Source organism: Pseudomonas sp. JS3066 (assembly GCF_036328175.1).
In the GTDB taxonomy this organism is placed as follows: Bacteria; Pseudomonadota; Gammaproteobacteria; order Pseudomonadales; family Pseudomonadaceae; genus Metapseudomonas.
In genome coordinates this window covers 4,366,250-4,420,524 of sequence record NZ_CP143312.1, presented here as the reverse complement: position 1 = coordinate 4,420,524, position 54,275 = coordinate 4,366,250, and the positions used below count along the sequence as shown (strand labels likewise).

Annotated in this window: 57 protein-coding genes (1 of these 57 cut by a window edge); 29 read left to right on the top strand and 28 right to left on the bottom strand. The window is 63.8% G+C overall.

The features are described from left to right. Positions 1-843 precede the first annotated feature (843 nt). From SA496_RS20850 to SA496_RS20835, 4 genes are all read right to left on the bottom strand, one after another. Complete coding sequence (locus tag SA496_RS20850; RefSeq protein ID WP_120654721.1) at positions 844-1,941, bottom strand: DUF1513 domain-containing protein; 1,098 nt, start codon at positions 1,939-1,941, stop codon at positions 844-846. 1 nt (position 1,942) lies between these two features. Further along, positions 1,943-3,007, bottom strand: coding sequence for an imelysin family protein (locus tag SA496_RS20845; protein WP_120654722.1), 1,065 nt, complete (start codon positions 3,005-3,007; stop codon positions 1,943-1,945). Positions 3,008-3,017: 10 nt separating this feature from the next. After that, positions 3,018-4,445 carry a di-heme oxidoreductase family protein gene (locus SA496_RS20840; RefSeq protein WP_153918573.1) on the bottom strand — a complete coding sequence of 476 codons (1,428 nt, stop codon included), beginning with the start codon at positions 4,443-4,445 and terminating at the stop codon, positions 3,018-3,020. 290 nt (positions 4,446-4,735) lie between these two features. Then, entirely contained in the window at positions 4,736-6,073 is a 1,338-nt protein-coding gene (locus SA496_RS20835) for an imelysin family protein (RefSeq protein WP_120654725.1), read from the bottom strand. A gap of 202 nt (positions 6,074-6,275) precedes the next feature. On the opposite strand from SA496_RS20835, the gene SA496_RS20830 reads away from it, so the two are divergent. Together SA496_RS20830 and SA496_RS20825 are read left to right on the top strand one after the other, a co-directional pair. After that, positions 6,276-6,848: a LemA family protein gene (locus SA496_RS20830; RefSeq protein WP_330114396.1), complete on the top strand. Its 573-nt coding sequence runs from the start codon at positions 6,276-6,278 to the stop codon at positions 6,846-6,848. Between the two features lies 1 nt (position 6,849). Next, a complete protein-coding gene (locus SA496_RS20825) occupies positions 6,850-7,755 on the top strand; it encodes a GIDE domain-containing protein (RefSeq protein WP_330114395.1) in 906 nt (301 codons plus the stop codon). Positions 7,756-7,931: 176 nt separating this feature from the next. Here the strand turns inward: SA496_RS20825 and SA496_RS20820 are convergent, their stop codons facing one another. The 4 genes from SA496_RS20820 to SA496_RS20805 all read right to left on the bottom strand — a co-directional run bounded on the left by SA496_RS20820 (position 7,932) and on the right by SA496_RS20805 (position 12,092). Then, complete coding sequence (locus SA496_RS20820) at positions 7,932-9,998, bottom strand: putative bifunctional diguanylate cyclase/phosphodiesterase (RefSeq protein ID WP_120654728.1); 2,067 nt, start codon at positions 9,996-9,998, stop codon at positions 7,932-7,934. Positions 9,999-10,285: 287 nt separating this feature from the next. Next, positions 10,286-10,867, bottom strand: a complete 582-nt coding sequence (sodB, locus tag SA496_RS20815; RefSeq protein WP_120654729.1) for a superoxide dismutase [Fe] — start codon at positions 10,865-10,867, stop codon at positions 10,286-10,288. Positions 10,868-11,076: 209 nt separating this feature from the next. Continuing rightward, a complete protein-coding gene (locus tag SA496_RS20810) occupies positions 11,077-11,679 on the bottom strand; it encodes a LysE/ArgO family amino acid transporter (protein ID WP_120654730.1) in 603 nt (200 codons plus the stop codon). Between the two features lie 5 nt (positions 11,680-11,684). Beyond that, positions 11,685-12,092 carry an ACT domain-containing protein gene (locus SA496_RS20805; RefSeq protein WP_120654731.1) on the bottom strand — a complete coding sequence of 136 codons (408 nt, stop codon included), beginning with the start codon at positions 12,090-12,092 and terminating at the stop codon, positions 11,685-11,687. 100 nt (positions 12,093-12,192) lie between these two features. On the opposite strand from SA496_RS20805, the gene SA496_RS20800 reads away from it, so the two are divergent. Further along, positions 12,193-13,083 carry a LysR family transcriptional regulator ArgP gene (locus tag SA496_RS20800; RefSeq protein ID WP_120654732.1) on the top strand — a complete coding sequence of 297 codons (891 nt, stop codon included), beginning with the start codon at positions 12,193-12,195 and terminating at the stop codon, positions 13,081-13,083. Between the two features lie 132 nt (positions 13,084-13,215). Continuing rightward, positions 13,216-14,205 carry an NAD-dependent epimerase/dehydratase family protein gene (locus SA496_RS20795; protein WP_120654733.1) on the top strand — a complete coding sequence of 330 codons (990 nt, stop codon included), beginning with the start codon at positions 13,216-13,218 and terminating at the stop codon, positions 14,203-14,205. Here SA496_RS20795 and SA496_RS20790 read toward each other — a convergent pair. After that, complete coding sequence (locus SA496_RS20790; RefSeq protein WP_153918583.1) at positions 14,202-14,480, bottom strand: hypothetical protein; 279 nt, start codon at positions 14,478-14,480, stop codon at positions 14,202-14,204. The genes SA496_RS20795 and SA496_RS20790 overlap by 4 nt on opposite strands. A 290-nt stretch (positions 14,481-14,770) precedes the next feature. Here SA496_RS20790 and SA496_RS20785 point away from each other — a divergent pair, with 290 nt between their 5' ends. After that, entirely contained in the window at positions 14,771-15,619 is an 849-nt protein-coding gene (locus tag SA496_RS20785; protein ID WP_120654734.1) for an ATPase, read from the top strand. Between the two features lie 486 nt (positions 15,620-16,105). Here SA496_RS20785 and SA496_RS20780 read toward each other — a convergent pair whose 3' ends face one another. The 9 genes from SA496_RS20780 to SA496_RS20740 all read right to left on the bottom strand — a co-directional run bounded on the left by SA496_RS20780 (position 16,106) and on the right by SA496_RS20740 (position 26,196). After that, positions 16,106-17,413, bottom strand: a complete 1,308-nt coding sequence (locus tag SA496_RS20780; RefSeq protein ID WP_120654735.1) for an OprD family outer membrane porin — start codon at positions 17,411-17,413, stop codon at positions 16,106-16,108. Positions 17,414-17,600: 187 nt separating this feature from the next. Further along, the gene (locus tag SA496_RS20775; RefSeq protein WP_256660921.1) at positions 17,601-18,380 is read right to left on the bottom strand and encodes an IclR family transcriptional regulator; all 780 of its coding nucleotides are present in this window, start codon (positions 18,378-18,380) and stop codon (positions 17,601-17,603) included. A gap of 79 nt (positions 18,381-18,459) precedes the next feature. After that, positions 18,460-19,941, bottom strand: coding sequence for an amidase (locus SA496_RS20770; RefSeq protein ID WP_120654737.1), 1,482 nt, complete (start codon positions 19,939-19,941; stop codon positions 18,460-18,462). After that, positions 19,942-21,267 carry a citrate-proton symporter gene (locus tag SA496_RS20765; protein ID WP_330114394.1) on the bottom strand — a complete coding sequence of 442 codons (1,326 nt, stop codon included), beginning with the start codon at positions 21,265-21,267 and terminating at the stop codon, positions 19,942-19,944. 27 nt (positions 21,268-21,294) lie between these two features. Next, on the bottom strand, positions 21,295-22,506 hold the full coding sequence (locus tag SA496_RS20760) for a M20 aminoacylase family protein (protein WP_330114393.1): 1,212 nt from the start codon (positions 22,504-22,506) through the stop codon (positions 21,295-21,297). Between the two features lie 227 nt (positions 22,507-22,733). After that, positions 22,734-23,066, bottom strand: a complete 333-nt coding sequence (locus SA496_RS20755; RefSeq protein ID WP_120654740.1) for an amidase — start codon at positions 23,064-23,066, stop codon at positions 22,734-22,736. Continuing rightward, positions 23,063-24,175 (bottom strand): serine hydrolase domain-containing protein, encoded by a 1,113-nt coding sequence (locus SA496_RS20750; protein ID WP_120654741.1) that lies wholly within the window; start codon positions 24,173-24,175, stop codon positions 23,063-23,065. The genes SA496_RS20755 and SA496_RS20750 overlap by 4 nt, the downstream gene beginning before the upstream one ends. A 106-nt stretch (positions 24,176-24,281) precedes the next feature. Continuing rightward, complete coding sequence (locus SA496_RS20745) at positions 24,282-25,067, bottom strand: MBL fold metallo-hydrolase (RefSeq protein WP_120654742.1); 786 nt, start codon at positions 25,065-25,067, stop codon at positions 24,282-24,284. Between the two features lie 244 nt (positions 25,068-25,311). Beyond that, positions 25,312-26,196, bottom strand: coding sequence for an acyl-CoA dehydrogenase family protein (locus SA496_RS20740; RefSeq protein WP_330114392.1), 885 nt, complete (start codon positions 26,194-26,196; stop codon positions 25,312-25,314). A gap of 136 nt (positions 26,197-26,332) precedes the next feature. Here SA496_RS20740 and olsB point away from each other — a divergent pair, with 136 nt between their 5' ends. Next, on the top strand, positions 26,333-27,103 hold the full coding sequence (olsB, locus tag SA496_RS20735; protein ID WP_028628694.1) for an L-ornithine N(alpha)-acyltransferase: 771 nt from the start codon (positions 26,333-26,335) through the stop codon (positions 27,101-27,103). Between the two features lie 8 nt (positions 27,104-27,111). After that, positions 27,112-27,885, top strand: a complete 774-nt coding sequence (locus SA496_RS20730; RefSeq protein ID WP_330114391.1) for a lysophospholipid acyltransferase family protein — start codon at positions 27,112-27,114, stop codon at positions 27,883-27,885. A 7-nt stretch (positions 27,886-27,892) separates the two neighbouring features. Here the strand turns inward: SA496_RS20730 and SA496_RS20725 are convergent, their stop codons facing one another. Next, positions 27,893-28,774, bottom strand: a complete 882-nt coding sequence (locus tag SA496_RS20725) for a universal stress protein (protein ID WP_120654744.1) — start codon at positions 28,772-28,774, stop codon at positions 27,893-27,895. A gap of 69 nt (positions 28,775-28,843) precedes the next feature. Continuing rightward, entirely contained in the window at positions 28,844-29,425 is a 582-nt protein-coding gene (locus tag SA496_RS20720; RefSeq protein ID WP_120654745.1) for an acyl carrier protein phosphodiesterase, read from the bottom strand. Between the two features lie 123 nt (positions 29,426-29,548). Between SA496_RS20720 and SA496_RS20715 the strand changes: the two genes are divergently transcribed. The 8 genes from SA496_RS20715 to SA496_RS20680 all read left to right on the top strand — a co-directional run bounded on the left by SA496_RS20715 (position 29,549) and on the right by SA496_RS20680 (position 35,960). After that, entirely contained in the window at positions 29,549-29,857 is a 309-nt protein-coding gene (locus SA496_RS20715) for an ArsR/SmtB family transcription factor (protein WP_120654746.1), read from the top strand. Between the two features lie 45 nt (positions 29,858-29,902). Continuing rightward, entirely contained in the window at positions 29,903-31,066 is a 1,164-nt protein-coding gene (locus SA496_RS20710; RefSeq protein ID WP_120654747.1) for an MFS transporter, read from the top strand. 15 nt (positions 31,067-31,081) lie between these two features. Continuing rightward, positions 31,082-32,131 carry an alkene reductase gene (locus SA496_RS20705; RefSeq protein ID WP_120654748.1) on the top strand — a complete coding sequence of 350 codons (1,050 nt, stop codon included), beginning with the start codon at positions 31,082-31,084 and terminating at the stop codon, positions 32,129-32,131. 276 nt (positions 32,132-32,407) lie between these two features. Next, the gene (locus tag SA496_RS20700) at positions 32,408-32,989 is read left to right on the top strand and encodes a YceI family protein (RefSeq protein WP_330114390.1); all 582 of its coding nucleotides are present in this window, start codon (positions 32,408-32,410) and stop codon (positions 32,987-32,989) included. After that, positions 32,989-34,143 carry a phospholipase D-like domain-containing protein gene (locus tag SA496_RS20695; protein ID WP_120654750.1) on the top strand — a complete coding sequence of 385 codons (1,155 nt, stop codon included), beginning with the start codon at positions 32,989-32,991 and terminating at the stop codon, positions 34,141-34,143. The genes SA496_RS20700 and SA496_RS20695 overlap by 1 nt, the downstream gene beginning before the upstream one ends. Positions 34,144-34,234: 91 nt before the next feature. Further along, complete coding sequence (locus SA496_RS20690) at positions 34,235-34,846, top strand: DUF2846 domain-containing protein (protein WP_330114389.1); 612 nt, start codon at positions 34,235-34,237, stop codon at positions 34,844-34,846. Between the two features lie 106 nt (positions 34,847-34,952). After that, a complete protein-coding gene (locus SA496_RS20685; RefSeq protein ID WP_120654752.1) occupies positions 34,953-35,534 on the top strand; it encodes a DJ-1/PfpI family protein in 582 nt (193 codons plus the stop codon). A gap of 123 nt (positions 35,535-35,657) precedes the next feature. Beyond that, positions 35,658-35,960, top strand: a complete 303-nt coding sequence (locus SA496_RS20680) for a ribbon-helix-helix domain-containing protein (protein WP_120654753.1) — start codon at positions 35,658-35,660, stop codon at positions 35,958-35,960. Positions 35,961-35,964: 4 nt separating this feature from the next. Here SA496_RS20680 and SA496_RS20675 read toward each other — a convergent pair whose 3' ends face one another. Next, positions 35,965-36,363: a nuclear transport factor 2 family protein gene (locus SA496_RS20675; protein ID WP_120654754.1), complete on the bottom strand. Its 399-nt coding sequence runs from the start codon at positions 36,361-36,363 to the stop codon at positions 35,965-35,967. A 113-nt stretch (positions 36,364-36,476) separates the two neighbouring features. Here SA496_RS20675 and SA496_RS20670 point away from each other — a divergent pair, with 113 nt between their 5' ends. The 3 genes from SA496_RS20670 (at position 36,477) to SA496_RS20660 (ending at position 38,739) form a co-directional block, all read left to right on the top strand. Continuing rightward, positions 36,477-37,067 (top strand): GNAT family N-acetyltransferase, encoded by a 591-nt coding sequence (locus SA496_RS20670; protein WP_330114388.1) that lies wholly within the window; start codon positions 36,477-36,479, stop codon positions 37,065-37,067. After that, positions 37,064-37,948, top strand: coding sequence for a carbon-nitrogen hydrolase family protein (locus tag SA496_RS20665; RefSeq protein ID WP_330114387.1), 885 nt, complete (start codon positions 37,064-37,066; stop codon positions 37,946-37,948). The genes SA496_RS20670 and SA496_RS20665 overlap by 4 nt, the downstream gene beginning before the upstream one ends. A 572-nt stretch (positions 37,949-38,520) precedes the next feature. Beyond that, positions 38,521-38,739: a hypothetical protein gene (locus SA496_RS20660; RefSeq protein WP_330114386.1), complete on the top strand. Its 219-nt coding sequence runs from the start codon at positions 38,521-38,523 to the stop codon at positions 38,737-38,739. A 49-nt stretch (positions 38,740-38,788) separates the two neighbouring features. Here the strand turns inward: SA496_RS20660 and SA496_RS20655 are convergent, their stop codons facing one another. Together SA496_RS20655 and SA496_RS20650 are read right to left on the bottom strand one after the other, a co-directional pair. Then, positions 38,789-40,669, bottom strand: a complete 1,881-nt coding sequence (locus tag SA496_RS20655; RefSeq protein WP_330114385.1) for an acyltransferase family protein — start codon at positions 40,667-40,669, stop codon at positions 38,789-38,791. A gap of 109 nt (positions 40,670-40,778) precedes the next feature. Beyond that, positions 40,779-42,302, bottom strand: coding sequence for a fumarate hydratase (locus SA496_RS20650; protein ID WP_120654757.1), 1,524 nt, complete (start codon positions 42,300-42,302; stop codon positions 40,779-40,781). Between the two features lie 214 nt (positions 42,303-42,516). Here SA496_RS20650 and SA496_RS20645 point away from each other — a divergent pair, with 214 nt between their 5' ends. From SA496_RS20645 to SA496_RS20635, 3 genes are read left to right on the top strand one after another with little or no spacing between them, the layout of a single operon-like run. After that, entirely contained in the window at positions 42,517-43,644 is a 1,128-nt protein-coding gene (locus tag SA496_RS20645) for a GGDEF domain-containing protein (protein WP_120654758.1), read from the top strand. Further along, positions 43,637-44,578 (top strand): iron-sulfur-binding ferredoxin reductase, encoded by a 942-nt coding sequence (locus SA496_RS20640; RefSeq protein WP_120654759.1) that lies wholly within the window; start codon positions 43,637-43,639, stop codon positions 44,576-44,578. Before SA496_RS20645 ends, SA496_RS20640 begins: the two co-directional genes overlap by 8 nt. 32 nt (positions 44,579-44,610) lie before the next feature. Then, the gene (locus SA496_RS20635; protein ID WP_120654760.1) at positions 44,611-45,384 is read left to right on the top strand and encodes an enoyl-CoA hydratase; all 774 of its coding nucleotides are present in this window, start codon (positions 44,611-44,613) and stop codon (positions 45,382-45,384) included. Positions 45,385-45,494: 110 nt separating this feature from the next. On the opposite strand, the gene pyk is transcribed toward SA496_RS20635, so the two are convergent. Both pyk and SA496_RS20625 read right to left on the bottom strand, forming a co-directional pair. Next, on the bottom strand, positions 45,495-46,946 hold the full coding sequence (pyk, locus tag SA496_RS20630; protein WP_120654761.1) for a pyruvate kinase: 1,452 nt from the start codon (positions 46,944-46,946) through the stop codon (positions 45,495-45,497). Positions 46,947-47,056: 110 nt separating this feature from the next. After that, positions 47,057-47,860, bottom strand: coding sequence for a tetratricopeptide repeat protein (locus SA496_RS20625; protein WP_120654762.1), 804 nt, complete (start codon positions 47,858-47,860; stop codon positions 47,057-47,059). Between the two features lie 169 nt (positions 47,861-48,029). Here SA496_RS20625 and SA496_RS20620 point away from each other — a divergent pair, with 169 nt between their 5' ends. The 3 genes from SA496_RS20620 (at position 48,030) to SA496_RS20610 (ending at position 49,327) form a co-directional block, all read left to right on the top strand. Further along, complete coding sequence (locus SA496_RS20620; RefSeq protein ID WP_120654763.1) at positions 48,030-48,401, top strand: tetratricopeptide repeat protein; 372 nt, start codon at positions 48,030-48,032, stop codon at positions 48,399-48,401. Between the two features lie 83 nt (positions 48,402-48,484). Further along, entirely contained in the window at positions 48,485-48,907 is a 423-nt protein-coding gene (locus SA496_RS20615) for a DUF4124 domain-containing protein (RefSeq protein ID WP_120654764.1), read from the top strand. Between the two features lie 60 nt (positions 48,908-48,967). Next, positions 48,968-49,327 (top strand): PilZ domain-containing protein, encoded by a 360-nt coding sequence (locus SA496_RS20610; RefSeq protein ID WP_077526741.1) that lies wholly within the window; start codon positions 48,968-48,970, stop codon positions 49,325-49,327. Positions 49,328-49,430: 103 nt separating this feature from the next. Here SA496_RS20610 and SA496_RS20605 read toward each other — a convergent pair whose 3' ends face one another. Both SA496_RS20605 and SA496_RS20600 read right to left on the bottom strand, forming a co-directional pair. Next, positions 49,431-49,934: a L,D-transpeptidase family protein gene (locus SA496_RS20605; protein ID WP_120654765.1), complete on the bottom strand. Its 504-nt coding sequence runs from the start codon at positions 49,932-49,934 to the stop codon at positions 49,431-49,433. 43 nt (positions 49,935-49,977) lie between these two features. Further along, complete coding sequence (locus SA496_RS20600) at positions 49,978-50,532, bottom strand: NUDIX hydrolase (protein ID WP_120654766.1); 555 nt, start codon at positions 50,530-50,532, stop codon at positions 49,978-49,980. 169 nt (positions 50,533-50,701) lie between these two features. Here SA496_RS20600 and SA496_RS20595 point away from each other — a divergent pair, with 169 nt between their 5' ends. Genes SA496_RS20595 through SA496_RS20575 form a run of 5 tightly spaced genes read left to right on the top strand, consistent with a single transcriptional unit; the run spans position 50,702 to position 54,029 of the window. Beyond that, entirely contained in the window at positions 50,702-51,304 is a 603-nt protein-coding gene (locus SA496_RS20595; RefSeq protein ID WP_153918602.1) for a CoA pyrophosphatase, read from the top strand. A 21-nt stretch (positions 51,305-51,325) separates the two neighbouring features. Next, positions 51,326-51,850 (top strand): gamma carbonic anhydrase family protein, encoded by a 525-nt coding sequence (locus tag SA496_RS20590; protein WP_120654768.1) that lies wholly within the window; start codon positions 51,326-51,328, stop codon positions 51,848-51,850. After that, positions 51,850-52,059, top strand: coding sequence for a DUF1289 domain-containing protein (locus SA496_RS20585; protein WP_162945874.1), 210 nt, complete (start codon positions 51,850-51,852; stop codon positions 52,057-52,059). The genes SA496_RS20590 and SA496_RS20585 overlap by 1 nt, the downstream gene beginning before the upstream one ends. An 18-nt stretch (positions 52,060-52,077) precedes the next feature. Continuing rightward, positions 52,078-53,259 carry a formate-dependent phosphoribosylglycinamide formyltransferase gene (gene purT, locus SA496_RS20580; RefSeq protein WP_120654770.1) on the top strand — a complete coding sequence of 394 codons (1,182 nt, stop codon included), beginning with the start codon at positions 52,078-52,080 and terminating at the stop codon, positions 53,257-53,259. Then, on the top strand, positions 53,259-54,029 hold the full coding sequence (locus SA496_RS20575; protein ID WP_371924286.1) for an SGNH/GDSL hydrolase family protein: 771 nt from the start codon (positions 53,259-53,261) through the stop codon (positions 54,027-54,029). Before purT ends, SA496_RS20575 begins: the two co-directional genes overlap by 1 nt. Here the strand turns inward: SA496_RS20575 and SA496_RS20570 are convergent. After that, positions 54,019-54,275 carry the final stretch of an MFS transporter gene (locus SA496_RS20570; RefSeq protein ID WP_153918606.1) on the bottom strand. It continues 1,057 nt past the right edge of the window, so the window shows 257 of its 1,314 coding nt (coding positions 1,058-1,314); the start codon falls outside the window, past its right edge; its stop codon occupies positions 54,019-54,021. The genes SA496_RS20575 and SA496_RS20570 overlap by 11 nt on opposite strands.

Genomic DNA, 54,275 nt, shown 5'->3' with positions numbered 1-54,275 from the left:
CCGGCGCTGATGGCTTCGGATTGCTGGGTGCCACGGGCATGCAGTTCAGCCACCAGTGCGCTCATCTGCTCGCTGGCGGCGCGGTCGATGCCCTTGACCGCGTTGTCGCCGGCCGCCGGATCAGCGCCGGAGGCGACGAACACGTCACGGCCCTTGCGGTAGGCGATGCCGAGGTTGCGGTGTTCGTTGCGCAGGTTCTCCACCTTTGCCCGCAGGGCGCTGTCGTCGAGGTCGCGGGCCTTGTCGAGCAGCTTGCCGAGTACGGCCTGGACCTTGGCTTCCTGGCCTTCGAACTGGCTCCAGTACTTGTTCAGGTTCTCCTGGTCCTTGCCGCGCAAGAGCACGTTCTTCCACTCCTGGACCTGCACCTTGAATTCGAGGTTGGCCTCATCCACCAGACTTGAAGCTTCCAGCGTGCCGTCCACCAGCCCGCGATAGGACTGGATGCCGCCGGAGAGGAAGTGGAAACAGGCCAGGGCGATCAGCAGGAGTAGAAGCAGGCTGCCGCCGAGCAGGGTGAGGATCTGGCCGCGCAGGGAGCGTCGCAGAGACATGATGTTGCGCCTCGTGGAGAAAGGAAGGGATGGTGGCTCTCTACCTGACGAATGTTGCAGTTGTGTGAGCGCCAGGAAGGCGCGTTGGGGGTACGTCAGGCAGGCATACACATAGTCGGCACGGCGCGGTGCCGCTGAAGGGCTGCGACAGGGAATTTGTGGGGTACGGAAGTGCCAGGAAGCCAGGAGTGGCGGGGCTTTCACTGGTGCCGGACGAAGGCCGGGCCTCTGTAGGAGCGAGCTTGCTCGCGAAAGAGTGCGCGCGGACTGTTCGCGAGCAAGCGCGCTCCTACACGGCCAAGTGCAGGTGGTTGTCCCAGAAGCTTGCCGGCAGCTGCAGCGGGGTGGCGGTGAACTGGTCGCTGCGGCAGTCGTAGACACGGCAGCGACCTTGGCCCGAGGTGACGACGAAACCGTCTTTCACGGCCCCGACACCGGCGCAATCCGGCAGCGGTGCGTCGAGGCGCACGGCGCCGCTATCCAGGTCCCAGATGAAGAATCGGTTGCCTCTCGGTGCAGTGAGGGCCACCAGGCGCAGCTCGTCATGAATGGCGACGCTGGCGGTGTACTGGACCATCGCCAGGCGTTGCTCGTCCTCCAGCGGGAAGGGCTGGAAGGGTTGGCCTGGGCGCTTGATCGCGACCAGGTCGGCGCGATCGGTGGCATCTCCCATGTACTGCTGCCCGGCGACGATGGTGCCATCGGCACCAATGGCCAGGTGACGGACGCTGTTCATCTGCTGTGGCAGGGTTTCCTTCGACAGCAGGCCGCCGTCGCGGCGCATCAGCACCAGGCTCGGTTCCATGGCGTCGAGGTTCATCTCCACACGGCTTTCGGCCTCGGTACGGATTCCGCCGTTGGCCACTACCAGGGTTTCACCGTCGGGCATCCAGGAAACCTGATGCGGACCGAGGCCGTGGGTGGAAATTTCGCCCTCGTGGGTTAACTGGCCCGACTGGTAGCGGTAGCGGCCGAGCATGCCCCGGCCCGGGTCGGTGGTGTCGTTCTCGGTGGCGTAGAGCCATTCACCGTCGCGATGCCAGACGCCGTGACCGTAGAAGTGGCGGTCCTTCTGCGAGGTCAGCGTCTGCAGCAGGCGACCGTCGCGCAGGTCCACCAGGTAGCTCTCGGTGCCCGGACGACGGGCAACGAAAAGCGCCACCGGTTCACTGGGATGCTCGACGATGTCGTGGCAACGCTGGGCGACACGGGTAGCGAACACCTGGGTGCCATCCAGGCGGAAGCCCACGGCGTAATGCTGGCCGTCGGCGTCGTCGCGGGCGGAGAGCAGCAGGGGCGATTCGCCCTTGCGGCTCAGGGTCCAGCCGCCGATGCCAACGGCACCGAGTAGCAGGCTGGCGAGGGTGAGGACCTGGCGCCGGAGCATTTCAGTCACCGTCGTTGGCGTTGAAGCCGAGCTGTACATTCAGGGCCTTGGCCAGCTCGCCGGAGTGGAGGCGCTGTACGCGGTCGAGGCTGTCGTAGAAGTCATTGAGCTGCTTGAGGCCGTCTTCGCTGGCCAGCAATTCGCTGAGCGGCTGCTTGACGGCGGCCAGCTTGCCGCGCGCTTCGCTGTAGCCAGCGTCGATCTTCTCGGCCAAGGCCTTCTGGTCGTCACCCAGCAGGCTGCGGATGCCATGTTTGTCCTTGCCCAGCCAGAGGGCTTCGGCGCTGGCCAGGCTAGCGCTCAGGCTTTCCAGGGAAGAGTCGCTGCGCCAGCCGTCGGCCTGCATCGGCTGCGGAAGGCTCTTGGTCTGGCGACCCATAGGTGTGCCGAGTTTCTTCTTCAGGGTGTCCAGGGCGGTGACCTGGACGCGCAGCAGCTCGGAGATGGCCTCGTGGGAATCCGCGTAGCGCTGGTTGGGGAACTTGCTCAACTGGTCGAGCATGCCGTCCTTGCTGTTCCAGCGGGTGAGGATCTCCTCGGCCAGGGTCTTCTGACGCTCGCCGATGGCTTGCAGCAGCGGGCAGTAGCGTGCTTTCTGGGCGCCGTCGGCCATGTCCAGGTTGCTGTCGAAGAGGATGTATTCGTAGGCCGAAAGGCCCTGGACCACCACGCTGGCCTTGGCCAGGGAGGTGGCGTCGAGGTTGGGCTGGGCCTTGATCAGCTGTTCCACCTGGCGGCCGACCAGATTCTTCTTGTCCGGCCAGAACTGCACCTGCCAGGCGCGGTTGCCTTCGGCCAGCGGGCCCACCATCAACGGCTGAAGTTCAGCCCAGGCTTTTTGCGCGGCAAGGAAGTCGGCGCGGGCCTTGGCCAGATCCTCCTTGCCGGAGCAGAAGGCCAGGGCGCTTGCGGCGAGTTGGCGGTCCGCATCGACCCAACGGCTGTAGGTTGGCAGGATCACGTCCTTGGCCAGGGCCGAGGCGGTCTGCGCCTGGGGGTCCTGCGGGGCGCAGGCGCCCAGGGCCAGGGCGGCGAGGCTGGTGAACAGCAGTTTGGGACGGAACATGCAGGGCTCCTTATAGAGAATTCAGGAAAGCCAGCAGCGCGGCACGCTGTCCGGCATCGTATTTCAGGACCTTCTGCTTCGCCGCTTCCGCTTCGCCTCCGTGCCAGAGAATGGCCTCCAGCAGGTTGCGTGCGCGGCCGTCGTGCAGGAACTGGGTGTGGCCGCTCACGGTTTCGGTCAGCCCGATGCCCCAGAGCGGCGGGGTGCGCCAGTCGCGGCCAGTGGCCTGGAACTCAGCGCGGCCGTCGGCCAGGCCCTCGCCCATGTCGTGGAGCAGCAGGTCGCTGTATGGACGGATCACCTGGTTGGCCAGCTCGGGTTCGGCGGCATCGGCCGCAGTGGTGAAACTTGGGGTATGACAGGACTGGCAGCCAGCCCGGTGGAACAGGCCCTTGCCTTCCAGTACTTGCGCACTATCCACGTCGCGGCGGGCCGGTACGGCCAGGTTGCGGGTGTAGAACAATACGAGGGACAGGATGTTATCGCTGACTTCCGGCTCTCCACCATTCACCGTGGTCTTGCAGGCGGTCTGTGCCGCCGTGCAATCGTCCTTCGACAGGGCGTTGGTGGTAAGGCCCATATCACCAGAGAAGGCGTGAAAATTCTGTTGATTCAGATTCGGCTGCCCGGCCTTCCAGCCGAAGCGACCGAGCACCGTCTTGCCGGCGACATCGTCCCAGACCTGGTTGGCGCGGCCGCGGACACCATTACCATCGGTGTCGTCCGGGTCCGCATTGGCGAGAATCGCCGCTTCGGGGATCGCCTCGAGCAGGCCCAGGCCGATCATCGGCGGGGCGACGCGTGCGGAGAACAACGTATCGGGATGCATCGCGCCATAACCGAGTTGGGTGATTTCCAGGCGCGGCTTGCGCAGCTCTAAAGTCGTGCCGTCGGCAAAGGTCACTGGAACGGTGTCGTAGCTGACCCGCACTTTGCCCTCGGGCTCGAGGCCGGGAATCGATACGTCCTGCAGCTGGCCGCCGTAAACGGGTTCCGGCACCACGCCCAGACGTTCGAGCTGCCTTGCGTGTTCGGCCGAGGCGTCAGCCGGAATCGACAGGCGTACCAGCATCGACACGGCGTTGCTTGCACCTGGTTCCGGCGGATGGCCGCGACCGTCTTTCACGTGGCAGTTCTGGCAGGCATTGGTATTGAACAGGGGGCCGAGGCCGTCACGCGCCGTGGTGGTGGAGGGCGCGATAACCCAGGGGTTGCGGAAAAAGCTGTTACCCACGCTGAAGTCCAGCCTGCGCGAGGGCGTCAGGTTGCCCGAGGGCATGGAAAAGGCGTTGTGGTCGAACTGGCGGACCGAAGCAGCTCCGCCGGAAAGGTGCTCGCCGGGTTCGGCCTGGGTGAACCGCGGCGCGTCGTCACAGGCACTGAGGCCAAGGGCCAGCAGCAGGGGCGACAGGCGGCGAAAGGCCGGTGGAGCGAGCATTGGCGGGGTCCGGTCGGCAAATAAACAGGCCGGCAAGCTTATCAGGACTGGGGGCTCTGAATAAGAGGGATTTGCGTTTGGCTTGCATTCTTGGCCGGAGTCCGTAGACATCCTTGTGGGGGCGATTTCAATCGCCAAGCAGGACGAAGTCCTGCCCCGAAGCCGCGCAGGGGCGGCTGCGCCACCCTTGGCGAATGAATTCGCCCCTACAAGGAAACGCACGGAACTTCAGGCACAAAAAAGCGGATGCGGCACTGGGCCGCATCCGCTTCCTGCTACCGCTGTGTCGATCAGAACTGGTGATCGGCGTTGTCCGGCTTCAGGTCGGTGATGCCGAGTTTGCCAGCGGCATCCTCGATGGCACCGGTCTGTTTGACAAGAGAGGCGATGGCGTCACGCACCAGTTGCTGGCCGGCGGTATTGTCGGCGGCAATCAGCTGGTCGAAATGCACGCCCTTGTTGGCGCTGTCCACCAGGGCTTGCAGCTTGCCTTCGGTGGCTTCCAGGTCGGCCTTCAGGGTGGTGTCGGTCTGAGCATCAGCCTTGGCCACCAGGGAGGACAGGCTCGGGCCGGTCAGGGTGGTGCCGTCGACCTTCTTGTACTCGCCCAAGTAGACGTTACGGATGCCCTTGCCGTTGTAGAAGTGAGAGTTGTGGGTGTTGTCGCTGAAGCAATCGTGCTCGTCTTCGGTGGAGTTGGCTTCCAGGGCGACCTTCATGCGCTCGCCGGCCAGCTCGCCGAGAGACAGGCTGCCCATGCCGAACAGCATCTTGCGCAAGCCGGATTCGGCCGGTTCGGCTTCCAGCTTGGCGCGGTAGTTGTCGGCAACGCCCGGTTTCCACTGGCCAACCATGTACTCGAGGTCGGAAACCAGCAGGTCGGTCACGGCCTTCAGGTACTGGCGGCGACGCTCGCTATGACCGCCGGTGGAGCCTTCGCCGACCACGTAGTCGGTGGCGGGACGGTTGCCGGCGCCCGGGCCGGTGCCGTTCAGATCCTGACCCCAGAGGAGGAATTCGATGGCGTGGTAGCCGGTGGCGACGTTGGCTTCGGAGCCGCCCAGTTCGTTCAGACTGGCCAGTTTCTCACCGGTGATTTCGGTGACGTCGATCTTTTCTTCGCCGACCTGGATGGTGGTATTGGCGATGATGTTGGCGGTGGCGCCAGGGTTACCCAGGGCGTGCTGGTAGTCGCCGGCGACGTAGTCGATCAGGCCTTCGTCCAGCGGCCAGGCGTTCAGTTGGCCTTCCCAGTCGTCGACCACCGGGTTGCCGAAGCGGAACACTTCGGTCTGCATGTAGGGCGCGCGGGCGGCCAGCCAGGCTTCACGGGCTGCCTTCAGGGTGTCGGCGTCGGGCTTGGCGAGGAATGCGTCAACGGCTTTCTGCAGGTTTGCGCCGGTGGCGTGGGCGTCGGTGAAGACGGCCAGGGCGAGGTCTGCATAGTGAGCAACGACTTTCTTGGCCTCGGCCTCATCGACCTTGGCAGTTGCAGCCGGGGCCGCGGCAGTGCTGGCAGCCGGTGCGGTGGCTTGCGGTGCTGCAGCTTCTTTCTTGTCGTCACCGCAACCGGTGAGGGCAATGGCGACGGCGAGCAGGCTGGCGGCAGCCAGGGGCTTACGAATCATGGGCGAGGTCCTTTGCTTCTGGGTGATGGCAATCTGAAGTTGCGCAAATGAAAACCGCAACATAATGCGAAAGATTTTCATTTTTGGAAAGGATGTTGTCGGGCGTTTTGCAACAGCTGTGTACGGGGTCTCCGCGTCCCTGTACGAATGCCATTAGAATCGCCCGGTTCCCCATGACCCGCAGCCTGAAGGAGAAGCCTGCATGAGTCTGACCAGCGTTGCCCTGATCGTGGTCCTGCTTCTGGTCGCCGCCTACGCGGTGATCCTCTACAACGCGCTGGTGCGGCTCAAGCACGGGGTAGGCAAGGCCTGGTCGAACATCGAAGTGCTCCTCAAGCAGCGGCATGACGAACTGCCCAAGCTGGTGGAGACCTGCAAGCAGTACATGCAGCACGAGCGCACCACCCTCGAGCGGGTGATCGCAGCGCGCAATGCCGTGGCCAGTGCCCGCGAGAAGGGTGACATCGGCGCGCTCGGCCAGGCCGAGAGCGGTCTGCGCGCCGGCCTCGGGCAGCTCTTCGCGCTGGCGGAGAGCTACCCGCAACTCAAGGCCAACGAGAGCTTCCAGTTCCTCCAGCAGCGCATCAGCGGCCTGGAGAACGGCATCGCCGACCGCCGTGAGCTGTACAACGAGGCGGTGAACCTGAACAACGTGCGCATCGAGCAGTTCCCGGATGTGATCATCGCCGGCCTGTTCGGCTTCAAGGCTGCCGAGCTGCTGGAGTTCAGCGACGCCGAGAAAGCCGACGTCGATCTCAAGAGCCTGTTCAACTGACATGGCAGTGGATGTAGCCGGGCTGGCCATCAGCCTGGGATTCAGCTTGGGCGCCTTTGCCGGTGGTGGCTGGTGGTGCCTGCGCCGCCTGGCCCAGGCGCGGCTGCTGCTGGATACCCCGACCTCGAAGATCCGCTCAGCGGCCCAGGGATACGTGGAGCTCTACGGCATGCTCCATCCCAATGGAGACGGCCAACTGGTGGCGCCACTGACGGGCAAGCCCTGCCTCTGGTGGCGCTATCGCATCGAGGAGTACAGCGAGCGAGGCAAGAGCAAGAGCTGGCGAGTGGTGGACAGTGGCGTCAGCGACGCCTGGCTGCGCCTGGCCGACTCCACTGGCGAATGCCTGATCGATCCGCGCGGTGCCGAAGTGCGCCCGTCGACCCGCGAAGTCTGGAAAGGCCATCAGCGTCATCCTCGTGGTGCCCGCGTTTCTGGCGGCCTGAGTGGCTGGTTGTCTGGCGGCGAGTACCGCTATACCGAGGAGCGTCTGCATGCCGACGAGCCGCTGTACGCCATCGGTGACTTCCGCACCAGTGGCGGTGGTCGGCAGGGTCTGGAGCCGACCTCGGCCCAGGGGGCGGTGATCCGCGAATGGAAAGGCGATTTCACCGGCCTGCTGCAACGCTTCGACAGCAACGGCGATGGCCAGCTGGACGAAGCGGAGTGGTCGCGCGTGCGCCTGGCCGCCAGCCTCGAAGCCGAAGACCGTCATCGCCAGACCAGCGCGGCGCCTGCCGTGAATCAGATGCGTCGTCCGGTGGAGTCGCACCCTTTCCTGCTCTCCAGTCATGGTGAAGATGTGCTCGCCCGGCAGTTCCGTTGGCAGGCACTGCTTGGCGCAGTGCTCTGCGTCGGCGGTGCGGTGGCGACCGTCTACCTGCTGAAGGTGACTGGGCTCCTGTAGATCCAATCACGCTTCATCGATCCACCATTGGCGTTCAATGTGGGGGGGGCGCCATCCACCCAGCGGGGTCACTGCGCGACCCTTGGCGAATGAATTCACTCCCACAAACGAATCCTGAGCTTTGCACGGTAAGCACCCTCTCCCTTCAGGGAAAGGTTAGGGGGAGAGGGTTGACGTCAGAGTGTGGCGGGATTGGACGCAGCGTTGGACAGGCGACGGGCCTGCTTGAGGTAGAGGGTGAGTTCGCGGGCGGGCAGGGGCTTGCTGTAGAGATAGCCCTGACCCTCGTTGCAGCCCTGGGCGATGATGTAGGCTTCCTGCTCGGTGGTTTCCACACCTTCTGCGATCACCTGCATGCCCAGGTTGCGCGCCAATTGGATGATGGCGCGGACGATGGTGGCGTCGTCTTCGTCTTCCAGCACGTCCTGCACGAAGCTCTTGTCGATCTTGATCTTGTCCAGCGGCAGGCTCTTCAGGTAGCTCAGCGAGGAGTAGCCAGTCCCGAAGTCGTCGATCGCGATCAGCGCGCCGGAGCGGCGCAGGCTCAGCAGGTGCTGGGCGGCAGTGGAGATGTCTTCCATCAGGCCGGTTTCGGTGACTTCCATCTCCAGGCTGCGTTGTGGCAGGCGATAGACCTGCAGCAGGTTGTTCACCACCCTTGGCAGCTCCGCATGGTGCAGCTGCACGGTAGAAAGGTTGATGGCCATGCGCAGTTCGCTGAAGCCCTGGTCGTGCCATTCGCGAAGCTGGCGGCAGGCCTGGTCCAGCACCCACTCGCCGATGGGAATGATCGTGCCGTTCTGCTCGGCCAGCGGGATGAACAGGTCCGGCGGCACGAAACCGTGCTGCGGGTGTTGCCAGCGCAGCAGCGCTTCGACGCCCACTACACGGTGGTCGCGGTAATCCACCTGGGGTTGGTAGACCAGGTGCATCTCGCCTCGGTTGAGGGCTTCGCGTAGATCCTTCTCCAGTTCGCGGCGCCGCCGCATTTCGCTGTCGACGCTGGCGATGTAGAACTGGTAACGGTTGCGCGAGCGGCTCTTGGCCAGGGTCATGGTCTGCTCGGCTTTCTGCAGCAGCTTCTCCGTGCTGTCGCCATCCTCCGGGAAGAGGGTGATGCCGATGGTGGCGCGCAGGCGTACTTCCTGCTGTTCCAGGGAGAAGGCCACTTCGAGATCGTCCAACACGCTCTGGGCCAGTTCGGCGGCTTCGTAGGGCTGCTCGATATCGGCCTGGACCAGGGCGAACTGGTCGCCCCCCAGGCGTGCCAGGGCGCCCAGTCGGCCGCTGTGGCTGCGCAGGCGGTCGGCCAGGGCAATCAGCAACTGGTCGCCGGTCTGGTAGCTGAACTGTTCGTTGACGCCCTTGAAGTCGTCCAGGCCGACGCAGAGCACCGCCACGCGGCGCTGCAGACGGCCGGCGTCTTCGAGAATCTGGTCGAGTTGTTGCTGCAGTTGCTGGCGGTTGGGCAGACCGGTGAGGAAGTCGTACTGGGCCATGCGCAGCAGGCTGTTCTCGGCTTCTCGGCGCAGGTGGGTATTGCGTTCGATGGAGGCCAGCAGGTCGTTGGCCGTGTTTATCCACAGGCCCAGTTCGTTCTTCTCGTTGCCCTTGAGCATGGGCAGCTTGTGCTCGCTGGGGCGGTCAGGGTTGATGCTGGAGAGGTGCTCGATGATCTTCGACAGCGGCTTGGTCAGCAGCCAGTGGTAAACGAGGTAGAGCACCAGGCCCATGGCCAGGGCGCGGAGTACACCGGAGATGAAGATGATCACCGAGCTGGTGACGAAGTCTTCGCCGTATGGGGCTGTATCGAGAGTGATGCTGAGGTCGCCGTAGTACTCGCTGTAGGGACTGCGGCCGACCAGTTGGGTGGTGAAGGTCTGTTCCTTGCCGAGGATGGGGTCGGTCAGCCAGCGGGTCGACAGCTCCATCAGCGGCCGGTCCTTCTCCGCCAGCATCGGCTCGTTGGGGTGGCCGATGGAGGCGTGGCGCACTGATTCGTGCTGGAACAGGCCTTCGATCACCTGCATGCCCATCTCGCGATCCAGGCTATAGACGGCCTGGGTCGAGGGGTCGCGGAACATGCCAAGGATCCGGTTGGCGTCGTTGGAAACCGCCTGCCGCGTCTTGTAGACATCGAACACGATCTGCGCGCAGCTCAGCACCACACCGACAACCAGTGCGGACAGCAGCACCACACGCAGCAGCTTCAGCGACAAGCTGTGTTTGAGATCCAGCTTCAAATGGAGATTCCTTGTTCGATGCCGCCAGGCGTCAGACGGGTGTGAGTATTGGCAAACAGGCCTTGGCCGTCAAAGGGCCAGTATGTGTATGCCACTATTCAAAGCATCGATCCACTCTCGGGACCGCCGCTTTCGATTCCCCCTCTCCTTTATGTCGGTGCGAACCGGTCCGACCTTGAGGGGGTGTCCGACAATTTTTCCCTTGTACCGCAACAAGACGACGAATGACGCGCAAAAATGAAGAAACCCGGCGAATGGCCGGGTTTCTCTTACCGCTGGAGCGGGTCTCAGGCTGCGTAGTTCTTGGCTACGAAGTCCCAGTTGACCAGGTTCCAGAAGGCCTCTACGTACTTCGGACGCAGGTTGCGGTAGTCGATGTAGTAGGCGTGTTCCCAAACGTCGCAGGTCAGCAGCGGGGTGTCGCCGCTGGTCAGCGGAACGCCGGCACCAATGGTGCTGGCCAGGGCCAGGGAGCCGTCAGCTTTCTTCACCAGCCAGGCCCAGCCGGAGCCGAAGGTGCCGATGGCGGTCTTGGTGAACTCTTCCTTGAACTTGTCGAAGGAACCGAAGGCGGCGTTGATGGCGTCAGCCAGGGCGCCGGTGGGCTGGCCACCGCCGTTCGGGCTCAGGCAGTTCCAGTAGAAGGTGTGGTTCCAGATCTGGGCCGCGTTGTTGAAGATGCCGCCGGAAGAAGTCTTGATGATCTCTTCCAGGCTCTTGCCTTCGAACTCGGTGCCCGGAACCAGGTTGTTCAGGTTTACCACGTAGGCGTTGTGGTGCTTGCCGTGGTGGAATTCCAGGGTTTCGGCGGACAGGTGCGGCTCAAGGGCGTTCTTTTCGTAAGGCAGCGGCGGCAATTCGAAAGCCATGTCTATCTCCTTCATCATCAGGTCGGGATTTTTGCGCCAGGCGCGGGGCCGTTCACGGTCGGCCGAAAAAGCGGCTGCGAGTTTGTACTCTTTATTGCCGCGAAGTCCGGATCATAGCATCGGGCATGGGGCTTAACCACGCAGCAACTGTGTGGTTAAGCCCTGCCGCCAGGGCTCTGGCACGGTTATCTCATCTGGACCCGACGCACTCAGATTCCGTTCACCAATTGAGCCGCCATGCCGAACATCATTACCGCCACTGCCAGATCGAGCAGGCGCCAGGTGGTTGGACGCGCCAGCCAGGGGGCGAGCCAGGCGGCGCCAAGGGCGAGGGCGAAGAACCATACCAGCGAGGCACTGGCAGCGCCCAAGGCGTAGGCGCCGGGGACAGCCTGTTGCGCACCGAGGGAGCCGATCAGCAGGACCGTGTCCAGGTAGACGTGGGGGTTGAGCAGGGTGACCGCCAGGGCCGCCAGCAGTACCGCGCGGCGCGATCGCGGTCCGGTTTCAGCGGACTGGTCGAGGATGCCGGGCTTAACTGCGCGACGCAGCGCCTGAATGCCGTACCAGAGCAGGAAGGCCACGCCACCCCAGCGGGCGATGGCCAGCAGCACGGGGTTCTGTGCCAGCAGGGTGGCCAGGCCGAAGACGCCGGCGCTGACCAGCAACGCATCGCACAGCACGCAGAGTGCGGCCACCGGCAGGTGGTGTTCGCGGCGCAGACTCTGGGCAAGGACGAAGGCGTTCTGTGCGCCAATGGCGATGATCAGGCCCGCCGCCACCAGTATTCCGTTCAGATAGCTCTGCCACATGTTGCTCACTCCGCCTGGGCGTTGGCCGCCAGGGCCCGCAGGGTAGAAAGGGCGCGTTCGGCGTCGGCGCTGGCAACGAACAGGTGATCGTGGAAATAGCCCGCTACGACGTTGCAGCTGATGCTGGCTTGGGCCAGGGCGCCAGCGAAGGTCGCGGTCAGGCCTACTGCACTCAGGGAGGAATGCACTTCCAGGGTGATCCAGGCCGCGCTGTAGTCGTAGGCCAGGCCCAGGCGATCGGCCTCGCTGCGTTCAAGGATCACGGTCAGTCCTTCGCGCTCGCGGAAACTGCCCAGCGGCACGCTGCCTTGCAGGCGGGCGGCGTCTTCGAGGGTGCAGAACACGTACTGGCCGGGGTTGAGTTGCGGCGACATGTTGCGGATCAGAATGGAGAGTGCAGTTTCGCCGGCCATGGTGCTTCCTTCGCTACGACGGGTTGGGATGTGGCGAGTCTGCGGCGCGAAGATGTATAAGGAAAACGAATCTTGCTGATCTCTCATTAGGAAAACTGATTTGTTCGACTACAAGTTGCTGGCCGCCTTGGCGGCCGTGGTGGAACAGGGTGGTTTCGAGCGCGCGGCCCAGTTGCTGGGGCTGTCGCAGTCCGCCGTATCGCAGCGCATCAAGCTGCTGGAGGCGCGGGTCGGTCAGCCGGTGCTGGTACGCGCGACGCCGCCAGCGCCCACTGAAGTGGGCACGCGCCTGCTCAACCATGTGCAGCAGGTGCGCCTGCTGGAACGCGACCTGCAACGCCAGGTGCCGGCACTCGAGCAGGGCGACATGCCGGAACGCCTGCGAATTGCCCTGAATGCCGACAGCCTGGCCACTTGGTGGGCCGCCGCCGTGGGGCAGTTCTGCGCCGAACAGCGGGTACTGATGGAACTGGTGGTGGAGGACCAGGAAGTGGGCCTGAAGCGCATGCGTGCTGGTGAGGTAGCGGCCTGTGTCTGCGCTGCTGAACGCCCAGTGGCCGGCGCCCGCAGTCTGCCGCTTGGTGCGATGCGTTACCGTGCCCTGGCCAGCCCCGCGTTCATCGAGCGGAATTTCCCCAAGGGCGTCACGCCGGGGGCATTGGCCCGCTCACCGGCAATCGTGTTCGGCCCGGATGATCTGCTGCAGCACCGTTACCTGGCGGCGTTGGGAGTCGAAGGCGGCTTCGTCCATCACCTTTGTCCCTCCTCGGAAGGCTTCGTGCGCTTGACGGAAGGCGGCCTGGGCTGGGGGCTGGTGCCCGAGCAGCAGGTGGGGGCGCAGCTGGCGCGGGGCGAGTTGCGGGAATTGATTGCCGACCAGCCCATCGACGTGCCGCTCTATTGGCATCACTGGCGACATGGCGGCGAACTGCTGGGCCTGCTCACCGATCATCTGGCTGCGGCAGCCAGTCGCTGGCTGGTGCCGCTGTGACGTTGCCGGCCCGGCGGGAACGATGATCGGGGATAACGTTCAGAGTCGTTCTATTGGCTCGCGACGCCACACCTGGCAGGCATCAGGGCTGCTAGAGTCGCGGGCATCACGAGGCATGGCAGGGGACCATCGATGAAGATTCTGGTGACAGGGGCGAGTGGGTTCATCGGCGGACGTTTCGCTCGTTTCGCGCTGGAGCAGGGGCTCGACGTGCGGGTGAATGGACGCCGGCCGGAGGGCGTGGAGCATCTGGTCAAGCGCGGTGCCGAATTCGTCCAGGGCGACTTGTCGGACACGGACCTGGTGCTGCGCCTGTGCGACGACGTCGAAGCGGTGGTGCATTGCGCAGGCGCGGTCGGCGTCTGGGGCAAGTACGAGCACTTTCACCAGGCCAACGTACAGGTCACCGAAAACGTGGTCGAAGCCTGCCTGAAGCAGCGAGTGAAGCGTCTGGTGCACCTGTCCTCGCCTTCGATCTACTTCGATGGCCGTTCCCATGTCGGTATTCGTGAAGAACAGGTGCCCAAGCGCTTCTCCGATCATTACGGCGCCACCAAGTACCTGGCCGAGCAGAAAGTGTTCGCCGCCGAAGAGTTCGGCCTGGAAGTGATCGCCTTCCGTCCGCGCTTCGTCACTGGCGCGGGGGATACCAGCATCTTTCCGCGCCTTATCGCCATGCAGCGCAAAGGCCGTCTGAAGATCATCGGCAACGGCCTGAACAAGGTCGACTTCACCAGCGTGCAGAACCTCAACGACGCCCTGCTCAGCGGCCTTCTGGCTGCCGGGCCGGCGCTTGGACAGGTCTACAACATCAGCAATGGCCAACCGGTGCCGATCTGGGATGTCATCAACTATGTGCTGCGCAAGCTGGGCGTCCCCCAGGTGACCCGGCACGTTCCCTATGGCTTGGCCTACAGTGCCGCGCTCGTGAACGAGTCGGTCTGCAGGATTCTGCCGGGGCGGCCGGAACCCTCGCTTTATCGACTGGCCGTGGCGGTGATGGCCAAGGACTTCTCCCTGGATATCAGCCGCGCGCGGCAGTACCTGGACTACGATCCGCGGGTGAACGTCTGGACGGCGCTGGATGAGTTCTGTGCGTGGTGGGGCGCTCAGCAGCCCTAACCGCGCAAGGGACCGGCGTACTGGGTGTACTTGCGAACCAGTTCTTCTTCGCTCAGCACCGGCGGTTTGAGGCGAATGCCGGTCAGGATACTGAGGTGCTCGCCCAGCTCGCGGGTCGTGTCGCGCTGAGATTCGGCGCACGCATTGAGCATGGACAGGATGGCGTCGGGCTGGCTGAGGCGGATATCCACAGCCTGTTCGTCTCGAAGCTGGCGCCGCAGGGTTTGCATGCAGTCCAGCACAGCCTTGGTCAATTCCACTCCTTCTTCCCCCATGGTCGAAGTGTGCTCCTGCCCTTCATGGCGACGAGCGAGAAGCCTGGCGGAGCCTTTGGCTCCGGATGGCGATTTCCTGGCATGGCCCCGTGCCGGGGCTGGCAACTGGCTAGCAAGCCCCGTACCAGGCTGTAAACCCCGGAACTGCTGGGCCCTGGCGTGGTCAATCGAGTGTCTCTGCCCCTGAGCAGTGCAACCCGCACCGCCGTGGCGCGACGCTGAAGACCGCCGTGCGAACCGGTATACTCCCGGCCATTCGCGGTTCTGCGTTTCTCTCCAAAGGTCCCCCAATGCGCAACGACGCTCTTGACGAAGTGGATGATGTCCCCAGCCTGACTACCGATGCCCGTGATCGCGACGAGTTCGGTCATCACCCGGTGGCTGAGCCCGTGCATCGCCACAACAATGGTTATTCAGCCGCTGCTCCCGTGGGCAAGGGAGCCAGCACCGGGCCGCTCTGGGCCCTGGTGGTTGCCCTGGTCGTCGCCCTCTGTGGCCTCGGCTGGTGGAGCTTCCAGCAGATCAGCCTGATGGAGCAGCAACTGGTGGCGACGCAGGAAAGCTTTGCCCGCATCAGTGAAGAGGCAGCCGGCCGCATCCAGGACATCTCCGGTAAGGTGGTCGCCACCGAATCCAGCGTGACCAGCGGCAGTGAGTCCATGAAACTGCAGATCAAGCAGCTGCAGGCCAAGGTAGTCGAACTGACCAAGCAGCAGCAGGCCGCTGGCGCTCAGCTTGGCAGCCAGGGCAAGCGAGTCGATCAGCTCGCGGCTGACGTCAAGGCTGCGCAGAGTGCGGCGACCCAGGTGGGCAGCCAACTGGGCAGCAAGCTCGACGGCCTGGCGAGCGAGCAAAGCAAGCTCAAGGCCGCCCAAGGCGATATGGCCCAGCTGGACAGCCGTCTGAAGGGCCTGGGCAGTGATGTCGAGGCGCTGAAGAAGCAGGGCAATCCGAACCAGGCGATCAAGGGCCTGGAGCAGGACCTGCTGGTGCTGCGTAGCGAAATGGACAACCGTCCGGCACCGTCCCAGGGTGCCAGCACCGCCGAGTTCGATGCTTTCCGCGCGCAAATGACCCGCAATATCAGCACTCTGCAAAGCCAGGTGCAGAACCTGCAGCAGCAGCTGAACATGCGCTGATCCAAGCTGCTTGAGAAAAGCCCCCGTGCCTTGTGGTTCGGGGGCTTTTTTATGGGTGATTCGAGGTTTCGGGAAGGTTTCGCATGTTATTGGCAATCTGGAGCCTGGGAGTCCAGCTCATTGACGAGCGGGCTCTGGCTTAATGTTTCACCTTCCCGGGCGACTCCCTTTTGCAGTCGCCCAAAAGGAAGCAAGTACGCTTGCCCCTGCATCCGGCCCGGCTTCGCCGGGTGCCCTCGCTCCATCATTGCGCCGGGCCCCTCTCGCCTCTCGCGGCATCGATGCCGCTCGTTCCCTCTGCAACGATTCCGCTCGGCCTTCTGAAGGGGCGGAATGGTTGCTTAGTTCCAGGTCGCGGGCTGCTTCAGGATTGTTAGGTCGTCGCCGGCGCGAGTCACCCCTCTAGGTTTGGGAGAGGGGGCGGGGGAGGGAGGCCCGGACACGCGCATAAATTTTCAATTCAAAGTGAAGATCGCGTCTCCAGCCTTAAAACCTGAATACGTAATTCAGATAAAACCGCTCGGCATTGTGGGTAATGATCCCTGCCGGGCCGCGGGAAGCGGTGGTGCGCTCGATGCCGTCCGGTTGGCCCTTGGTGTGGAACTCGTTGTGCAGCCAGACCAGGCTCAAGCCTTTCAGGGCGCCCGTGAAACTGTACTGCAGCAAACTCTGGAATTCCCGGCGGGAAAACCCGTCGTAACCGGCTGCGTGATCGGAAAAGGCATAGTGAACATCCAGCCTGAGTTGTGGAAGACCAATTGAACTGAAGTTGGTGCCGCCCACAAGTTTGAACATTTCCTCATCTTCCACGCCGAAGAAATAGAACAACTTTGCGCTGCTGTTCCAGGCGCCGTGATCCTTGCTGAAGAACAAACGGTCGAAGTCGTCACCTCGAACTTTGTTGTAGGTCATGCCGGCGTAATAGTTCGTCGTACGGTATTTCGCGGAAAGATCGATATAGCGCGCGTCATGGGAGGTTTCTGCTTCGTAGAGTCCGGGTACGCCCTGGTAGTCGAACAGATCGCCGGCATCCTGCTGCATGCCCTGGGTGGCGTAGAGATCGATGAAGCGGCCGGCACCCAGGTCGAAGCTGTGCTCCAGCTTGATGGAGGCGGCGCGCAAGTAGTTATCGGACTCGGAGTATTCGGCCAGCAAGTTGCTGCCGAAGGGCATCCGGTAGGCAAGGGCGAACAGCTGCAGTTGGTCGATCTTCTCGCCGCGGAAATTGCTCAGGTCGTCGCCCCAGCCATTCTCGTTGCGCGGACTGAACTGGTTCACCCGGCTGTAGCGCAGGTTCAGGCTGCCTATGCGGTAGTCCGCATCGAGGCCCGTGGTACCGGCGGGGAGGATACGGGTGGCGTCATCGAAATACTGGGCATAGCGGCGGACCTTCTTGCCGCCGCCCACCACCAGTTCGCCTGCGTCTCCCTGCAGGCGGCCGCGCAGGTAGGCCTCCAGGGGCTTGGCAAGACCATGAGGTGACTGCACCGAGTCGTCGGGTTCGAGGTTGCTGATGCTGTTGGCGTCGTCGCCGATGCGCAGGTCATCGGCCAGGCCGTAGCTGTAGTCCACGCCCAGCACGTCCCGGTACCAGCCGGAATTGAAACTGAACTGAGTGCCCTGGACCCATTCGTCGCGGGTGGGGCCGACACCGTCGCCGTTGTTTTCCTTCCAGTAGAACTGGCTGTAGCGAAGTGACGTGATGCTGTCATTGATAAAGCCATCGGCACTTGCACTTCCTGCCAGTAAGAGTCCGGCAATCCCTGCCAGATACTCGCAGCGAACTCTGCACATCTCATCACCTTTATTCTTGTGTTATGACGAAAAGACCGATTTCCGGGTCGTGGTCTATTGTCGATTCACGCGAATAAAGGGCAATTCAATTGGGTTCCGCGCTGTGGAATCACAACTTCAAGAGTGAATGAAAAGTATCCGTCAGAGTTGTCGACGGATACTTTTCATCAAGACGGCGGTCGAGTGTTCAGCCGAGACTGTGCTGCAACTGGCTGACGGTGCTGGCCAGTCTTCCGAGATGGCGTTCCCTTACGCTCTCGACGCTGCCGGTATCCCGTGGCCAGTGCAGCGCGATGCTGCCGACCAGGCGGCCGCGGCTGAGTATCGGCAGCGCCACGGCGCGGATCAGGAAGGGCAGCCGTATCGAGTATTCCCACGAGCCCTCGGTGCGCTCGCCAAAGCCGCGGTTGTGGGTCTGTTCGTGGGCCTGCAGCAGGTCATCACCGCTAAGCCGGTGGTGCTGCGCCAGGCGCTGTACCTCGGAACTGTCCAACTCGCCGAGGCAGGCCTTGCCCATGGCCGAATGGAACAGGCTGGCCCGCAGCCCTATGACCAGACGATTGCCCGGATATCGCTTGCGCAGCACCTCCGGAATGGAGCTTTCCATCACATGCAGCTCGTCGCCGTCAAAGTACGACAGGTCGGCCACCAGCCCGGTGCTCTCGCTCAGGTCCAGCAGCAGCGGCGCGGCCTGCTCGACAAGGAGCCGGCTGAACCGCTGGGCGGGATTGCCGAACAGGCGGCGGGAGCATAGGCGATAGCGGCGGTCGCACAGTCCCCGGTAGAGCCAGCCCTGCTCCTGCAGGGTGTGCAGCAGTCGCGAGACGGTCGCCTTCGGCAGTCCCGTGAGGTAGTGGAGTTCTTCCAGCCCGAGTTCCTGGTGTTCGCCCAATAGCTCGACTATCGCCAGCGCGCGTTCCACCGACCTGACCGTGCCACCATCGTCTTTACCCTGAGTCTCCGCCACCTGCCGCGCCTCCCGGATTTGCGTTCCGAAAACGCTGCAAGATCGGGACCCGAAGGCGCCAGAGATGCCGCCCATTGGCTTAATCAGCCTCTTTGAGCAACGGTGGCGGACAATTGCGTACCCATTGCGTGAGCTGCTCGTGGGCATGGGCCAGTTGCAGCACAGCCAGGTCAGCTTGCGCCGGGCCCATGATTTGCAGACCCATGGGCAGGCCGGCGGGGTTGAAACCAATCGGTACGCTCATGGCCGGGATACCCGCCAGGGTGGCGCCGATCACCACCTCCATCCAGCGGTGATAGGTGTCCATCTCGTGGCCTGCTATGGCCTTCGGCCAGTGCAGCGTTGCATCGAAAGGAAACACCTGTGCACTGGGGAGCAGCAGGAAGTCGTAACGCTCGAAGAGTTTTTCCACGGCCCGGTACCAGTCGCTGCGGTCCACTGAGGCCTGAAAGACGTCGGCGGCGCTGAGGCCAAGGCCGCTTTCCACTTCCCAGACTGCCTCGGGCTTGAGTCGGGCGCGCCGGGCAGGGTCGGTGTAGGCGGCGCCCAGGCTGCCGCCCACCAGCCATTGCCGGTGCACCAACCAGCAGCGCCAGAGCCGGTCCATGTCGAACGCAGGCTGACAGTCCTCGACCTGGCAGCCGAGGTCGCGGAAATCCGTCAGGGCGCTCTCACACAGAGCCAACAGGCCAGGTTCCATGGGCAGGCGACCGCTCAGGTCGCCCAGCCAACCAATGCGTGCACCGGCGAAATCGCGCTGCAGCGGCCCGATCAGGTCGGCGGTACTGGAAAGGGCCAGCGGCGTAGCACGATGAGGGCCGGCCTGGGTGCGCAACAGTGCCGCCACATCGGCCACGCTTCGGCCCATGGGGCCTTCCGTACCCAGTTGCTGGGCAAACAGCTCGGGTGTGGGGCCGAAGGGCACGCGCCCCTGGGACGGGCGCAGGCCGTAGACGTTGTTGAAGGCCGCCGGGTTGCGCAGCGAGCCCATCATGTCGCTGCCGTCGGCCACCGGCAGCAGGCGCAGCGCCAGGGCGGCTGCCGCTCCGCCGCTACTGCCGCCAGCGCAGAGGCTGGGGTCGTAGGCGTTGCCGGTCGTGCCGAAGACGCTGTTGTAACTCTGCGAGCCGAGGCCGAACTCCGGGACGTTGCTCTTGCCGATGAAGACTGCACCGGCAGCGCGTACCCGCGAGACGGCGATGGCGTCGTGCTGGGCGATCTGCCCGGCGAACAGCGGAGAACCCATGCTGGTCGGCAGCCCGGCACAGGCAGCCAGGTCCTTCACCGCCTGTGGCATGCCGTGCATCCAGCCCAGCCATTGGCCCCGGGCCAACTGGCGGTCGCGTTCATCGGCCTCGGCCAGCAGTTCCTCTGCCGGGCGCAGTGCAACCAGTGCATTGACCCTGGGATTGAAGCGGTCGATCTGTTCCAGGTAGGCCTGCATCACCTCACGGCAGGACAGCTGGCGCGAGCGGATGGCCTCTGACAGAGGCAGCGCATCCAGTGCGACGATTTCCTGCTGCAGGGTGGCATGGGGAAGATTGGTTTCGAAACGAGTCATTCACAGGCTCCGGGCAGTGGCGAGCAGGTCGCGGCGTTGGCGGCGCTCCAGGGCGGCGGGGGCGCCTTCGCGCAGATAGCAGGTGGCGATGAGGCCGACGAAGGAGGCGAAGAGCACGTAGTAGGCAGGCGCTACCGGCGTGCCGCCCACCTGGGTCAGCCAGGTGACGATGAACGGGGCGAAGCCACCGAACAGCATGACGGCGACGTTGTAGGCGAACGCCAGGCCGGTGGAGCGCACGCGGGTGGGGAACTGTTCGGCGACGGCTGTGGGTGCAGGGCCGTAGAACACGCCGATCATCGAGCAGAGCAGCAGTTGCATCACCAGCAGGCGTTCCAGGCTGGGGGCCTGGGCGACCCAGGAGAACAGCGGATAGACCAGGAGGAAGAAGGCCAGGGTGCCGCCGAACAGTACCGGGCGCCGGCCGATGCGATCAGACAAGGCACCGGATAGCGGAATGATGATGGTCATCAGCGCCACGGCCAGCATCTGCACCATGAACACCTGGTCCAGCGGCAGGCCCAGTTGTTTGTGGGCGAAGGTGGGCATGTTCACCAGCACCACATAGAAGGCCACGGTACCGCTGATGGTGCCGCCCATGGTCGCCAGCACTGCGCGGCGATGTTCGCGCACTACTCGCAGCAGGCTGAAGGATTCGCCTTTGTGTTCTTCCTGGGCATCGATGAAGGCTTCTGTTTCCTCCATGTGGCGACGCATCCACAGCCCCACCGGACCGATCAGCAGACCGAGGATGAACGGAATCCGCCAGCCCCAGCTGTCCAGCGCTTCGGGGGACAGGCTGTGGGTCACCAGGGCGCCCATGCCCGCCCCAGCGAACACCGCCAGGCACTGGCCGAAGAGTTGCCAGGCGCCATAGAGGCCACGGCGGTTGGCGGGTGCGCTTTCCACCAGGAAGGCCGTGGCGCTGGCGTACTCGCCGCCGGTGGCGAAGCCTTGCAGCATGCGCGCGATGACGATCAGCAGGGGGGCACCGATACCGATGGCGGCGTAGTCAGGGGCGAAGGCGATCAGGGCGATGGACAGGGTCATCAGCAGGATGATCAGTTGCATGGCCGCCTTGCGTCCCTTGCGATCCGCGTACATGCCCAGCAGCACGCCGCCTACCGGGCGCATGAAGAAGCCGACGCCGAAGGTGGCCAGGGCCATCAGCAGCGAGGCGTACTCGCTGTCGGAGGGGAAGAACAAGCGGGCGATGATGCTGGACAGGAAGCCGTAGACGATGAAGTCGTACCACTCGAGCGCATTGCCGATGACGGCGGCGGTCACCTGACGGGCGCGCGAGGTTCCGCTTTGGGAAGCGTGCATGGGGAATCTCCGGAATCTGGTGTTGGGCTAGGCGGCAGTGGCAGAAGCCTGGGAAGGCGCGGCGGGGTCCTGGAACCAGGTTTCCGTCAGCGCGGCCCAGTACGCGGCGCCGCGCACCAGGATTTCGTCGTTGAAGTCGTATCCGGGGTTGTGAACCATCGGCCGCCCGGCACCGCTGCCGTTGCCGATGAAGAGGTAGCTGCCGGGGCAGCGCTGGAGCATCCAGGCGAAGTCTTCGCTGCCCATCACGGTGGGGGCTTCGAACACCTGGTCGGCGCCGGCTAGCTCCACGCCTATTTGCCGGGCGAAGGCGGTTTCCGCTGGGCTGTTGATCAGCACCGGGTAGGCCGGACGGTGCTCGATGCTGGCGCGGCAGCCGAGGCTTTCGGCCTGGCTGTGGATGATCCCTCTCACGCGCGCCAGCACCTGCTCGCGCACGTGGGCATCGAGGGCGCGCAGGCTGAGGCGCAGCAGCGCCTGCTGCGGAATTACGTTGGCCGCTTCGCCTGCCTGTAGGGCACCGACGGTAACCACCGCCGCTTGTTGCGGATCGACATTGCGACCAACCACTGTCTGCAGCGCCATCACAGTGCTGGAGGCGGCTACCAGTGGGTCGACGGAGAGGTGCGGCATGGAGCCGTGGCCACCGACGCCTTCGATGACCACTTCCAGCAGGTCCTGGGAGGCCATCAGCGGACCTGCGTGGAAGCACAGGTGGCCGGCCTCCAGGCCCGGCATGTTGTGCATGCCGAACAGTGCCTCGCACGGGAAACGTTCCAGCAGGCCATCTTCGAGCATGGCTTCGGCGCCACCCTGGCCTTCCTCGGCCGGCTGGAAGATCAGGTTCAGGGTGCCCTGGAAGTTGCGGGTCGCGGCCAGGTAGCGTGCCGCCCCGAGCAGCATGACCGTGTGCCCGTCGTGGCCGCAGGCATGCATGCGGCCAGCGTGGCAGCTGCTGTAGGCCAGACCGGTGTTCTCGATGATGGGCAGCGCGTCCATGTCGGCACGCAGGCCAAGCGTGCGGTTGGAGGCGCCATTGCGCAGCACGCCGACTACGCCGGTGCGGCCGACGCCGCTGTGTACTTCATAGCCCCACTCCGTCAGCAGGTGGGCGACCAGGGCGGACGTGCGCTGCTCTTCGAAGCCGAGTTCGGGATGGGCGTGGATGTCCTGACGCAGCGCTTTCAAGTCGGCGTCTACGTCATCGAGCCAGGCCTGGATATGTGCGTAACGGGTCATTGTTCTTGTTCTCCTCGTTGGGGCGGCTACCGCCTTTTGCGGCTGGCCCTCAGCTAACCGCGAGGACGAAATGAGAACAATCGAAGGTGGTTCCACAGGGTGGAACAGGGGGGGGGGGCGAGGGCCGCGTTGGGCTTCGCTCCGCTCAGCCGCAACCTACGGGGACGTCGGGGCGTTCCGTAGGTTGGTTTGAGTCCACGACGCCCAACGGGCGAGGAACGAATGCCTCAGAGAGCACTGTTCGCGTTGGACATCAAGCGGCATCCCTGATGCGGGCTGACCCAGGCGGCAGTGCTGCTGCGCCCGAGGCCGCTGGCGGTCACGCGCTTGTGCTCAGCGTCGTCGAGAAAACCGCTGGTGGGTACGTACTGCTTCACGTAGCCCTGGCAGTAATCGGCGTCGTTGCCCATCACGTAGCGGCAGGAGCAGTACTCCTTGGCGGTGTAGGCGCTGATGATGTCGGGGAAGGCCGCAAGGTGCTGGCGATTTTGCCAGGCCAGCGCGGCCAGCAGGATGAGCGCCAGCACCAGCAGGCTGAGAACGGGACGACGGGCGATCACGGCTGCACCTCCGGGGCGAATGCGGCCAGGGCCAGCTTGAGGAAGTCGTTGTGGTGGTAGCTGCCGTCGCGGTCATCGGCGTAGCGCACGATCACCAGTTTCTGGCTGGGCAGCACGTACAGCGCCTGCCCCCAGTGGCCCAGGGCGGCGAAGGCATCTTCCGGGGCGTCCGGCCAGGGTTTGGCGCTGCCTTCGAGCTGGACGTTGAGCCACCAATGGCCGCCGGGTACGGCCTCTCCGGGCTTGGCCGGATCGGTACGGTACTCGGCGAAGGGCTTGCGGTTGAAGGCGACCCAGTCCGCTGGCAGGAGCTGGCGTTCACCCCAGCGGCCGCCGCGCTGCATCAACAGGCCGACACGCGCCAGGTCGCGGGCTGTCAGGTAGCTGTAGGAAGACCCGACGTAGGTTCCAGCAGCGTCGGTTTCCCAGATTGCCGAGCGAATTCCCAGGGGCTCGAACAGCGCAGTCCAGGGGTACTCCGCGTAGGCCTTTTCCCCGACCATGCCGCGCAGCGTGGCGGATAGCACGTTGGTGTCGCCGCTGGAGTAGCGGAAGCGCTTGCCGGGCACCGCATCCAGTGGGTGCGCGGCGGCGAACGCGGCCATGTCGTCCCGGCCACGGGTATAGAGCATGGCCACCACCGAGGATTTCAGCGGTGCGTACTCGTAGTCCTCCTGCCAGGCGAGCCCGGAGGCCCAATGCAGCAAATGGTCGAGGCGGACACCGGGATGGCCTGCAAAGGCCGGGTAGTAACGTGAGACTGGCTCGTCCAACTTGAAGCGACCCTCGCCATAGGCGACGCCGAGGACGGAGGCCAGCAGGCTCTTGCTCACCGACCAGGTGAGGTGTGGGGTGTCTACGCGGGTGGGACCTGCGTAGTGCTCGTAGATGAGCTCGCCATCTCGGATCACCACCACGGCATCGGTGCGAACGCCCTTGCGGCTGGCGTCGTCACGCTGCGGGAAGGCATAGGATTCGAGCGCCTTCACGGCGGCACTACTGGGCGCAGGGGCTTGTTGCCAGTCGGTGGCGGGCCAGGTTTCAGCCTGGGCCAGACCGGTGAGCAAGCCGAGCGCCATGGCCAGCGGTCGTAGAACGGGGATGGGCATTGTTCGGCCTCTTCTGGTTTCGAAGGGCGAAGCTAGCACGGGCCTTGTGACGGTAAAAAGCGCCGAACGCGCCGGCTGCTGTGGCTATTCGGCGCGATAAGTCAGTTCAGCGTGGCAGGCGGTAGTCGTCCGGACCGAGCAGGTCGAGGCCACATTCCAGGTTCTCGATCCAGTAGAGGAAGGCACTGATCATTTCCTGGCCAACGAAGGGACGGCCGTGCTGCGGGACGATCATCTCCACGTCCATGCCGCGCACCATGTCGGCCCAGAGACGGCAGACCTTGTTGCTGGCCATGTAGCGACGGTGGAAGCCTTCCATGTTCGGCACGTGATTGACGAAGTCGCGCACCGGCGTGGCGTCGTCAACCATGGAGGCGCCCATGTCGCCGGAGAAGAGGATACGGCTGACCGGGTCATAGAGCTGGAAGTTGCCCACCGAGTGGAGGAAGTGTGCCGGCACGGCCTTGAGCTGGCAGCGACCCAGATTGATGGACTGGCCGCGATCGGGCAGGGCGATGATGCGGTCGTAGGTGGAGATGCCGTGGCTGATGGCCAGGTAGTTGGCGGTCAGGTGAGGCAGGAAACGAGCCCAGAGCTTGGAGCAGATCACTCGCGCACGGGTGTGCAGCAGCCATTTGTCGAGGGACGCGATGATGTCGGGGTCCTGGTGGGAGGCGAAGATGTAGGTCAGGTCCTGCACCGGCATGTGCTTGGACAATTCCAGCGACAGCGGCGTGTAGGTCAGGTCGCCGCCCGGGTCCAGCAGCAGGTACTGCTCGTGGTCAGTGATCAGGAACTGGTTGGACTGCACGCCGTCGCCGCTGACCAGATCGTCGAACATCAGGCATTGGTGGGAGCCGTTGTCGAACAGCACGATGGGGTCGCGACGCATGTAAACCTCGATAGGAAAAGCGACGCGCAGATGTAAGGCATTTCTGAAGGACGAGTGCTGACCTGAGTCAATTCAGGCTGAGGCGGGCTTTGCTGTGGGGCGATTTCAATCGCGAATGAATTCGCTCCCACAGGGACACAATCGGAACGTCTTCTGTGGGAGCGGTTTCAACCGCGATGCAGGCCGAAGGTCAGCCATTGATCATGGCCCCATTCGTGAATGACTTCGCTTCTACAGGACCGCGTCAGAGCCCCAGGACTGCACGGGCTCTCTCCAGCCGCTTGGCCCTTGGTCCACTGGCAATTTCCAGCACGCCCTGGTCGCGCTGCCAGAGGTTGGCCCATTCCGCCGGACCGCTGGCGAAGGCGGCGTCCAACTCTGGCTTGAGTGCCTTGAACTCGGCGAAGAGGGCGGCCAGCAGCAGGTGCATCGTCGGGGTGGTAGCGCACTGGCGGGAGACTTCGGCGGCGCCACTGAGCAGGCTCAGCAGGCGCAGTTGCAGGAGCTGCGGCCAGGCGCTGTCGCGTCCCACGCCATAGAGCCAGGCGACCATCGCAGCGAGGACGTGGAGGTCTTCGATGCTGCGGAAGGGTTTCACGTATGCGTCCCAGCCATCGCCTGCCAGGCGCTCGCAATGGCTACCTTCCAGGTGCAGGCGGGCATGGGGGACGTCGGGCATCAGCGGCAACGGCTTGAGCTGTTCGACGTGCACGCCGGGAGCGCCATTGCGAACCACCACCAGCGCCAGGCGCGGTGACTCACCTTCGGCCTCCTCACGGGCCGCCACCAGCAACCAGTCGGCGGCGTCGCCAGCGGTGACGAAGTCCTTGCGGCCACTGAGGCTGAGACCCGCCAGGCGCGTCTGCATGTCCGCTGGGCGCACGCTGCGGTTCTCGGTGACGCACAGCGCGCCCAGGCTCAGCGGCGCCGATGGCCAGAGCAGGCGAAGGGCGCCCTGGTAACCCGCCAGGAAAGCCAGGCCGGGGGTAGGCGCCAACTTGCCGCCGAGGACGGCGAGTTCGAAGGGCGTGACCTCGCCCAATCGGTCCAGCAGAGCGCCGTACCAGTCGTCCAGCGGATGGCCGGACGTTAGGCGGGCGGAAGCTTCGAGCAGGCGTTGCCAGGGCATTAGGGATTCCTCGAGGGCTGTCATACAAGCATCACTGGACCGTCATGGTCGTGACACCGGGTCTACCTAGCCTGAGCTTGCACAACAAGATCGTCCGGCTGCAACCGGGATCGAGCCGGCCTACGGAGGCTTATTCATGACCCAGATCGCCATGACCCGCGACAGTGTCGCACCCAACGGGAAAAGCCCTCGCCGCCTGCAGGCCGAGCGCCTGGAAGGCATCGCTGCGCTGCGTGAGGCACAGGCCCTGCGTTTCCGCGTATTCAGCGCCGAGTTCGACGCCAAGCTGCAAGGTGCCGAATTCGGTCTCGACATGGATGACTACGATCCGCACTGCGAGCACATCGGCGTGCGGGATTTGGACAGCGGTGAGCTGGTCGCCACCACCCGCCTGCTCGACCACCAGGCCGCCCGCGACCTGGGTCGCTTCTACAGCGAAGAGGAGTTCAGCCTCCACGGACTCGGTGAACTGCAGGGCCCGGTGCTGGAAATTGGTCGTACCTGCGTCGACCCGGCCTACCGTAATGGCGCGACCATCGCCGTGCTTTGGGGTGAGCTGGCCGAGGTGTTGAACCAGGGCGGCTACCGCTACCTGATGGGCTGCGCCAGCATTCCGATGCAGGACGGCGGCATCCAGGCCCAGGCCATCATGCAGCGTCTGCGCGAGCGTTATCTGTGCACCGAATACCTGCGCGCCGAGCCCAAGAACCCGCTACCCATCCTGGAGTTGCCGGGCAACGTGATTACCGAGATGCCGCCGCTGCTCAAGGCATACATGCGCCTGGGGGCGAAGGTCTGCGGCGAGCCCTGCTGGGACCCGGACTTCCAGGTGGCCGACGTGTTCATCCTGCTCAAGCGCGACGAGCTCTGCCCGCGTTACGCCCGCCACTTCAAGGCAGCGGTCTGAGGCCGGGCATGCTGAAGTCCGTACGTTTCTACGCGCGCGTTGTCCGGCTGATGGCGGTGATTGGCCTCGGCCTGTCACTGGCTGCCTGGGTTTCCGTATTGGAGCGCCTGGGGCGTGCCGAGCTCATGGCCACCCGGCAGCGCCTGACCCGCTGGTTCCTCAACTGCCTGGCCGGTGCCTTGCCGTTTCGCGTACACGTCAGCGGAAGCGTGCCGGATCAGCCGATGCTCTGGGTGAGCAATCACGTGTCCTGGACCGATATTCCACTGCTCGGCGCCGTCGCGCCGTTGTCGTTCCTCTCCAAAGCCGAGGTGCGTACCTGGCCGGTTGCCGGCTGGCTGGCGCACAAGGCCGGCACGCTGTTCATCCGCCGCGGCTCGGGGGATAGCGGATTGGTTGGCCAGCAACTCGCCCGTCATCTGGGCGATGGGCGCAACCTGTTGATCTTCCCGGAGGGCACTACTACCGACGGTAGCCTCCTGAAGACTTTCCACAGTCGCCTGCTGACCAGCGCGGTCGAGACCGGTGTGCCGGTGCAACCGGTGGCCATCCGTTACCTGCGTAATGGCGAGCGTGACAATGTTGCCCCCTTCATCGGCGAGGACGACCTGCTTTCGCATCTGGTCCGCCTGTTGCGCAGTGATCTGGCAGAGGTGGAAATCCGGTTGCTCGAACCAGTGTCGAGCCAGGGGCTGACCCGCACGGTGCTGAGTCAGAAAGCGAAGAGCGCCGTGCAACTGGCGCTCTTCGGCGAGGAGGAAGACGAGGCATTGGCCGCCTGATAGGTGGTCAGGCCTTGTCTTTGTCCGGCCAGCGGATTGGCGGCACCGCGAGGATGTCGCAGGCCAGCTCGCGTATGGCGGCATCGGCGACACTGCCAATCAGTATCCGCTTCATACCCGTCAATCCACGCGTGCCCATGACCAGCAGGTCGACGGAGTCGCGTTCCAGTACGCGACGCAGCGCGGTCATAGGTTGGCCTTCCTCGATCAGGCGCTGGTCGACGTGTGCGCCCAGTTCCTCTCGGCGCAGGAACTCATCCAGCGCGGCTGTGGCTCGGCGGCGTTCGTCGGCACTGTAGTCGCCCGGTATCGCCCCGGCGCCGGCAGAGGCCGCCAGCATCATCGCGCCACCCAGCGGGTCGAAGGCATGCAGCGCCTTGGTGCCAGTCTTCGGCAGCAGGCCCAGTTCTACGGCGGCACGCACCGCCTGGGCGGAAGCCGGGGAGCAGTCCAGGGCCAGGAGGGGCATCCGGTAGTCGTCTTCCGCCACTTTGTTCACTAGCAGGATGGGTACATGGCTGGTGCGCAGCAGACGTTCCAGGGTGGTACCCGCGAAGATGTCGCGCAGCGGGTTCTTGCGGTGGCTGCCGACAACCAGCAGGTCGATGTCGGCCCAGCGGGTGCAGTCGGTGATGTGCTTGGCCGGATCACCCACTTCCACCCAGATTTCGGGTGCGCGGCCAGCCAGTTCGGTGAAGAGATCCAGCTGCTCGTTCAGGTAGCGGCGGACCTGCTCCACTTCCAACTCGATGCGCAATTGCGGCTGGTCTTCATCGACTACGTGAAGGATGAACCAGGGGCAGTTGAACTGATGGGCCAGCCGGGCTGCTCGCCGCAGGGCACGGTCTGAACGGTTGGAAAGGTCGGTCGCGAGCATCAGGGCTTTCATCGGACGCCTCCTTTAGCGGATTCCTAATCTTATTCCACTGCAGGTGTAGGAAATTTCCCTTGATGCAGGTCAAGCGATGTTTGGCTGGCCGCCGGCGAACTGCTGGAGCTGTGGATAGAACTGCCGAAAATCCTCGCTCAGGGGGTGGTACAGCTGTTCCAGCTCGGCCATGGCGCCGGCCAGCGCTTCGGGACGCGAAAGGCGACGGGATATGCCGGCAACGACCAGTTCCAGCGTCTCGAACTCCCGATAGCTGCCCAACCAATCCTGGGCCGCCATGCGTGGCGCGATGAGGGCCAGGCGGCCGGGCAGTTCGGGCTCGTTGCCCAGGACCTGGTAGACGTGGCGGGTGAAGGCGTCCAGCGGTTCGGTGGCGTAGAGCTTCCAGTCCCGAGCCAGGCAGTGGTCGAAGAAGACATCCAGCAGGATGCCGGCGAATCGCCGTCGCTCGTTGGGAAAGCGCAATCTGGCCTGGGTGATCAGGGGATGGCTGTCGGTGAAGACATCGATGCGCCGGTGCAGGCGGATTGCGGCTTCGATCTCCGCCGGCCAGCGTCCGGCCAGCGGCCCTTTGACGAAGTCACCGTAAAGGCTGCCGAGCAGTTGTGCAGGCTGCGAGCCGCCGAGATGGAGGTGGGCGAGGTAGTTCATTGGCTGAGCTTAACCCAGGGGCGGTTTTATCATGGCGGTCGATGATGACTATCGTCACAAACGATCTGCGTATCGATTTTGATCGATATAAAGTTCGCTCCATCTCGATATGAGAACCCGGCCATGAGCACACAGATTGACCTCGACGAAATCATCAAGGCACTCGCCCATCCCGTGCGACGGGAGATGCTGCAGTGGCTCAAGGAACCGGAAAAGTATTTCGTCGAGCAGGACCACCCGTTCGAAATCGGCGTCTGCGCCGGCAAGTTCGACCAGCGTTGCGGACTGTCCCAGTCCACCGTCTCGACGCACCTGGCGACCTTGCAGCGCGCCGGGCTGGTGACCAGCCGCAAGGTGGGCCAATGGAACTTCTTCAAACGCAATGAAGCCGTCATCGCTGAATTTCTTCGCCAGATGAGCGACGAGCTGTAACTGCAGCACCTGCCACAACCCGAAAATCTTCCCAGGAGCAGGCCAATGCCTACTGCGCTTCTCGTCCTCGCCTTGTCCGCATTTGCGATAGGCACAACCGAATTCGTCATCATGGGCCTGCTGCCCGAGGTAGCTGCCGACCTTGGCGTGTCCATTCCCGGCGCCGGCTGGCTGGTCACCGGCTATGCCCTGGGCGTGGCCATCGGCGCACCGTTCATGGCGCTGGTCACCTCGAAGCTGCCACGCAAGCGCGCTCTGCTGGTCCTGATGGGCGTGTTCATCATTGGTAACCTGCTTTGCGCCATCGCCGCCAACTACGGCCTGCTGATGTTGGCTCGAGTCGTCACCGCACTCTGCCATGGCGCCTTCTTCGGTATCGGTTCTGTGGTGGCGGCGAGCCTGGTGCCGGCCAACCGCAAGGCCTCCGCCGTCGCCCTGATGTTCACCGGCCTGACCCTGGCCAACGTGCTTGGCGTTCCTCTGGGCACCGCCCTGGGCCAGGCCGCCGGTTGGCGCTCGACCTTCTGGGCCGTGACCCTGATCGGCATCGCCGCTCTGATCGGCCTGTGGCGGGTGCTGCCGCGCCAGGACGATGAAGAAGCCACCGACATCCGTGCCGAGTTCGCCGCCCTGCGTGGTGCCGGGCTGTGGCTGGCTCTGTCCACCACCGTGCTGTTCTCCGCCGCGGTGTTCTGCATCTTTACCTACGTCGCGCCGTTGCTTGGCGAGGTGACCGGTATTTCGCCCCGAGGTGTGACCTGGAGCCTGTTGCTGATCGGGCTTGGTCTGACGCTGGGCAACGTGATCGGTGGCCGCCTGGCCGACTGGAAGCTGGCGCAGACCCTGATGGGGGTATTCGTCGCGCTGGCTGTTGCCTCCAGTGCCCTGACCTGGACCAGCGCTGCGCTGATCCCCACGGAAATCACGCTGTTCCTCTGGGCGACGGCCGCCTTCGCCGCGGTGCCGGCCCTACAGGTCAACGTTGTGAACTTCGGCAGTGCCGCGCCGAACCTGGTTTCCACCCTGAACATCGGCGCCTTCAACGTAGGCAATGCCCTTGGTGCCTGGGTCGGAGGCCTGGTCATCAGCCAGGGCTACGGCCTCACCACAGTTCCCCTGGCCGCTGCCGTGCTGGCGATCCTCGCCCTGATAGCGACCCTGCTCACCTTCAGCAACCGTACTCCCGAGCTGCAAGCGGCTCTCGACTGACCCGAGGTAAACGACATGCCCACGCTTTTCGACCCCATCAAGATCGGCGATCTGGAACTTTCCAACCGCATCATCATGGCGCCGCTGACCCGCTGCCGCGCCGACGAGGGCCGCGTGCCCAATGCGCTGATGGCGGAGTACTACACCCAGCGCGCGTCCGCCGGGCTGATCATCAGCGAAGCCACTTCCGTCACTCCCCTGGGTGTCGGCTACCCGGACACCCCCGGCATCTGGTCCGACGAGCAGGTGAAGGGTTGGAGCAACGTCACCAAGGCCGTCCACGCCAACGGCGGCAAGATCGTCCTGCAGCTGTGGCACGTAGGCCGCATCTCCGACCCCAGCTACCTGGGTGGCGACGCGCCCGTGGCGCCCAGCGCCATCGCGGCCAAGGGGCACGTCAGCCTGCTGCGCCCGCTGCGTGACTATCCGGTGCCGCGTGCCCTGGAAACCGAAGAGATCGCCGACATCGTCGAGGCCTATCGAGTCGGCGCGGAGAACGCCCAGGCTGCTGGTTTCGATGGCGTGGAAATCCACGCTGCCAACGGCTACCTGCTGGATCAGTTCCTCCAGGACGGCACCAACAAGCGCACTGACCAGTACGGCGGCTCCATCGAAAACCGCGCGCGTCTTCTGCTGGAAGTGACTGATGCCGCGATCAAGGTGTGGGGCGCTGGCCGCGTAGGCGTGCATCTGGCTCCGCGTGCCGATTCCCACGACATGGGGGATTCCGACCTGGCGGCTACCTTCGGCTATGTCGCCCGTGAACTGGGCAAGCGTGGCGTCGCCTTCATCTGTGCCCGCGAGAAGGAGGGCGAAGACAGCCTGTCACCGCAACTGAAGGAAGCCTTCGGCGGCGTGTTCATCGCCAACGAGCGCTTCACCCGGGACAGCGCCAGTGCCTGGCTGGAAAGTGGCAAGGCCGATGCCGTGGCCTTTGGCATTCCCTTCATCGCCAACCCCGACCTGCCTGAGCGTCTGCGCCTGGATGCACCGTTGAACGAGCCGCGTCCGGAGCTCTTCTACGCCAAGGGTCCGGTGGGCTACATCGACTATCCGCGCCTGTAACAGCGCAACAGGCCTTGTAGGGGTGAATTCATTCGACAAGGGCCGCGCCGCGGCCCCGAGGTGGCTTTGCCTGCGTGCAGGCCTTCGGCCTGCCTGGGAAATGAATTCGCCCCTACAGTTATCTTGGCGAGATCAAATTTCCGATTCCTCTGGTAGCTTTGCTTCCATTGTCCGTCCGTCGGGATCGCCCCAGGGGGAACCCGGTGGCGATTCGTGTGACCAATGGAGTCCGGCCTGAGTCTCTGGGCCGTCAGCGACATGCCAAAGGAAGCCCGCATGCACAAATCGATACGCCCCCTCGTTGCCCTGCTCGCCGCTCTGGCGTTGCCCGTCCACGCGAGCTGGTACCTGGACAACGAGTCATCGCGGATCTCCTTTATCTCCACCAAGTCCGGCAGCATCTCCGAGGTACACCGCTTCCTCACCCTGCACGGCAAGATCGGCAAGGATGGCAAGGCCAACCTGCGCGTGGAGCTGGAGTCAGTGAGCACTGGCGTGCCGCTGCGCGACCAGCGCCTGCGGGATCAGTTCTTCGAAATCGCCAAGTACCCCGAGGCCGAGGCCAGCGCCCAACTTGACCTGCGTCCGATCACCGACCTGGCACCTGGTGCACAACTGGAGCTGGGCCTGCCGCTCACCGTGAAGATTCGCGAAAAGCAGCAGCAATACCGCGCGGAACTCCTGGCCACCCGCCTCGATGACCATCGCTTCCAGGTGGTGACCCTGGCGCCGTTGGTGCTCCAGGTGGAGGACTTCGGCCTGACCACGGCGCTGGATGGCCTGCGCAAGCTCGCCGGCCTGCCGGGCATCAGCCTGTCGGTGCCGGTGGGGGCCGTGCTGATCTTCACGGAGCGCTGATGGGGCAGATCTTCCCCTGGAAGTCCGGCAACCGCCTCGAGTTGCTGATTGACGGACCGCAGTTCTTCCCGATCATGCTCACCGCCATTGCACGGGCCGAGTACCAGGTTGCGCTGGAGTTGTACCTGGTGGAAGACGGCCGTTGCAGCGAAGCGCTGGTAGATGCGTTGTGCGTTGCTGCCGTGCGCGGAGTGCGCGTGCGTTGCCTGTTCGATGATTTCGGCAGCCTGAAACTTGGCAGGGTGCTTCGCGAGCGACTCAACGATGCCGGGGTGCTGCTGCAGTTCTACAACCCGCTGCGCTGGCGGCGCGGCTTCAGGAACCTGTATCGCGACCATCGCAAGATCCTCGTGGTGGATGACCGACTGGCATTCGTGGGCGGCACCGGCGCCACCGACGAATTCTGGGACCCGGCGCAGGAAGCCAGCCGTTGGCACGAGGTGATGGTCGCAATCGAGGGCCCGCTGGTGGCGCACTGGCAATTGATCTTCGACTACCAGTGGCTGGCCAACCTCGGCCGCCGCCCCTGGAAATCGGGCGATGCGCCGGGCCTGGCGCATCTGCCACCCTATCCGGCGGTGGGCGAGGGGCTTGGTCGCCTGGCCTACGCCGATGCCAGCCAGCATCGCGACATCGTCCAGTCGCTGGTGCGCAGTATCCGCACGGCGCGCAATCGTGTGTGGCTGGCGACGCCCTACTTCCTGCCGAGCTGGAAGGTTCGCCGTGCCCTGATCAAGGCCGCACGACAGGGGGTCGAAGTGCGCCTGCTGCTCACCAGCCGTCACACCGACCACCCGCCGATACGCTTCGCTGGCCAGCGCTACTACCCGCGCCTCCTGCGTGCCGGCGTGCGGATATTCGAGTACCAGCAGCGCTTCCTGCATCTGAAAATGGTGCTGGCCGATGACTGGGTCAGCGTCGGCTCCTGCAACTTCGACCACTGGAACCTGCGCTTCAACCTCGAGGCCAACGTGGAGGCGCTGGACCAGAACTTCACTCAGGCGGTCGATGCCTGCATGCGCCAGGATTTCTCCGATAGTCGCGAGATCACTATGGACGACTGGCATGCCCGGCCCCTGATCAAACGCTTGCGCCAGCGCCTTTGGGGATGGCTGGACCGTCTGGTGGTGAATCTGCTTGACCGCCGCCGCTAGCGGCACGGGAATGGCCGCCGCACTTTCGTCGGGTGTCTGCGGATCGATGCCGGGCTAGGCTTGCTCCACAACAACAAGAGGGAGTGGCTGCATGGGCCGCCGATACCTGCCGATCCTGCTGCTGTGCGCCGTGCTGGGCGGCTGTTCCACCCCAGGTGCGTTCTTCGGTGCAACCGAGGGACCGGCCTTCCAGTCCATTGCGCCGAGCGATGGCGAGCACGCGCTGGTCTACCTCTATCGGCCGCAAAGCCAATGGGCCGACCAGGAACTGGAAGCACCTGGCATCTTCCTCAATAACGAACTGATCGGCAGCCTGCCGAGCAATGGCTACCAGGCATTGGAATTCGAAGCCGCCAGCTACAAGCTGGAAGTGCGTCGGCCCCTGTTCGGCAGCTACTGGACCCTGTTCGCCGACGGTCCACTGGACTTCACCCTGGTCACTTCCTTTGCTCTGGACGCCAGCGCCGGTCGAACCTACTTCCTGCGCTACGACGAACTGGACCCGCCGCCGAAGAACAGCGAACAGCCCGGCGCGGGCAACGGTCCACTGCAACTGGTGGAGGAATCCCTGGGCAGCCAGGAAATCACTGCCACCCGTCAGGTGCAGCCGATCGAGCGGGTTGCCGCCAGCGGTGAAGTGGTACGCCCTCAGGAGGGTTTCTGGCGCGGCGTGGGCCGGGCGCTGGATAAGATTGGCATCTGACGCTTGGCATTCCTGTAGTAGGGGCCTATTACCCGCGATCGAAAGACGCCGTGGATAATTGGCTACCCTTTGAAGCCTCAGGGCTTCCAATCCAGGAGGATGCGAAATGGCCGCGAAGAAGATTCTGATGCTGGTCGGCGACTACGCCGAAGACTACGAAACCATGGTGCCGTTCCAGGCCCTGCTGATGGTGGGTCACACGGTGCACGCCGTGTGCCCGGACAAGATCGCCGGCCAGAGCGTGCGCACCGCCATCCATGACTTCGAAGGTGACCAGACCTACAGCGAGAAGCCTGGCCACAACTTTGCCCTCAACTTCGACTTCGCCAAGGTCAAGGCAGAGGACTACGACGCCCTGTTGATCCCGGGGGGGCGCGCGCCGGAGTACCTGCGCCTGAACGCTGCCGTGTTGGAGTTGGTGAAGGCCTTCGACAAGACGGGCAAGCCCATTGCCGCGGTCTGCCATGGCGCCCAACTACTGGCGGCCGCCGGCGTGCTGGAGGGGCGCGAGTGCAGCGCTTATCCGGCGTGCGGCCCGGAAGTCAGGCTCGCCGGTGGCCAGTTTGTGGATATCCCGGTGGATGCTGCCCACACCCAGGGCAATCTGGTCACCGCCCCGGCCTGGCCGGCTCACCCTGCCTGGCTGGCAGGTTTCCTCAAGCTGCTCGGGACGAAGATCGAGCTGTGAGGTGCGTAGGGTGGAAACCGTTTTAGGTTTCCACCACCGAGGTCGTGCCGGCCTCCGAGGGTGGATTGGTGAAGCGTGATCCACCCTGCGCCGATGCACCACACCATGAACCTGGAGGCACCCATGTGCGAGCTGTACGTCAAGGCCGATCCCATCCTCTACGAGTCCCGCTCGCGCTCGCTGCGAATCCGCGGGGTCGTGACCACCCTGCGCCTGGAAAACCAGTTCTGGGACATCCTGCGAGAGATCGCCGAGGTGGATGGCATGACCACCAACCAACTCATCACCAAGCTCTACGACGAGGTGATGGAGTACCGCGGCGAGGTGATCAACTTTGCCTCTTTCCTGCGGGTGAGCTGCACCCGCTATCTGGCTCAGCGGCGCGCCACGGTCGTCGAGCTGCCAAAGGCGCGAGCGCAGGGCTGAGACCTTAAACCACCTGTTCGACCCAGTCGTTCAGGTTGTAGTAGTTGGTCACGCGGGCGATCTTGCCGCAGTGGATGTGGAAGAAGGCGCCCGCTGGCAGCACGTAGGTCTGGCCCTTGGCCGGCGGCAGGCCCTCATCGTCGGACAGGTACTGGCCGTGCACCACGAACTCGGCGGCGGCGCGGCTGCCGTCGGCACTTTGCATGACCACGATGTCTGACAGTCGCTCCTTATAGCAGCGGTTCATTTTGTCCATGAAAGCTGCGAAAGCGGCCTTGCCCTGCTGGCGTTCGCCCTGGTTGATGTCGTGCACCACATCCTCGCTGAGCAGGGCGAGGAAGGCCGGCATGTCGCTGGCGTTGAAGGCGGCGTAATAGGCTTGCACCAGTTCGGTAGCGGTCATGGTTGGGTTCCTGTCGCAATGGGGTCATTCGGTCCGTGCCCGGCATGATAGGTTCTTGACCCAGGCCCGGCTTAGCCAGGGGCGTCATCCACATCGCCAGAACGACCGCTCCCATGCAGATCCGACTTCTCCAGGGCGCTGCCATCGCGCCCCACATTGAAGACCTCGCACGCCTTCGACTGACGGTTTTCCGCGAGTTTCCCTATCTCTACGATGGCACGCTGGAATATGAAGCGCGCTACCTCTCGACCTATGCCGAATCGCCGGAGAGCCTGTTCGTCCTGGCCCTGGATGACCAGCGCGTCGTAGGTGCTTCCACTGGCCTGCCGATGGCGGATGAAACGGAGGAGTTCCAGCGGCCCTTCCGCGAGCGGGGCTGGGACCCGAAGCGCATCTTCTACTTCGGTGAGTCCGTGCTGCAGGCCGAATACCGGGGCAGTGGTCTGGGCGTGCGCTTCTTCGCCGAGCGCGAGGGGTACGCACGGCGCCTGGGTCGTTTTCGCCATTGCGCCTTCTGCGCGGTGGAACGACCGGACGATCATCCACGACGGCCTCCGGGCTACCAGCCGCTCAATGAGTTCTGGGCGCGGCGTGGCTATAGCCACCATCCGGAGCTGCGCACCGAATACCACTGGCGCGACCTGGACGAAGATTCGCAGTCGGCCAAACCCATGTCCTTCTGGCTCAAGGAGCTCACTCCATGATCAGGATCGCCGCCTGCCAGTACGCCATCGAACTGCATGAGAGCTGGGACGCCTACGCCGCACACCTGGAGGCAGTCTGCGCCGAGGCGTCAGCGACTGGCGCGAAACTGCTGGTGCTGCCCGAGTACGCCGGCCTGGTGCTGGCAGGCCAGTTGCCGCCGGATGAGCGGGGCGACCTGCAGGCGTCCATCGTCGGCATCCAGCCGCTCCTGCAGGACTGGCGAGCGCTGTGCGCCGGCATTGCCGCGAAGCGCGGTGTCTACTTGCAGCCCGGCAGCCTGCCGGTGCGTGACGCAGACGGGCGCTTTCGCAACCGCGCCTGGCTGTTCGGTCCGGGCGGCGAACTCGGCCATCAGGACAAGCTGATCATGACCCGTTTCGAGCGAGAGCAGTGGGGCATCGTGGCGGGGGAGGGGCTGAAGGTGTTCGACACGTCCCTGGGACGACTGGGCATCCTGATCTGCTACGACAACGAGTTCCCCATGCTGGCGCGTACCCTGGCCGAAGGCGGCGTCGACCTGATCCTCGCCCCCAGCTGCACCGACACCGAAGCCGGCTACAACCGTGTGCGCATCGGTGCCCAGGCGCGCGCACTGGAGAACCAGATCGCCGTGCTCCAGGCCCCCACCGTCGGCTTGGCGCCATGGTCGCCCGCGCTTGACGAGAACATCGGCCGCGCCGGCCTCTATGTGCCGCCGGACTATGGCATGCCGAGCAACGGCGTGATCGCCGAAAGCCCCGAACTCTGCCCCGCTTCCAGCCAGTGGCTGATCTGCGATCTGGATCTGGAGGAGGTGCGCCGTGTGCGTACGGAAGGGCAGGTGTTCACCCGGCGGGACTGGCCGGAGCAGTTCGAGCCGGAGCACCTGGCGCTTTTGTGATCGGGCTGGATTTTTTGCGTTGATGACGTTTCAGTGATGAAGGCAACTGGCTAGCATGGCGGCAATTTGATGCGTGTCGGTAAGGAGACCTTCATGAAACGCGCGTTGCTCTTGTCGCTGCTGCTGTCGCTGGCCGGCTGCAGGTCCATGAGTGGGCTAACCCTCGACGATGATTACAAAGGCCCGGACGCCGGTTATGTGGTGATCGGTTTTGGGGCGTCGGCCGGAACCCAGTACAGCAGCGTAGCGCTCTACTACGGGCGCTCCATGTTCAATGGCGGCAGCCTTGAAGAGTACAGTCGGTTCATGTACCCGCCGCTAATGCAGCCCTTTGCCAAACCCGATTTCCGAAGCGAGAAGGACGAGGGGATGGTACTGGCGGCAAAACTGGCTCCTGGCGAGTATGAGTTCGTCAATTACTCGGCCACTATTTTCCGCGGGAGTATCCTTCCACCCCTGGTCTATTCCGCAGCCGCGCCTTTCTCCATCCCGTTCATCGTGCGCCCCGGCGTTACGACCTACCTGGGCAACTACCAGGCGGTCGCTTCGGAGGGCAGGGGCCTACTGGGGGCATGCGGGAAGGGCCGCCCATTTTCCTGCTGCAGGACCAGTCGGAACGTGACATCGCGCTGGCGCGCAAGCGTGAGCCCAAGCTGTTCAAGGCCGTCGACAATGCGACTCCCAAGGCTGCCTGGATCAAGCGCGAGTTCTTCGTCGAAGAGATCCCGCCGGAGGTCCTCAGCAAGCAACGCGGCCGCATGAGTCTGCAGGAAATTCTCTGGGGCGGTTGAGCGCAGGTAAGGGCGCGGGGCCAGCCGGGCCCATGCGCCACGAAAGGACTCAGAAGTCTGTGAAGTAGGGCGCCGCAATCTCCGCGTAGCGACGGGCACCAATCTCGTTGAGGTGGTGATTGTCGTAGTAAATCAGCGTTCCATCCGCGTATGGGGCTTCCTCGAAGAGCGGATCCGCGGAAAGATCCAGGAAGCTCGCTGATGGATGCTTGGCGACGATCTGGGCGACCAGTTGATTGGCTGCCTGCCATTGATCATTCATCTTGCGGCTGACGGGAAGGCCCAATTGATCGAAACGGGTCATGCGCTGCATGTTCGAGTCGAACATTGGTAATTGAGCCATTACCAGAACTTTCTGGCCGCGTGCGTCGGCTCCTTGCAGAAACTTCTCGAATGCTTGGAGAAAGGCGGTGCTCTGGGTCTGGTACTGCCACATGGCAGCAATGACGATCTTGGGCGCCTGTTCGAGATAAGGGGCCGCCGCCTGGATCTGCGCGCGGCACGCAGCCTGTGCCCAGTCGGGCAGCCGCTCCACGTCGAAGCCTGGGATGGTAACGCAACTGCTCCCGCTGATGATGCGTGCAGCGAGCTTATCGGTCTTGCCCACCGCGTCGAAGAACAGGTTCAACTGCGCAGCATGGCTGTCCCCGAGTACCAGCAGAGGCTGCTTGCCATCTCGATCGCCATGGATGCAGTCGCCGACCAGCTTGCCATGGCAGATTTCTGCATCCACGGCGTATTGGGTCTGTTCGACGGGAAGACTCTCCACCAACCCTCGATTGAGTTCGCTGGAAAGGGCGATCAGCGGCGCCGCCAGAGCGAGTATCGCCGCTATGCGCAGCCACGCGGTATGGCGATTGGGAGCGGAGCGGAAGGGCTGCTCGATCCAGCGATACGACAGATAGGAGAGCAAGAGGGTCAGGACCGCAAAAAGGGCCAGATGCTCAGGTGTCAGCTCGTACTGGCCCGTGTAGTAGCGGATAGCCGCCAAGACCGGCCAATGCCAGAGATAAAGCGAGTAGGACAAACCGCCAATCCATACCATGGGGGCTGCAGAAAGCAGCACCGTCACCGGTCCGCGTCGCGCGGCCATCATCATTACGGCGCCGAGGCACGGCAGCAGGGCGATCCAGCCCGGAAAACCGCGGGATTCGTCGATCAAGGACACGCTGGTGAGTACCAGCAGAAGCCCCGCCAGCGCGAGCGCTGGCACGAGGCGTGGCGAGGAGAAGCCTGCGGGTTTCCAGAGGGCCAGGGTTGCGCCAACCAGAAACTCCGGGATTCGGGCCAGCAATGAAAAGTAGACAGCCTGCCGATTTGCGTTGTCGTTCAACTGGTAGCCGACGTAGGCGGTCAACGCCAGCGCAATGCCGGGCAGCAGGAATCGATTGAGTCGACGCGGCATGAGCAGAACGAGCGGCAACAGCAGATAGAACTGCATCTCCACCGCGAGCGACCAGGTGTGCAGGAGCGGTAATTCGTGAGCGCTAGGGGCGAAATAGTCACCGAAATCGGCGAAGTGATTGTTGCTGCTGAAATAGAGCGCCGAGTTCAGGCTTTTCTTGAAGAAGCGGAAATCGTCCGGCACAAGGAATACCGCCATCACCGCGGCGACCACTGCCAGCAGAACCAGGTAGGCCGGGGCGATGCGACGGAATCGGCTTAGGTAGAAGTCGACGAAGTTGAAGCGATTGCCTTCCTGCTGCCGCAGGATGATCGATGTGATCAGGAAGCCAGATATCACCAGGAAGATGTCGACGCCGATGAAGCCGCCAGGCAGCCAATCCTTGTTTGCGTGGAACAGGATCACCGCCAGCACTGCAATGGCTCTTAGCCCCTGGATGTCATTTCGCACCGAAAGATCCGAGACCTTGGACGCTTTGAGCTGTGCAGCGCCGTTCCGGGCGTCGTGCCCGATATAGGTGTTCATGCGTGGCGGTTTCCCCGGGTCCAGACCGCTCCAATCTCGCAGACAGCAATGCTGCCCAGTTACAAAAATGCCCGGCACGAGGCCGGGCATCTCATTCGGCGCGTGGCCGTTACTTCACTTCCACCGCCAGGTTCTCGGCGATCTTCTGTTGCCAGATCGCCGGGCCGGTGATGTGGACCGACTCGCCGTTGGTATCGACGGCGACGGTGACCGGCATGTCCTTCACGTCGAACTCGTAGATGGCTTCCATACCGAGTTCGGCGAAGGCCAGGACCTTGGACTTCTTGATCGCCTGGGCCACCAGGTAGGCGGCGCCGCCGACGGCCATCAGGTAGACAGCCTTGTTGTCCTTGATCGCTTCGATGGCGATAGGGCCACGCTCGGACTTGCCGATCATACCCAGCAGGCCGGTGCTTTCGAGGATCTGGCGGGTGAACTTGTCCATGCGGGTCGCGGTGGTCGGGCCAGCCGGGCCAACCACTTCATCACCGACCGGATCGACCGGGCCGACGTAATAGATGAAGCGGCCTTTCAGGTCCACCGGCAGTTCTTCGCCCTTGTTCAGCATGTCGACCATGCGCTTGTGCGCGGCGTCGCGGCCGGTGAGCATCTTGCCGTTGAGCAGCAGGGTTTCGCCCGGCTTCCAGCTCTGCACTTCTTCCGGGGTGATCTTGTCCAGGTCGACGCGGCGAGCGGACGGGCCGGCTTCCCAGACGATCTCCGGGTAGGCGTCCAGCGGCGGGGCTTCCAGTTCGGCGGGGCCGGAGCCGTCGAGCACGAAGTGGGCGTGCCGGGTAGCCGCGCAGTTGGGGATCATGCACACCGGCAAGGAGGCGGCGTGGGTCGGGTAGTCCATGATCTTCACGTCGAGCACGGTGGTCAGGCCGCCCAGGCCCTGGGCGCCGATGCCCAGCTGGTTGACCTTCTCGAACAGCTCGAGGCGCATTTCCTCGATCTTGTTCTGCGGACCGCGGGCCTTCAGCTCGTGGATGTCGATCGGGTCCATCAGGACTTCCTTCGCCATCACCGCAGCCTTCTCGGCGGTACCACCGATACCGATGCCGAGCATGCCCGGCGGGCACCAGCCGGCGCCCATGGTCGGGACGGTTTTCAGTACCCAGTCGACGATGGAGTCGGACGGGTTGAGCATGGCCATCTTCGACTTGTTCTCGGAGCCGCCGCCCTTGGCTGCGACGTCCACTTCCACGGTGTTGCCGGGAACGATGGAGTAGTGGATGACCGCCGGGGTGTTGTCCTTGGTGTTCTTACGGCTGCCTGCCGGGTCGGCCAGGATGGACGCGCGCAGGACGTTCTCGGGCAGGTTGTAGGCGCGACGCACACCCTCGTTGATCATGTCGTCCACGCTCATGGTGGCGCCGTCCCAGCGCACGTCCATGCCGACGCGGACGAACACGGTGACGATACCGGTGTCCTGGCAGATCGGGCGGTGGCCGGTGGCGCACATGCGCGAATTGATCAGGATCTGCGCCATGGAGTCGCGCGCGGCGGGCGACTCTTCACGCAGATAGGCCTCATGCATGGCCTGGATGAAATCCACGGGATGGTAGTAGGAGATGAACTGCAGGGCGTCGGCGACACTCTGGATCAGATCATCTTGCTTGATCACGGTCATGTGGGCGCTCCTCTTGGAGGGAACATCAGGGAAGCGCCGGACCACGACCCGGCGCGCGAGGCTAAAAAAGGCGCGGCAGTATAGCGCGTGGTGCCATTCGGGCACAGTCGCCGGTAGTCGACCTTGGTCGGTTGTCGGCCACATCCTACAGGCTAGGAAATTTGTGATCACAGGCGTACATTGAAGGCATGGTGCCATTACGGGAAGGAGCCCCATGAGCCCATCCAGCCAGCGGGTCAGCCATAGAGCCTTGCAGAGTTTGCTGTTGAAGCGCTTCGGTATGGCAGTGGCTACCTACTCGATGGTCCTGCTTTTGTGCTGGGTCGCGATGATCGGTGGCTTGTTCCGGGTTTCGGCGAGCACCGCCCTGATCGGCTCCGGCTTCGTCGCCCTGTCCCAGTTCGTCCTGTTCTGGCTGTTCATGAGCGGGCACAACCTGCGCTTTTCCGATCCCAGCCTGACCGAGCCCCAGGTGCTGCTGGCGCTGGCCTGGAACACTTGGCTGATGTCCATGGTCGACACCGCGAGGGGAACACTGCTGGCGGTTTATGTGCTGATCATGATGTTTGGCGTATTCCAGCTCAAACCGCGGGTATTCGCCCGCTGCGCGGCAGTCGGCTTCTTTGCTTTCGCCGGCCTCAATCTGTTTGAAGCCTACTGGATGCGCTTGCCCGATCCGGCCCTGGCGTTGTTGCAGGTTTGCGTGCTGTTCGTGTTGATGGTCTGGCTGAGCTTGTTCGCCAGCTATGTCCAGGCGCTGCGCCAGCGCATGCGTCAACGTCGCTTTGCCCTCCAGGCGCACCAGGACACCCTGCGTGGAATGATGCGTCAGTTGGAGGACCTGGTAGCCACCGACGAGCTGACCGGGCTGTTCAATCGCCGTCATTTCCTACGCCTGGCCAGTCGCGAGCTGGAGAACCTGACGCCGAACCGCCGGCATGGGCTGGCGCTGATCGACCTGGACCATTTCAAGCGAATCAATGATGTCCATGGCCATGCCGCCGGTGATCGGGTGTTGCAGACGTTCGCCGCCGTCGCGCGGGCGTGCCTGCGTGATGGCGATGTGCTTGCGCGCTACGGCGGCGAGGAGTTTGTCCTGCTCCTGCCCAACTGCGATGCAGACCGCCTTACCGCTTGTTGCGAGCGCCTGCGCCAGGCCTTTGAACAGGCCGAGCCGGTGGGCGTGCAGGTTGAGCGGTTGAGTCTGTCGGCGGGCATGACTCTGCTGACGGCCGGCGACGATCTGGATGATGCGCTGCAGCGTGCGGATCAGGCACTCTATCGGGCGAAGCGCGGCGGACGTAACCGTTGCGATGCCGCCTGGGAGGGGCAGGGTGCCTGAACTTGAAGTTGCCGGAAAACACTGGAGCGTTGCACCTGCCAGCAACTTGCTGGATGCCCTGAATGCCGGCGGTTGCAACGTGCCCTTTAGCTGCCGCGCTGGCAGTTGCCACGCCTGCCTGGTTCGTTGCCTGTCTGGAGAACCGGCTGATGCCCTACCTGAGGCGCTGGATAGTGTCCGGCGTGCCGAAGGCTGGCGGTTGTCCTGCCAGTGCCTGGTAGTGCAGGACCTGGTGGTGGAGGTCTTCGATCCCGCTCGTGATGGTCTTGAGGCAGAAGTCGTCGGTATCGACTGGTTGGCTCCAGACGTCCTGCGCTTGCGGCTCGTGCCGCAGCGACCTCTGCGCTACAGCGCGGGTCAGCACCTTCTGCTATGGAACGACGAGGGTATTGCGCGGCCCTATTCCCTGGCCAGCCTGCCCGGTGTCGATGACTGCCTGGAATTTCATCTGGATTGCCGCAAGCCCGGCCTCTTCAGCGATCGGGCTCGTCGTCTGGCATTGGGCGAGAAGCTGCGCCTGGGCGAACTCCATGGCGGTGCACTTCACTACGATCCATCCTGGGATGCGCGGCCGCTACTGTTCCTCGCTTCGGGCACCGGTCTCGCGCCGCTCTGGGGGCTGCTGAGGGAGGCCTTGCGGCAGCATCACCAAGGCCCCATGCGCGTCATTCACCTGGCCCATGACGCCCAGGGCCACTACCTTGCCAACCCCCTTGCCGAGCTGGCCACAGCCCATCCAGGCCTGGAAGTCAGCCTGATCTCCCCGGCCGAGCTGCCAGAGGTTTTGGCGCAATTCCGCCTTGTTTCCCGCCAGACCATCGCCTTACTCTGCGGCCATCCTGCCAGCGTCGAAGAGTTTGCACGCCGGCTGTACCTGGCCGGCCTGCCCCGCAATCAGTTGCTGGCCGATACCTTCCTGACCCGCGAAGCCTGAAGTCGCGGGCCAACACCCATCGAGGATTTGCCATGAGCGAGCACATTCTGGTCGAGCGCGAACAGGGCCTGCTGACGCTGCGGATGAACCGTCCGGACAAGAAGAATGCCCTGACCCGTGCCATGTACAGCGGCATGGCCGAAGTGCTGGACGCCGCGCGAAACGATGCTGGCGTACGTGTCGTGCTGATCACCGGCAGCGAGGAGTGCTTCACCAGCGGCAACGACATCGTGGACTTTCTGCAGGAACCGCCGAGCGGGATGGGCAGCCCGGTGTTCCAGTTCATGCGCGCGCTGTTCGACTTTCCCAAGCCTGTGGTGGCGGCGGTAAGTGGTCCGGCGGTAGGCATTGGCACAACCTTGTTGCTGCATTGCGATCTGGTCTTCGTGAGCTGCGATGCCAAGCTGAAGATGCCATTCGTCAGCCTTGGCCTCTGCCCCGAATTCGGTTCCAGCTTGATCCTGCCGCGTCTGCTCGGTCACGCGAAGGCGTCGGAGTTGCTGCTTTTGGGTGAAGGCTTCACGGGTGAGCAGGCTGCCAGCTGGGGTATCGCCAACGCTGCACTGGAAAATGGGGCTGCGACTCTGGCCCGCGCCCGCGAGGCCGCACTGCGATTCCTCGACCTGGCGCCCTCGGCACTGGCGGTGAGCAAGCGCCTGATGCAGGCGCCGGGCCGCGAAGAGTTGCGCCGGGTGATCGCGGAAGAGGGCGAGATGTTCAGCCAGCGCCTGCGTTCGCCTGAGGCGGTGGAAGCGCTGTCGGCCTTCACCCAGCGACGCAAGCCGGATTTCTCGAAGTTTGTATGAGGCTGCGAGAGCCGCTGTAGGGGAATCGATGCTGTAGGGGCGAATGAATTCGCCCCTACAAGAAAGCCAAAAGCCGCCCCGAAGGGCGGCTTTTTTCGTTCCAGGCCAGGTCAGACCAGCAGGTCGCCGACGTGGAGGATCTTCATGGTGTTGGTGCCGCCCTGGGTGGTGTAGCTGTCACCCTTGGTCAGGATCACCCAGTCACCCTTGGTCACCACGCCGCGTTGCAGCAGTTCGTCCACGGCCATCTGGCTGACCTTCTCCGGGGGCAGTGCGGCGGCGTCGAAGGGGATGGTCTCCACGCCACGGAACAGCGCCACGCGGGCCTGGGTCTCGCGGTGAGGCGAGTAGGCGAAGATCGGCACCGAGGAGCGGATGCGCGACATGATCAACGGTGTGTAGCCGCTTTCAGTCAGGCAAATGATGGCCTTGATACCTGGGAAGTGGTTGGCGGTGTACATCGACGCCAAGGCAATGCTCTCGTCGCAGCGGTCGAAGGTCTGACCGATGCGGTGGTGGGAGCGGCGGGTATCCGGGTGCTTCTCGGCGCCCTGGCAAATACGCGCCATGGCTTGCACGGCCTCGACCGGGTACTCGCCAGCGGCGCTTTCGGCCGAAAGCATCACGGCGTCGGTGTAGTCGAGCACGGCGTTGGCTACGTCCGAAACTTCGGCGCGGGTCGGCATCGGGCTGTGGATCATCGACTCCATCATCTGGGTCGCGGTGATCACGGCTTTGTTGTAGCGGCGGGCATGCAGGATGATCTTCTTCTGGATACCCACCAGTTCGGCGTCGCCAATTTCCACGCCGAGGTCGCCACGGGCCACCATGACGGCGTCGCTGGCGCGGATCAGGCCGTCGAGGGCCTCGTCGTCGGCCACGGCTTCGGCGCGTTCGATCTTGGCCACCAGCCAGGCCTTGCCACCGGCTTCGTCGCGCAGGCGGCGGGCCAGCTCCATGTCTGCGGCGTCACGGGGGAACGAGACGGCCAGGTAATCCAGTTCCATTTCCGCGGCCAGCTTGATGTCGGCCTTGTCCTTAGCGGTCAGCGCCGGTGCAGTCAGGCCGCCGCCGCGACGGTTGATGCCCTTGTGGTCGGACAGCGGACCGCCGATCAGTACGGTGCAATGCAGTTCGTCAGCGGTGGTGGCGACGACGCGCATCACCACGCGACCGTCGTCCAGCAGCAGCTCGTCGCCGACGCCGCAATCCTTGATCAGGTCCGGGTAGTCGATGCCCACCACTTCCTGGTCGCCGGCGTCACGCGGATGGGTGACGGAGAAGCGGAAGCTGTCGCCTTCCTTCAGTTCGATGCGTTTGTTGGCGAACTTGGCGATGCGGATCTTCGGGCCTTGCAGGTCGCCGAGCAGCGCGACGAAACGGCCGTGCTTGGCGGCCAGTTCGCGGACCAGGCGGGCGCGTGCCTTGTGTTCCTCGGGGCTACCGTGGGAGAAGTTCAGGCGGGCGACGTTCAGCCCCGCGACGATCAGTTGCTCCAGGACCTCCGGGGAGTTGCTGGCCGGGCCGAGGGTGGCGACGATTTTGGTACGGCGAAAAGGCATGCGAAGACTCCATTTTTCAAGCAGAGCGCGAGGCTACTACGCGAGAAAACTGTAGTCATTGTTCCTTTGCACTACCCGCTGAATTGTTTCAGGTGGGCCGCTGGGCGGCGCTACGGACGACTCTGATTGAGGGCCTGGTCGAGGTGCTGCGAAGCCTTGCTGGCCAGGTCGCTGTCGGGGAACTGCACCAGTAGCCGGCGGAAATAGCCAATGGCCTTGTCGCGACTGGCGTGGGGATTGTCCGGCGCCAGGTACATCAGGCCCAGTTGATAGAGCGCCTTCTCCTTGATGTCAGGCTGTACGTGGGCGTCGGACAGTGCCAGCAGGTAGAGCTCCTCGGCTTCGGCCACGCGGTCCTTGAGTACTGCCCGGCGTGAAAGCAGGGTCATGTCCGGATCCAGTCCCGGCTTGTAGAGATCGAGGTTGTTGCTTGGCTGCCAGGTGGCGAGGAGTTCGCGGGACGTCTTCTGCACTGGCTCCCCGGCCCGCTGGCGAATGACCAGAATGCGCGCTTCGGCGCGTTGAGCCGCGCGGCTGCTGGGAAATTCGTCGAGCACCCGCTCCAGGTAGCCCAGCGCCTTGGCATCGTTGCGCTGCTCGTTGTAACGGCTCATATAGATCAGGCCGATCTGGTAGAGGCTGATGGCGCGTACGTCGTCGCTGAACTTGTCGTCGCGGTAGCCGACCAGATACAGCTCTTCCGCCTCCGGACTCTTCGCGTCGCGGATGGCCATGGCGCTGTAGGTCAGCAGATCGCCTTCTTCCTCTACTGCCGCGGCCATCCGATTGCTTTTCATGGTCTTGTACTCCACCACTTCGTTGGTGGTGACCTGGGCAATGAATAGCGGAGTGGTGGGCGAGCAGGCGCCCAGTAGCAGGCACAGGGCGAGAAGGGTGGGGCGCGTGGAGTGCATGGCGGGAGCGTGTCCTTGGGCGACTTCCGCAGTCTAGCAGTGGCCGCTTGCCCTCCGAGTCGCGCGCCAGCAGGACCAATCGGAGGTTATGCTTTGCACTTCTCGTTCGCCCAACGGCCTGAAGAAGCGGCGCTCCCAGCCGATATCCCGTGGGACGGAGGAATTACCCATGAGAACCCTGATCATCCTGACCCTGTTGGTGGCCGTGGGCGGTTGCACCCGCTGGTCCCTCGACCATCACCTGAACAGCGCCTACCGCTCCTACGAGAAGGGGGATTGCGAGGATGTGATGCTCGAGCTGTCCAAGGCAGAGCGCAAAAGCCGGTCCCGCCAGTACCTGCAACCGGAAATCTCTCTGTTGCGCGGCCAGTGCCTGGAGCGCCAGAGACTGTTCGTCGATGCAGCGCAGACTTACCAGTTCATCATCGCCCGCTATCCCACCAGCGAGTACGCCTATCGGGCCAAGGCCCGCTTGGAGACCCTGGAGCAGCTCGGCCACCTTGGCGGCAGCGCTGCCCGCGCCAGCGCCACACCGCTCTGACCCGTAACCCGGCCGTCGGTCGTTGTCAGCTTGAGCTGCGTTCGGCCGGGGCTAAGCTGTGCGTCAATCCGAGGAACCCTGGAATGCGCCACCTGCTGTGCTGCCTGTTGCTGGTTCCGGCCATCGCCGGTGCAGAGATCTATCGCTGGACTGATGCCCAGGGACAGGTGCATTTCAGCGAGACGCCCGGGGAGGGAGCCGAGCCGGTCTCGGTGAAGCCCCAGGTGGTGGAGCGTGACCAGGCGACTCGTGAGCGCGAGGCGCGCACCGCGAAATTCTTCGATGCGCGCCGCCAGGAAAAGGCCGCTGCAGCTGACCAGGCCACGGAGGCTCGGGAGAAGCAGCAGAGAAGGTGCGGCCAGTTGCGTTCGCAGCAGGACCAGCTAAGTCGCGGCGGCCCGTTTTACCGGGTCGACGAGCGTGGCGAACGTCAGTACTACACTGATGAAGAGATCGAAACCTTCCATCGCAAGCTCGGCGAGAACATCTCCCGCGATTGCAATTGAAGGTTGGTCTGGGGTTACAACGAGTTCATACTGAAGTGCCACCAATAGCGATCTGATATCATGCCGACCAAGCGCCATATCGAACGCCATCAGTTGCCTTATTACCTGAAGGTGTTCAATCGCATCACCGACAAGCCCATGGGTTACCTGGGCAATGTTTCGATGGACGGCCTGATGCTGATCAGTCAGCTGCCCATGCTGGTGGGCGCGCGCTTCGACATGCAGCTGAAGATTCCGGGCAAGGATGGGCAGCTGCACTTCATCGATTTCTATGCCACCTGCCAGTGGTGCCATGAGGACGTGACTCCCGGGCATTACGATTCCGGCTTCTCGCTGGTTGCGCCGCCGTCGGAGTATGCCGACCTGATCGATGCCCTGCGTTTCTATTTCAGCTTTCGTCCTTTGGCCGCCTCGGCCTGAGTCTGCCTGAAAAAAGGTTGCCAGCCTGCTTCGAACTTTCCCTGATTCGTGCAATGGAAAATAAAAAAGGCGCCATTTGGCGCCTTTTTCGCAGCAGATCGACTCAGGGGCGGATTTCGATCAGCGTGCCATCTTTCACCAGGCTCCAGATTTCGCGCATGTCAGAGTTCTTCATGGCGATGCAGCCTTCGGTCCAGTCCAGGCTGTGGAAGTACCACTCGGGGTATTCCTCATCGAGCGGGGTGCCGTGGATCATGATCATGCCGCCCGGCGGCACGCCCTTGTCCCGTGCCTTGGCGGCGTCGCGGGCGTTGGGGTAGGAGATGTGCATGGCCAGGTTGAATTTGTCGCTGGTCTTTCGCCAGTCGATCCAATAGAAGCCCTCGGGAGTGCGCTGGTCTCCTTCACGCAGCTTGGGGCCAAGCGGTTGCTTGCCAAGGGAGATGCGGTAGGACTTGAGAATGTCGCCGCGATTCATCAGTAGCAGCTTGCGCTCCGATTTCACCACCAGGACCTTGTCGATGGATTTTTCACCCATAGTCGGCGTAGTGCTCGCTTGGGCGAGAGCGGCAAGGCTCATGGAAAGTACGACTAGCAACCAGCGCATCGGCACAACAACCCCACAGTGTTCAAGTAAGCAGATATAGCGGTCAGGCTTTTTTGTAGTAGGCCCGCAACGGCGCGAGCGGCTCGTTGCGCACCGGGAAGACCTGCCCGGTGCGGTCGGCGAAGTAGCATTCTAAGGTACGGCCCACGGTCGGAAAAGCCAGCTCCGACCAGGGAATATCCTGTTCGAGGAAGAGGCGCACTTCCAGGCTTTCGTCACCGGCGGCGAAGTTCAGATCGACCAGTTCGGCGCGGAAGAAGGTGTACACCTGGCTGATGTGCGGCAGGTCGAACAGCGTGTAAAGGCTGAGATTGCTCACCCGCGCGCAGGCTTCTTCGAGTGTTTCGCGGGCGGCGGCCTGCTCCATGGTCTCGCCGTTCTCCATGAAGCCGGCGGGAAGGGTCCAGTAGCCCTTGCGCGGGTCGATGGCGCGGCGGCAGAGCAGTACCTGCTCGCCCCAAACCGGCAGGCAGCCGGCGACGATGCGCGGGTTCTGGTAGTGGATCGTGTGGCAACTGTCGCACACGTAGCGCAGGCGGTTGTCTCCGTCGGGGATGCGCTGGGCGATCGGGCCACCGCACTGGCTGCAGTATTTCATCGTGGTTCCTCGGGGGCAGGAGCTCATCTTGGCGCGGCACGGTGTCGCACGGCAAGCGACGTACCGGGCAAACCAAAGGTGGTGAATGGTGCGACCTGTCGGCGTGGGACTTGGGCGTCCCACAGGTTCATGCCATGATGCCCGGCAGTCGAGAACAACGAGAAAATCCATGCTGGATGACCTGCTCCGTCGTGTGCAGAGCTACTCCCCGAGAACCCTGGAAACCGATCACGACTTCCCCGAAGCGGCGGTACTGGTGCCTATCACTCGCAGCGACGAGCCTGAGCTTGTCCTGACGTTGCGCGCCAGTGGCCTGTCGACCCATGGCGGCGAGGTGGCCTTTCCCGGCGGTCGTCGCGACCCCGAGGATGCGGACCTGATCCACACCGCCCTGCGCGAAGCGGAGGAAGAAGTGGGCCTGCCACCAGGGCTGGTGGAGGTCATCGGCCCGCTCAGCCCCCTGGTTTCCCGCCATGGCATAAAGGTCACACCTTATGTCGGGCTGGTTCCGGACTTCGTCCAGTACAAGGCCAACGATGGGGAGATCGACTCGGTCTTCAGCGTGCCGCTCGTGTTCTTTCGCGACGATCCGCGACAGGTGACCCACCGCATCGACTACCTCGGCCGCAGCTGGTACGTACCCAGCTATCAGTACGGCGAATACAAGATCTGGGGCCTGACGGCGATCATGGTCATCGAACTGGTCAACCTGGTCTATGACGCTGGAATCGATATGACTCGCGCCCCCGCGAGCTTCATAAAACTCAAATAAGCCCCGTTTGAGGAGCGCCTGATGAAATACCGCCTTGGAACCTCCCAGGTCGAAACCCATCCCGAGAGCTGGGTCGCACCTAATGCCACCCTGGTGGGCAAGGTGCGCCTGGATGCCGGTGCCAGCATCTGGTTCGGCGCCGTGCTGCGCGGTGACAACGAGCTGATCCACATCGGTGAGAACAGTAACGTCCAGGATGGCACGGTGATGCACACCGATATGGGCTATCCGCTGAACATCGGCCGCTCCGTCACCATCGGCCACAACGCCATGCTGCACGGCTGTTCGGTGGGTGATTTCAGTCTCATCGGCATCAACGCCGTGGTGCTCAACGGCGCGAAGATCGGCAAGTACTGCATCATCGGCGCTAACGCACTGATCCCCGAAGGCAAGGAAATTCCCGATGGTTCGCTCGTCATGGGCGCTCCCGGCAAGGTGGTGCGCGAGCTGACCGAGCAACAGAAGAAGATGCTCGAAGCCAGTGCCGCCCACTACGTACACAATGCCCAGCGCTACGCCCGCGATCTGGCCGAGCAGGACGACTGATGGACGCCGAACGCCCCGTCCGCTCCCCCTGCGTGCAAGTCTGCGTGCTGGACGACCATGACATCTGCGGCGGCTGCCAACGCAGCGCCGACGAAATCACCCGCTGGGGCCGCATGGACAATGCCGAGCGCCGCGAAGTCCTGGCCCGCTGCTTCGAGCGCGCCAAGGCCAGCGGCCAGTTCATCAGCACTCCGCCCCAGGCTTCTTGACTCCCCCGAGGAAACGACATGTCCCGTATTGGAACCCCCTTGTCGCCCAGCGCGACCCGTGTGCTGCTGTGTGGCTCCGGCGAACTCGGCAAGGAGGTGGTGATCGAACTGCAGCGCCTCGGCTGTGAAGTGATCGCCGTTGACCGTTATGCCGATGCACCGGCCATGCAGGTGGCCCACCGCAGCCACGTCATCAGCATGCTTGACGGTGCTGCCCTGCGCGCAGTGATCGAGCAGGAGAAGCCGCATTACATCGTGCCGGAGATCGAGGCCATCGCCACCGCGACTCTGGTCGAACTGGAGGCCGAAGGCTTCACCGTGGTGCCCACCGCCCGTGCGGCCCAGTTGACGATGAACCGGGAAGGTATCCGCCGTCTCGCCGCCGAGGAACTGGGCGTGCCCACCTCGCCCTATCATTTCGCCGATACCTTCGAGGATTACAGCGCGGCAGTGGCCAGCGTCGGCTATCCCTGCGTGGTCAAGCCGATCATGAGTTCCTCCGGTAAAGGCCAGTCAGTGCTCAAATCCGACGCAGATCTGAAGGCCGCCTGGGACTACGCCCAGGAAGGTGGCCGCGCCGGCAAAGGGCGGGTCATCGTCGAAGGTTTCATCGACTTCGAGTACGAGATAACCCTGCTCACCGTGCGCCACATCGGCGGTACCAGCTTCTGCGCGCCTATCGGCCATCGCCAGGTGAAGGGCGACTACCACGAATCCTGGCAGCCCCAGGCCATGAATCCGAAGGCCCTGGCCGAGTCGGAGCGTATTGCCCAGCTAGTGACCGAAGCCCTGGGTGGCCGAGGCCTGTTCGGCGTCGAACTGTTCATCAAGGGCGACCAGGTGTGGTTCAGCGAGGTTTCGCCGCGTCCCCACGATACCGGCCTGGTGACCCTGATTTCCCAGGACTTGTCCGAATTCGCCCTGCACGCGCGAGCCATTCTTGGCCTGCCGATCCCGGCTATTCGCCAGATGGGGCCGTCCGCTTCGGCGGTGATCCTGGTCGAGGGCAAGTCCAGCCAGGTCAGCTTCGGCAATCTGGGCGCTGCGCTCAGCGAGCCGGATACCGCGCTGCGCCTGTTCGGCAAACCGGAAGTGGATGGCCAGCGCCGCATGGGCGTTGCCCTGGCGCGGGACGAGTCCACCGACTTGGCGCGGGCCAAGGCGACCCGGTCCGCCCAGGCGGTCGACATCAAGCTGTGATGCGCCTGGCCACGCTGTGCTGGTGGGTAGCGGCGTTGCCGCTGTTACCCTTAGCACTGCCCATGGCCATGCACACTCGTCGCACCGCCCTGCGCCTGGCACCGGCCGCTGGCTCGGAGCGCGGGCTTGCCGGAAGCGAGCTGCAAGGCGATCCCCTCCGGCTTTTATTGATTGGTGAATCCACCGTCGCCGGTGTCGGCGCGTCCTGCCTGGACTTCGCCCTGGCTGGTCAGCTGGCAGCCGCTCTGGCCTTGCGCCTGCGGCGCCCTGTGGCCTGGCGTGCCTGCGGCGAGAATGGCATCACCGCCGGCGAGGCCCTGAAGCGCTTGCTGCCGCAAGCGGCAGATGAACCCGTTGATCTGGTGCTGCTGGTCTTCGGCGTCAACGACACCACTCATTTCAGCTCCAGCCGTAGTTGGCAGGAGGCCCTGAATGGGATGGCTCGGCATTTCGTAGAGCGTGGCGCGCAAGTCGCCCTGGCCGGCGTGCCGCCGCTGCAGCATTTCACTGCATTGCCCTGGCTGTTGCGCCAGTTGCTCGGCTGGCGGGCCAGGCTGCTGGACCGTCAACTGCGAGCGTTGGCTGAGCGTGAGGGGCTGGTCTGTTGTGCCACCAGTCTGGAAATGCGCCCGGAGTTTCTGGCGTTGGATGGCTACCATCCTTCCGCACTTGGTTATCGCGTCTGGGGCGAGTCACTGGCGGACTGGTTCGTCGCCTCGGCCCAACCGTCTCCGGAGGCGGAGGGCCTGGCGCTCGACCTTAGCGTGTGAGGCTGAGGTCGCTGTCGCGGGTTTCCTTCAGGCAGAGGACGGCCAGCAGGCTGATTACTGCCGCTATCGACACATAGCCCCCGACCCAGCTCAGGCCACCCATGGCGACCAGCTTCTGTGCGAAGAAGGGTGCCACCGAGGCGCCGACTATGCCCCCCAGGTTGTAGGCCGCCGAAGCGCCGGTGTAGCGCACGCGAGTTGGAAACAGCTCCGGCAGCAATGCTCCCATGGGTGCGAAGGTCACGC

What these genes read in the sequence shown, in the direction of transcription:
- SA496_RS20850 (WP_120654721.1), bottom strand. Translation starts at nt 1,941, where the DNA reads ATGCTCCGGCGCCAGGTCCTCACCCTCGCCAGCCTGCTACTCGGTGCC.
- SA496_RS20845 (WP_120654722.1), bottom strand. Translation starts at nt 3,007, where the DNA reads ATGTTCCGTCCCAAACTGCTGTTCACCAGCCTCGCCGCCCTGGCCCTG.
- SA496_RS20840 (WP_153918573.1), bottom strand. Translation starts at nt 4,445, where the DNA reads ATGCTCGCTCCACCGGCCTTTCGCCGCCTGTCGCCCCTGCTGCTGGCC.
- SA496_RS20835 (WP_120654725.1), bottom strand. Translation starts at nt 6,073, where the DNA reads ATGATTCGTAAGCCCCTGGCTGCCGCCAGCCTGCTCGCCGTCGCCATT.
- SA496_RS20830 (WP_330114396.1), top strand. Translation starts at nt 6,276, where the DNA reads ATGAGTCTGACCAGCGTTGCCCTGATCGTGGTCCTGCTTCTGGTCGCC.
- SA496_RS20825 (WP_330114395.1), top strand. Translation starts at nt 6,850, where the DNA reads ATGGCAGTGGATGTAGCCGGGCTGGCCATCAGCCTGGGATTCAGCTTG.
- sodB (WP_120654729.1), bottom strand. Translation starts at nt 10,867, where the DNA reads ATGGCTTTCGAATTGCCGCCGCTGCCTTACGAAAAGAACGCCCTTGAG.
- SA496_RS20810 (WP_120654730.1), bottom strand. Translation starts at nt 11,679, where the DNA reads ATGTGGCAGAGCTATCTGAACGGAATACTGGTGGCGGCGGGCCTGATC.
- SA496_RS20805 (WP_120654731.1), bottom strand. Translation starts at nt 12,092, where the DNA reads ATGGCCGGCGAAACTGCACTCTCCATTCTGATCCGCAACATGTCGCCG.
- SA496_RS20795 (WP_120654733.1), top strand. Translation starts at nt 13,216, where the DNA reads ATGAAGATTCTGGTGACAGGGGCGAGTGGGTTCATCGGCGGACGTTTC.
- SA496_RS20790 (WP_153918583.1), bottom strand. Translation starts at nt 14,480, where the DNA reads ATGGGGGAAGAAGGAGTGGAATTGACCAAGGCTGTGCTGGACTGCATG.
- SA496_RS20785 (WP_120654734.1), top strand. Translation starts at nt 14,771, where the DNA reads ATGCGCAACGACGCTCTTGACGAAGTGGATGATGTCCCCAGCCTGACT.
- SA496_RS20780 (WP_120654735.1), bottom strand. Translation starts at nt 17,413, where the DNA reads ATGTGCAGAGTTCGCTGCGAGTATCTGGCAGGGATTGCCGGACTCTTA.
- SA496_RS20770 (WP_120654737.1), bottom strand. Translation starts at nt 19,941, where the DNA reads ATGACTCGTTTCGAAACCAATCTTCCCCATGCCACCCTGCAGCAGGAA.
- SA496_RS20765 (WP_330114394.1), bottom strand. Translation starts at nt 21,267, where the DNA reads ATGCACGCTTCCCAAAGCGGAACCTCGCGCGCCCGTCAGGTGACCGCC.
- SA496_RS20760 (WP_330114393.1), bottom strand. Translation starts at nt 22,506, where the DNA reads ATGACCCGTTACGCACATATCCAGGCCTGGCTCGATGACGTAGACGCC.
- SA496_RS20750 (WP_120654741.1), bottom strand. Translation starts at nt 24,175, where the DNA reads ATGCCCATCCCCGTTCTACGACCGCTGGCCATGGCGCTCGGCTTGCTC.
- SA496_RS20745 (WP_120654742.1), bottom strand. Translation starts at nt 25,067, where the DNA reads ATGCGTCGCGACCCCATCGTGCTGTTCGACAACGGCTCCCACCAATGC.
- SA496_RS20740 (WP_330114392.1), bottom strand. Translation starts at nt 26,196, where the DNA reads ATGCCCTGGCAACGCCTGCTCGAAGCTTCCGCCCGCCTAACGTCCGGC.
- olsB (WP_028628694.1), top strand. Translation starts at nt 26,333, where the DNA reads ATGACCCAGATCGCCATGACCCGCGACAGTGTCGCACCCAACGGGAAA.
- SA496_RS20730 (WP_330114391.1), top strand. Translation starts at nt 27,112, where the DNA reads ATGCTGAAGTCCGTACGTTTCTACGCGCGCGTTGTCCGGCTGATGGCG.
- SA496_RS20725 (WP_120654744.1), bottom strand. Translation starts at nt 28,774, where the DNA reads ATGAAAGCCCTGATGCTCGCGACCGACCTTTCCAACCGTTCAGACCGT.
- SA496_RS20720 (WP_120654745.1), bottom strand. Translation starts at nt 29,425, where the DNA reads ATGAACTACCTCGCCCACCTCCATCTCGGCGGCTCGCAGCCTGCACAA.
- SA496_RS20715 (WP_120654746.1), top strand. Translation starts at nt 29,549, where the DNA reads ATGAGCACACAGATTGACCTCGACGAAATCATCAAGGCACTCGCCCAT.
- SA496_RS20710 (WP_120654747.1), top strand. Translation starts at nt 29,903, where the DNA reads ATGCCTACTGCGCTTCTCGTCCTCGCCTTGTCCGCATTTGCGATAGGC.
- SA496_RS20705 (WP_120654748.1), top strand. Translation starts at nt 31,082, where the DNA reads ATGCCCACGCTTTTCGACCCCATCAAGATCGGCGATCTGGAACTTTCC.
- SA496_RS20700 (WP_330114390.1), top strand. Translation starts at nt 32,408, where the DNA reads ATGCACAAATCGATACGCCCCCTCGTTGCCCTGCTCGCCGCTCTGGCG.
- SA496_RS20695 (WP_120654750.1), top strand. Translation starts at nt 32,989, where the DNA reads ATGGGGCAGATCTTCCCCTGGAAGTCCGGCAACCGCCTCGAGTTGCTG.
- SA496_RS20690 (WP_330114389.1), top strand. Translation starts at nt 34,235, where the DNA reads ATGGGCCGCCGATACCTGCCGATCCTGCTGCTGTGCGCCGTGCTGGGC.
- SA496_RS20685 (WP_120654752.1), top strand. Translation starts at nt 34,953, where the DNA reads ATGGCCGCGAAGAAGATTCTGATGCTGGTCGGCGACTACGCCGAAGAC.
- SA496_RS20680 (WP_120654753.1), top strand. Translation starts at nt 35,658, where the DNA reads ATGTGCGAGCTGTACGTCAAGGCCGATCCCATCCTCTACGAGTCCCGC.
- SA496_RS20675 (WP_120654754.1), bottom strand. Translation starts at nt 36,363, where the DNA reads ATGACCGCTACCGAACTGGTGCAAGCCTATTACGCCGCCTTCAACGCC.
- SA496_RS20670 (WP_330114388.1), top strand. Translation starts at nt 36,477, where the DNA reads ATGCAGATCCGACTTCTCCAGGGCGCTGCCATCGCGCCCCACATTGAA.
- SA496_RS20665 (WP_330114387.1), top strand. Translation starts at nt 37,064, where the DNA reads ATGATCAGGATCGCCGCCTGCCAGTACGCCATCGAACTGCATGAGAGC.
- SA496_RS20660 (WP_330114386.1), top strand. Translation starts at nt 38,521, where the DNA reads ATGCGGGAAGGGCCGCCCATTTTCCTGCTGCAGGACCAGTCGGAACGT.
- SA496_RS20655 (WP_330114385.1), bottom strand. Translation starts at nt 40,669, where the DNA reads ATGAACACCTATATCGGGCACGACGCCCGGAACGGCGCTGCACAGCTC.
- SA496_RS20650 (WP_120654757.1), bottom strand. Translation starts at nt 42,302, where the DNA reads ATGACCGTGATCAAGCAAGATGATCTGATCCAGAGTGTCGCCGACGCC.
- SA496_RS20645 (WP_120654758.1), top strand. Translation starts at nt 42,517, where the DNA reads ATGAGCCCATCCAGCCAGCGGGTCAGCCATAGAGCCTTGCAGAGTTTG.
- SA496_RS20635 (WP_120654760.1), top strand. Translation starts at nt 44,611, where the DNA reads ATGAGCGAGCACATTCTGGTCGAGCGCGAACAGGGCCTGCTGACGCTG.
- pyk (WP_120654761.1), bottom strand. Translation starts at nt 46,946, where the DNA reads ATGCCTTTTCGCCGTACCAAAATCGTCGCCACCCTCGGCCCGGCCAGC.
- SA496_RS20625 (WP_120654762.1), bottom strand. Translation starts at nt 47,860, where the DNA reads ATGCACTCCACGCGCCCCACCCTTCTCGCCCTGTGCCTGCTACTGGGC.
- SA496_RS20620 (WP_120654763.1), top strand. Translation starts at nt 48,030, where the DNA reads ATGAGAACCCTGATCATCCTGACCCTGTTGGTGGCCGTGGGCGGTTGC.
- SA496_RS20615 (WP_120654764.1), top strand. Translation starts at nt 48,485, where the DNA reads ATGCGCCACCTGCTGTGCTGCCTGTTGCTGGTTCCGGCCATCGCCGGT.
- SA496_RS20610 (WP_077526741.1), top strand. Translation starts at nt 48,968, where the DNA reads ATGCCGACCAAGCGCCATATCGAACGCCATCAGTTGCCTTATTACCTG.
- SA496_RS20605 (WP_120654765.1), bottom strand. Translation starts at nt 49,934, where the DNA reads ATGCGCTGGTTGCTAGTCGTACTTTCCATGAGCCTTGCCGCTCTCGCC.
- SA496_RS20600 (WP_120654766.1), bottom strand. Translation starts at nt 50,532, where the DNA reads ATGAAATACTGCAGCCAGTGCGGTGGCCCGATCGCCCAGCGCATCCCC.
- SA496_RS20595 (WP_153918602.1), top strand. Translation starts at nt 50,702, where the DNA reads ATGCTGGATGACCTGCTCCGTCGTGTGCAGAGCTACTCCCCGAGAACC.
- SA496_RS20590 (WP_120654768.1), top strand. Translation starts at nt 51,326, where the DNA reads ATGAAATACCGCCTTGGAACCTCCCAGGTCGAAACCCATCCCGAGAGC.
- SA496_RS20585 (WP_162945874.1), top strand. Translation starts at nt 51,850, where the DNA reads ATGGACGCCGAACGCCCCGTCCGCTCCCCCTGCGTGCAAGTCTGCGTG.
- purT (WP_120654770.1), top strand. Translation starts at nt 52,078, where the DNA reads ATGTCCCGTATTGGAACCCCCTTGTCGCCCAGCGCGACCCGTGTGCTG.
- SA496_RS20575 (WP_371924286.1), top strand. Translation starts at nt 53,259, where the DNA reads ATGCGCCTGGCCACGCTGTGCTGGTGGGTAGCGGCGTTGCCGCTGTTA.